The sequence below is a fragment of the Arsenicicoccus sp. UBA7492 genome, from assembly GCF_002479615.1.
Taxonomy (GTDB): domain Bacteria; phylum Actinomycetota; class Actinomycetes; order Actinomycetales; family Dermatophilaceae; genus Arsenicicoccus; species Arsenicicoccus bolidensis.
On sequence record NZ_DLOE01000025.1, the window covers coordinates 95,181 to 151,987 of the forward strand.

The following is a 56,807-nucleotide window of genomic DNA, read 5'->3' on the forward strand; positions in this document are numbered from 1 at the left end:
GCCCGGGGGCCGCTGCCGGTGTGGGTGGCGCTCACGGTGGTCGCGCTGGCCGGGGTGGCCCTCGCCCCGGTCCTCGGTCGCGCCCTGCCCGTGGCCGCGGCCCGGGTCACCAACGACGCCGGCTGACCGCGCCGGCGCGGCGATAGACTGGCGGGCGTGCTGCTCGCCATCGACACCTCCACCACCGCCATCACCGTGGCGCTGCACGACGGCACCCGCGTGGTCGCCGAGAGCAGCGTCCTCGACGCGCGGGCGCACGGGGAGCTCGTGGCCCCCGGCATCGTGGAGGTCCTGCGGCAGGCCGGCATCGCCGCAGCCGACGTCGACGCGGTCGTGACCGGCACCGGACCCGGCCCCTTCACCGGGCTGCGCGTCGGGATCGTGACCGCGCGGACCTTCGCCCTCGCCCGGGCCGTCCCGGTCCACGGCCTGTGCTCCCTGGACGCCCTGGCCCACGAGGCGGGGCGCGGGGCGCTCGCCGGCGCGGAGCGGTTCGTCGTGGCCACCGACGCCCGCCGCAAGGAGGTCTACTGGGCCGGCTACCGCATCGAGGAGGGCCTGCCCGTGGCCGAGACCGCCCCGGACGTGCGCCGTCCCGCCGACCTCGCCCCGCTGCTCGACGGCCGGCCCGTCGTCGGACGAGGTCCGGCCCTCTATCCCGACCTGCTGGGGCCCGCGGCCGACGGCGCGCCCCTCGACGTCTCCGCCGGGTGGCTCGCCGACCTGGCCGTGCAGCGGCTCGCCCGAGGCGAGTCCCTCGCCGACACCACCCCGCTCTATCTCCGGCGCCCCGACGCCGTCCCCTCCGTCGCCCCCGTCACGGTGGTCTGATGCTGCGCGAGCTGCGCTGGACCGACATCCCCCGCCTCGCCGCGCTGGAGCGCGAGGCCTTCGCCGACGACGCGTGGACCGAGCAGACCTGGTGGGCCGAGCTCGCCGAGCGCCCCCGGCGCGACTACGTCGTCTGGGACGACCTCTCTCGTGGGGGTGTCCTCGCGTATGCCGGGATCGACGCCGCCGGTGACGTGGCGGACGTCATGACGGTCGCCGTGACGCCCGACGCCCGCGGCCTCGGCCTGGGCCGGCGGATGCTCGACGAGCTCGTCGACCGGGCCCACGCACGAGGCGCCGAGGCGCTCCTGCTGGAGGTCCGCGCCGACAACACCGCTGCCCGAGCGCTCTACGACCGCAACGGGTTCGAGACCATCAGCGTGCGGCGGCGCTACTACCAGCCCGGAGGGGTGGACGCCCTCGTGATGCGGCGGCACCTTCCCGGCACACGACCTGATCACCCCGCCACCCAGGGAGAGCCCGCATGACCCGCACCGACGAGCCACTCGTCCTCGGCATCGAGACCTCGTGCGACGAGACCGGCGTCGGGATCGTGCGCGGCGGCACGCTGCTCGTCGACGCGATCGCGAGCAGCGTCGACGAGCACGCCCGCTTCGGCGGCGTGGTGCCCGAGGTCGCGTCCCGGGCCCACCTCGAGGCCATGGTCCCCACCACCGAGCGCGCCTGCCGCGAGGCCGGGGTGCGCCTGGCCGACCTCGACGCCATCGCCGTGACGTCCGGACCGGGCCTGGCCGGTGCGCTGCTGGTGGGCGTGGCCGCGGCCAAGTCGCTCGCCGTGGCGCTCGGGAAGCCGCTCTACGGCGTCAACCACCTCGCGTCGCACGTGGCCGTCGACACCCTGCAGCACGGTCCCCTGCCCGAGCCGACCCTGGCGCTGCTCGTGTCCGGCGGGCACTCCAACCTGCTGCTCGTCCCCGACATCACCCACGACGTCCGTCACCTGGGGCAGACCATCGACGACGCGGCGGGCGAGGCCTTCGACAAGGTCGCGCGCGTGCTCGGGCTCGGCTTCCCGGGCGGGCCGCACATCGACCGTGCCGCCCGCGAGGGCCAGGTGGTGATCGACTTCCCGCGCGGCCTGACCGCGGGCAAGGACATGGAGCGGCACCGCTTCGACTACTCCTTCTCGGGGCTCAAGACCGCCGTCTCCCGCTGGGTGCGGGCCAAGCAGGACGCGGGGGAGCACGTGCCCGTCGCGGACGTGGCCGCGAGCTTCCAGGAGGCCGTGGTCGACGTGCTGACCCGCAAGGCGCTGCTCGCGTGCCGCGAGAACGGCGTCGACGACCTCGTCGTGGGCGGCGGCGTGGCGGCCAACTCGCGGCTGCGGGCCCTCGCCCAGGAACGGTGCGACGCCGCCGGGGTGACGCTGCGCGTGCCGAGGCCGGGGCTGTGCACGGACAACGGCGCCATGGTCGCGGCCCTCGGCGCGCAGATGGTGATGCGCGGTCGGGAGCCGTCCGAGCTGGGCCTGCCGGCCGACTCGTCGATGCCGGTGACGGTCGTCTCGGCCTGACCGTCTCGGCCAGATCGCGTCTGGCTGACCGCGTCAGGATGACTGCGTCAGGCTGACCGGGCCGGCGCCGGCGTCGTCGGCGGCGTTCTCGGCGTCGTCGCACCTACTCGCAGCGGGCGAGGCCGCGCTGCACCTTGAGCTCCACGACCCGCTCGGCCGCACGGTGCACGAGCGCCGCGAAGGCCGGGTCCCGCCGACTCTCCGCCAGCAGCGCGCGCGACATGACGCGGCCGTCCAGGGCGATCCCGGTGACGGCGACGTCGCCGCCCGCGCGGACGAAGCGCACCGCCCGCTCGCCGGTCGGGATGTGCTGGATGGCCTCCGCGCCACCGAGGTCGTCGGTCGCCACCACCCCGTCGTAGCCCAGCCGCTCGCGCAGCACCCCGGTCACCACGGGGCGGGAGAAGGCCGCCTGGGTGGTCGGGTCGATCCTGCGGTAGCGCGCGGTCGACATCATCACCACGTCCGCCCCGGCGGCGATCCCGTCGGCGAACGGCTGCAGGTAGCCGTCGTCCGCCGTCGTCTGGGTGTCATCGATGCCGGTGGCCGAGTGGTCGGTGTTGGCGCGGACCCGCCCGAGCCCCGGGAAGTGCTTGAGCGTGGCGCCGACGCCGGCGGCGTGCAGCCCCGCGATCACGGCCGCCACCGGGGGCGACACGGCCCCGGGCTCGGTGGCGTACTGCCTCGACAGGCCGCCGATGGGCGCGTTGGCGCGGCCGAGCTCCGGCGAGACGGTGTCCGCGACGGGGGCCAGGTTGAGGTTGACGCCGGCGGCGCGCAGCTCGCGCCCGGCGTCGGTGGCCAGAGCGCGCAGGTCGTCCGGCGGCAGCGCGGCCTGCTCCACCGCGGACGGCAGGCGTCGGAAGCCGGAGCCCTTGAGCTGCTGGACCTGACCACCCTCCTGGTCGGCGGCGACGAGCAGGTCGAGCTCGTGGCCGGCCCGGTCCGCCGCCGCCTGGAGGCGGCGGCTCACCTCGGCGACCTGCCCACGGTCCCGCCACCCGCCGATGAAGAAGGCGTTGCCGATCGCCTGCCCCGCGATCACGCGGCGGGCGTCGTCCTCGCGCCCCCGGGTGACCCCGACCATGACGAGCTGCCCCACCCGCTGCTCCGGGGTGAGCCCGTCGACGATGCCGGCGGCGCAGGAGGCCTGGGCCGTATGCCGGGAACCGCCCGCGGCCGGGGCCGGCGCCGGTGCTGCCGGGGCGCCGGGTGCGGTGGTCGCGGAGCCCGACGAGGAGGCCGCGCGACGCGGCAGGCCGGTGACGTCGAACGAAGGAACGTCACCCCCGCGGGTCGAGCCGGTGGCGGTCGGGGTGCTGGATCGCCCGGGACCGGCTCCGGCGCCGTCCGTGGACGCGCCGGTCGGACCCTGCGCGGTGGGTGGGGTGGCGCAGCCGGCCGTGACGGTGAGGGCAGCGGCCAGGAGGAGGGCGGGGGTGCGGGTGACGTGCGGGGGCATCAGGTCCGACGGTACCCGGGGAGGGGCTGGCACGCGCGGCGTGCTTGGGTGGCGGCAGGATGGGGCGCATGAGCCGCGTCTACGTCCTCGGGTCCCTCAACGTCGACCTCACCACCACCGTGCACCGCCTGCCCCGGCCCGGCGAGACGATCGTCGGCGGGTCGACCCGGCGCACGGCTGGCGGCAAGGGCGGCAACCAGGCGATTGCGGCGGCGGCGACGGGTGCGGAGGTCGTCATGGTCGCGGCCATCGGTGGGGACGAGGCGGGCGCGGCATACCGAGATCGACTGCAGGACAGGATGATCGACGTCTCCCACGTCCGCGTCGTGGAGGGAGAGCCGACCGGTCACGCGTTCATCACCGTGGACCTCGAGGGAGAGAACGTCATCGTCGTCAGCCCCGGCGCCAACGCCGAGCTGCTGCCGCACCACATGGGGGTGCTCGACACGATGGCGGCGGGCGACGTGCTGCTGGTGAGCCTCGAGGTGCCGATCGAGACGGTGGCGGCGGCGGTGCAGCGGGTCTCGACCAGGGACATCCGGGTGGTGGTCAACGCCGCGCCCTACCACCACCTGCCGGTGGACGTCGTGGAGGTGGCGGACCCGCTGGTCGTCAACGAGCACGAGGCGCTGGAGCTGGCCGACGACGGGGCCTTCCCAGCGTCGCTGCTCGTGACCTTCGGCGCGGCCGGGGCGTCCTGGATGGGCGTCGAGCACCCCGCCACACCGGTCCCGCCGGAGGACGTGGTGGACACGACCGGCGCGGGGGACGCGTTCTGCGGGGCGCTGGCCGCGCACCTGGCCCTGGGGGCGACGCACGAGGAGGCGGTGGCCGGCGCGCTGCGGGCGGGCGCCGACGCGGTGCGGCACCGGGGCGCCCAGCGCGACGCGCTGCTCTGAGCGGTCGAGCCCAGCACCGCCCAGCACCGCCCAGCACCGCCGCCCAGGGCCGGACGGCCGTGCAGCCTCAGCCGGCGTCGATCGGGACGACGTGCAGGGCGACCTGCCGGCCCGTCTGGCGGGTGAGGACCAGGATGGCGCGTCCGGTGCCCTTGAGCTTGAGGGAGCGCCGCAGGCGATCCGGGTCGAGGTCCACCCCGCGCTTCTTGAGCGTCAGGTCACCGATCGAGCGCTCGCGGCACCACGCGCGGATCGCCTTGTCCTGCAACGGGATCTCGTCGAGGATGCGGTAGGCCCGGGCCCACGGCACCGCCACCGGTCCCCGGTCCGCCGACCGCACGTAGCCCACGCCGCCGTCCAGCTCGGCCCCACCCGTGAGGGCCTCGAGGGCGCCCACCAGCCCGGCGCGGATCACGGCCCGGTCGGGCTCGTGCAGCAGGTCGCCCCGGTCGCTCCCCGGCGCGGGGCGGTCCGTGGGCACGTCGGCCTCGGTGACCAGGTGCGCGGACCACGGCGTCTCCGTGTCGCCGTCGAGGACCAGCGCGGAGCGTCCGGCGGACCGGACCGCCGAGCCCCACCACAGGACGCACTCCACGACCTCGCCGCGCCACGAGACCCACTGCGCCTCGGTCCCGTCGGGGCGGGCCGCGTGCGGGAACGCGGGTGACAGCTTGGCCCCGGCTGCCTCGACCCGGCCGGCGAGGTCCTGCACGAGCTCCCACGACGGGGCCAGGTCGTCCAGGCGGAAGGTCCTGCGGGTGCGTCCGGTCGCGTCGGCGACCCCGGGGGTGCGCCGGGCCGGGTCGAGCCAGACGGCCGTATGCCGGTCCGCGCCGACCAGGGAGTCGGCCACCTCCTCCGCGCGGGCGCACCGCACCTGCGGGGCAGGGGCGGCCGGGGGCCTGACCACGCCGGCGAGGTTGTGCGCGGCGAGCTCGGCGGTGACGGGGTCGGCGTCCACGGCGAGGACCTCGAGCCCGGCGTGCGCCATGGCGGCGGCGTCCAGACCGAGGCCGCACCCCAGGTCGTGGACGGTGCGGACCCCGGCCGCCGCCAGGCGCTCGGCGTGCTGCTGCGCCACGACGGGGCGGGTCGCCTGCTCCAGGCCGTCGGGGGTGAGCAGGAGCCGGTCGACGGCGTCTCCCAGCTTGGCGCGGCCGCGCTGGCGCAGCCGGCTCTGGGTGAGCACCGCCGCGACGAGCTCGGGGGAGTGCCCCTCGCGGCGCAGGGCGGAGGACGTGGCGAGCGAGCGGGCCTCGTCATACACCGGCAGTCCCCGGAGGAGGGCGAGCCCCTCGGGGGAGGTGAGCGCACGGGTGGTGGCGAGATCCATGGCGCCATCCTCTCCCACCGCCAGATCGACCGGCCTCGGTCACAGCCGCCTGGGGAACGACGGCCGGTCGACGTGACCGCCGGGGGTAGGTCCGCGCCGCGCTGGCACTCGACTTGACCGAGTGCCAGCGGCTTCCTAGATTGTGGGTTAGCACTCTCGGCAGGCAAGTGCTAAGGGTCGACCCCCGCGACGGCGACCCGGACGCACCACCACGCGCCGGAGTCCATCATCTGTCCACTCTCGACATTCCCGAAGGGGAGGTCACCACAGTGTCGGTTTCCATCAAGCCGCTCGAGGACCGCATCGTCGTCAAGGCCGTCGAGGCCGAGCAGACCACGGCGTCCGGTCTCGTCATCCCGGACACGGCCAAGGAGAAGCCCCAGGAGGGCGAGGTCCTCGCCGTGGGTCCCGGTCGCATCGACGACAAGGGCAACCGCGTCCCCGTCGACGTCGCCGTCGGCGACAAGGTCATCTACTCCAAGTACGGCGGCACCGAGGTCAAGTACGGCGGCGAGGAGCTCCTGATCCTGAGCGCCCGCGACGTCCTCGCGATCGTCGGCTGACGCAGCACCGATTTCTCTGGGAGCCCCGGCCCGAGCCTTCGCGGCTGGGGGCGGGGCTCTCGTCATACCTCTAGACAGACAAGGAAGCTCATGGCCAAGACGCTTGAGTTCAACGACGACGCGCGCAAGTCCCTGGAGCGCGGTGTCGACGCCCTCGCCAACGCGGTGAAGGTCACGCTCGGCCCCAAGGGCCGCAACGTCGTGATCGACAAGAAGTGGGGCGCCCCCACCATCACCAACGACGGCGTGACCATCGCCCGTGAGGTCGAGCTGGACGACCCCTACGAGAACCTCGGCGCGCAGCTCGCCAAGGAGGTCGCCACCAAGACCAACGACATCGCCGGTGACGGCACCACCACCGCGACCGTCCTCGCGCAGGCCATGGTCAAGGAGGGCCTGCGCAACGTCGCCGCCGGGGCCGCCCCGGCCGGTGTCAAGCGCGGCATGGACCAGGCCGTCGACGCCGTGTCCGAGCGCCTGCTCGCCAACGCCCGCGAGGTCTCCGGCAAGTCCGAGATCGCCGCGGTCGCCTCGCTCTCCGCGCAGAACGAGGAGGTCGGCACGCAGATCGCCGAGGCCTTCGACAAGGTCGGCAAGGACGGCGTCATCACCGTCGAGGAGTCCTCCACCGCTAGCACCGAGCTGGAGTTCACCGAGGGCATGCAGTTCGACAAGGGCTACATCTCCCCCTACTTCGTCTCCGACCCGGAGCGCATGGAGGCCGTCCTCGAGGACGCCTACGTGCTCGTCAACCAGGGCAAGATCTCGGCCATCGCCGACGTCCTGCCGCTCCTCGAGAAGGTCGTGCAGGCCGGCAAGCCGCTGCTGATCATCGCCGAGGACGTCGACGGCGAGGCGCTGTCCACCCTGGTGGTCAACAAGATCCGCGGCACCTTCAACGTCGTGGCCGTCAAGGCGCCGGGCTTCGGCGACCGCCGCAAGGCCATGCTCGCCGACATCGCCGTCCTCACCGGTGGCCAGGTCGTCGCCGAGGAGGTCGGCCTCAAGCTCGACCAGGTCGGCCTCGAGGTCCTCGGCCAGGCCCGCCGCGTGGTCGTCTCCAAGGACGACACCACGATCATCGACGGCGCCGGCGACGCCGGCGCGGTCGACGGCCGCGTCTCCGAGATCAAGGCCGAGATCGAGCGCACCGACTCCGACTGGGACCGCGAGAAGCTCCAGGAGCGTCTCGCCAAGCTCGCCGGTGGCGTCTGCGTCATCAAGGTGGGTGCCCACACCGAGGTCGAGCTCAAGGAGAAGAAGCACCGCATCGAGGACGCGATCTCCGCGACGCGCGCCGCGATCGAGGAGGGCATCGTCGCCGGTGGCGGCTCCGCCCTCGTCCACGCGGTCCGCGCTCTCGACGACCTCCACCTGGAGGGCGACGAGCTGACCGGCGCCAACATCGTGCGCAAGGCCGCGGCCGAGCCGCTGCGCTGGATCGCCGAGAACGCCGGGCTCGAGGGCTACGTCGCCGTCTCCAAGGTCGCCGAGCTGGAGCCGGGCAACGGGCTCGACGCCGCGACGGGGGAGTACGTCGACCTGGTCAAGGCCGGCGTCATCGACCCGGTCAAGGTCACGCGTTCCGCCCTGCGCAACGCCGCGTCCATCGCCTCGATGGTCCTGACGACCGACACCCTCGTGGTCGAGAAGCCCGAGGAGGAGCCTGCCGCTCCCGCCGGTGGTCACGGCCACGGGCACGGTCACTGACCTGACCCGACGCGACCTGACCTCACGCCAGGCCGTATGCCGCGAAGGCCGCCCGCCCCGATCGGGGTGGGCGGCCTTCGCGCGTGGTGAGGGGGGTCAGGCGATCGCGATCGCGGTGCTGGCGGCGTAGTGCGACTCGCGCTCGTCCTCGGTCATGCCGCCCCAGACGCCGTAGGGCTCGCGCACCCGCAGGGCGTGCTCGCGACACTGGCCCAGGACGGGGCAGGCGATGCAGACCGCCTTGGCCGCGCCGTCCCGGTTGCGCCGGGCGGGGCCACGCTCGCCCTCGGGGTGGAAGAACACGTCGGGGTTCTCCCGGCGGCATGATCCCTGCAGCTGCCAGTCCCACTGATCGGCGACGGGTCCCGGGAGGCGGCTGATCTCGGCCATGGTGTGCTCCTGTGCAGAGATGCGGCGACGATGACCGAGGATGTCACGCAAGTCACACGATGCAAGCACTTCGCATAATGATCAAACGTATGACATACTCACGAGTAACCTGAGGTGACCCATGAGCCCTAGCCAGCGACGTCGCGTGGTGGCGGGGGCGTGCTGCTGCGACAGACCGTACCTGCGTGAATGCGCCTGCGGCAAGATGCGGCAGGCGTAATCCACGTCGCCTTCTCGCCCCTTGGGCATCCGGTGGGCCCGACCGGATAAATATTCGACACACAATGTGAAATCGTGGCAACGCAGTGTCAATTTCGTGCCGGTCGGGTGGAGTCGAGGTGACCAGCCGGTGGCCGCCCGCGGTCGGGGGCGACCCTGGGGATCGTTGCACCTGGTTGACAGGTCGACAGGGGTCGGTCAGCGTGACGGCGGATCGGACGGCCCCGTTCGGCGACGAGGATGGGTACATGGACATGGCTGCTAGCACCGGCGCACCTCGGCGTCCCAGCGGGTTCGAGAGCCTGACGGTGGCCGTGGTGGCCGAGATGGTCGGGGTGGCCCCGTCCACCCTGCGCACCTGGGCCCGGCGCTACGGCCTCGAGCCGTCCGGTCACCGGTCGGGTCTGCACCGTCGCTACTCCGAGACCGACGTGGCGCGCCTGCGCTTCATGCGCGCCCTGACCCAGTCCGGCCTGACCTCGCGGGACGCCGCCCGTCGCGCCCTGGACGCCACGACGGAGGAGCTGGCCGCCAGCTCGAACCCCACGCACCCCGGGGAGGGGGAGGTGTCCCTGGTCTCCGGGCGCAGCGACGCGACCGCGCTGCGGGGCGGCTACCTCGGCCGCGGCGCCCAGGTGGGCGAGGTGGCGGCTCCCGTCATGACCCTGCTGGGGACCTTGGGCAACGGCGACGCGCAGGGCAGCACGGCGCTCCTGCGCCTCGCGCAACGCGACCTCGGGGCCGCCCGCACGTGGGACGAGCGGGTGCTGCCCGCGCGCAACGCGGCCTGGATGCTGGCGCCGGTCGCCCAGGGGCGTGCGGACGCCATGCTGGCCTCCGCCACGGCGGGGGCGGTCGGCGACATACGGCTCCGACGCAGCCCTCGCAACCTCCGCCCGGTGCACGTCGTGTCCCTGCCCGGCCTCGACGACCCCGCCGCCCGCCTCCTGCTGCGCGCCGCCCTGGCCGAGCGGTCCATCGCCGTGAGCGACCTCTCGCTGGAGGGGTCGGCCAGCAGGGCCGCCCGCGTCCTGGGTGAGGGGATCGAGGGGGTGCTGGTCGTCTACGTCGGGGAGGGTGCGGTCGCCGCCCAGGTGGCCGGCCGGCTGCGGCAGTCCGCGCGGTCGGGCGACCAGGTCTACTGGGGCGAGGGCTGGCTGCACTGGCCGGGGCAGGAGGCCACCATGGCCGACGTCGTGCGGGCGGTCGAGGGCAAGTGCTGCGCCCCGTCGGGGTGACCTTGCTGAGCGTGATGGCCGGTGTGCGCACCGACATCGGCGGCACGCATGCGGGGGACGGGCAGTCGCTCGCGGTCACGCTTCTGGGCTGCATGGGTAGTGTCGGTTCTCTGGGGGGACGTTGCGACCGGTTCGGTGATTTACCTGCACCTGGACGCTTTTGTGAGCCAAGATAACTCTTGGTAATTGACTTGACCCGACCGGAGGCAGGGATGACGACCGTGATGGTGTGCGACGACGCGCCACTCACCCGCGAGGTGATGATGCGCCGGATCGGCTCGCTGCCCGGCGTGACCCGGGTCTGCGGTGCCTCCTCCGGCGAGGAGCTCTTGGCCAAGTACGCCACGGAGCAGCCGGCGCTGACGCTCACGGACCTGCGCATGCCCGGCATGGGGGGACTGGACGCCGTCAAGCGGCTGCTCGCCCTGCGCCCCAGCGCGCAGATCATGATGATGACGCTGGCCGAGGACATCGACGGTGTGGCGCGGGCCCTGGCCTACGGCGCCAAGGGCTATGTCATGAAGGACTCCACCCGCGAGGAGCTGGCCGTCGCGCTCGCGCCCTTCATCGGTGAGGCGATGCCGCGATCGGGCGGGGCCGGGCGCCCCGGGGTGACGGCGACCCTCACCGCCCGCGAGCTCGAGGTGCTGCGCGGGATGAGCCAGGGGCACAGCAACGCCGAGATCGGCGCCGAGCTGTACCTCACCGAGGACACGATCAAGACCCACGCCCGACGACTCTTCCGCAAGCTGGACGCCTCGGACCGTGCTCACGCGGTCGCCATCGCCTACCGCACCGGCCTGATCAGCTGACCTGACGCGCTGGGTGGCTCTGGGCAGGGCCAGGCGGCTACTCTGAGGGAACAGGCACGCCGTGAGGCGGCCTTCGCCGTGTCCACGACCCGCCCGACGAGGGGCCGGTCGTCGCTCCCCGAGGAGGTGCCGATGAGCGTCCCCGACGCCCGTGATCAGCGGCACCTTCACGTCTACGGAGCCGACCCCGCCGACCGCGGCCGGGGACCCGGCGCAAACCGGCCCACCGAGGACGTAACGTCCGGGGTCGCCGCACCGATGTCACCCACGGGTCCAGCCATGCGCTCGGCCGACGTCGTGTCGGCTGCCGCCCAGGGCGAGCCCGCCGCTCTGCAGGCGCTGCTGACCGACGTCCGACGCATCGCCTTCCGCTACTGCCGCGCGCGCCTCGGGGGTCTCCCCGCCGGTGTGCAGGCCGCCGATGACGCAGCTCAGGAGGTGTGTGTCGCCGTGCTCCGATCGCTGCCGCGCTACGAGGACCGTGGTGCCCCCTTCGAGGCCTTCGTCTACGGCATCGCCTCCAACAAGGTCGCCGACGCCATGCGGTCGAGCCTGCGCGGACCCGAGCCGACCGACGAGCTCCCCGACGAGATCGACCTGGACGCCGACCCGCTCGACACGGTCATCGCGGCGGAGCGCTCCTCCGACACCTGGGCCATGCTCGACCGGCTGGGGGAGACCCAGCGCGAGATCCTGACCCTGCGCGTCGCGGTGGGCATGACCGCCGACGAGGTCGCCGCCTCCCTCGACATGACCCCGGGAGCGGTGCGCGTCGCCCAGCACCGCGCCCTCACCCGGCTGCGCGCCATGATGGCCGGCCCGGCCGGCGGGGGAGGATCCCGATGAACCACCGACCCGACGGCACGCCCCAGCCCTCGCTGCGCCTCGTGCGCGACGACGACGAGCTCGTGCAGCAGATCGCCGACCGTCGCGAGACCGTCGAGCACGACGACCCCGTCCTGGCCATGCTCGAGGGCTGGGCCACCGAGATCGACCAGGACCTGCCCGAGGACCTGGCCGAGGGCGCGCCCCGACCGCTCCCCTCCAGGCGCACCGTCATCGTCACGCGGGCGGGTGTCGCGGCCAGCGTCGCCGCCGTCGTCCTGTCGGGCGTCACCGTCGCCGCCGCGGCGAGCGAGGGCGGCCTGGCCGGCTTCGTCAGCAAGGTCGAGCGCGGCGTCGAGAAGGGCGTGGCGGCCCCCCGGCCCGCGGACGCTGCCGTGCTCGCCACCGCCGACGCCACGAGCCACGGCCCGGACGGTCACTCCGTGCGCACGGCCCTCAACCTCGCCTCGCAGCGGCTCAAGGCCGGCGACCGCGACGCCGCCGCCGCCGTCCTGAGCCTCGTCGAGGACCAGGTCCGCCGTGACCCGTCGCTCCTCGGCGAGGGCGACCACGCGCTGCTCGCCGCGGTGCGCCAGGACCTGTCGGGGTCCGGGTCCGGCGACGACGGCCTGGTGCTGGCGGATCCGCCGCGCACCGCTGCGGCGTCCGCGTCGCCCACGCGTCCCGGGACCCGCTCGCCCGACCGGTCGGGCACCGGGTCGTCCGCGGCGGGCCCCGTCACCACGCGCCCCTCCTCGTCACCGAGCACCTCGCCGACGAGCACGCCGACGCCGACGACGACCCCGTCGTCGCCGAGCCAGAGCCCCAGCCCGTCGTCGCCGCGCCCGACGACCCAACCCACGCAGCCGACCACACCGACCACGCGGCCGACGACGCCGACCACCCGGCCCACGTCTCCCACCACGTCGCCCACGTCTCCGAGCGCCCCCTCGACGAGCCTCCCGCTGCGACCGCCGAACCCGACGCCGTCCGTGACTGGCACGGGGACGCCGCGTGTCGAGTCGCGCACACCGGCCTCCGGCCGCACCCGCACCTTCGGCACCACGCAGCAGCGCACACCGGCCCTCGACCGGTCGACGAGCCTGACGGGTGCGCCGTCGGGCGGCCAGAGCGGCGACCAGCCCTGAGTCGGTGACGCGGGGAGGCGCCGGGCTGTCGGCATACGAGCCACGGCGTCCCCGCCGATAGACTTGTGGCATGAGCCTCGAGGAGACCCGCGCCGTGCCCGACAAGTTCGCCACCCTGGGGCTCACCTATGACGACGTGCTCCTCCTGCCCGGGGAGACCGACGTCATCCCCAGCGAGGTCGACACCACGACCCGCCTGACCCGCGAGCTGTCCATCCGCATCCCGCTGGTCTCGGCGGCGATGGACACCGTGACCGAGGCCCGCATGGCCATCGCGATGGCCCGCCAGGGAGGCCTCGGCATCCTGCACCGCAACCTGTCGATCGAGGACCAGGCCTACCAGGTCGACCTGGTCAAGCGCACCCAGACCGGGCGCATCAGCAACCCCGTGACGATCGGCCCCGACGCGACCCTCGAGGAGCTCGACCAGATCTGTGGGGAGTATCGCGTGTCCGGGCTCCCGGTCGTCGGCGAGGACCGCACCCTGCTCGGCATCTGCACCAACCGCGACCTTCGCTTCACGCCCGTCGCCGAGTGGACCACGACGCTGGTGCGCGACGTCATGTCACCGATGCCGCTCATCACCGCGCCCGTCGACATCTCGCGCGAGGACGCCACCGGCCTCCTGCGCCAGCACAAGCGCGAGCGGCTGCCGCTGGTCGACGACCAGGGCCGGCTCGCCGGGCTGATCACGGTCAAGGACTTCGTCAAGTCCGAGCAGTACCCCCTCGCCAGCAACGACGCCCACGGACGACTGCTGGTCGGGGCGGCCGTCGGTTACTTCGGCGAGTCCTGGGAGCGCGCGACCACGCTGATCGAGGCGGGGGTCGACGTGCTCGTCGTCGACACCGCGCACGGCCACGCTCGCCTGCTCATCGACATGATCAAGCGGCTCAAGGCCGACAGCGCCACCCGCCACGTCCAGATCATCGGCGGCAACGTCGCCACCCGCGCCGGCGCGGCCGCGATGGTCGAGGCCGGCGTCGACGCCGTCAAGGTGGGTGTCGGACCGGGATCCATCTGCACGACCCGCATCGTCGCCGGCGTGGGCGTCCCGCAGCTCACCGCGGTCTACGAGGCGGCGCAGGCGGCCGCGGCGGCCGATGTCCCCGTCATCGCGGACGGCGGCCTGCAGTACTCCGGCGACATCGCCAAGGCCCTGGTCGCGGGCGCCAGCTCGGTCATGGTCGGGTCGCTGCTCGCCGGCTGCGAGGAGAGCCCGGGCGAGCTCATCTTTGTCAACGGCAAGCAGTTCAAGGCCTACCGCGGCATGGGCTCGCTCGGCGCCATGAGCTCGCGCACCAAGAAGTCCTACTCCAAGGACCGCTACTTCCAGGCCGACGTCACCAGCGACGACCAGCTGGTCCCCGAGGGGATCGAGGGCAAGGTCGCCTATCGCGGCACCCTGCAGGCCGTCGCCCACCAGCTCGTGGGCGGACTGCACCAGTCGATGTTCTACGTCGGGGCCCGCACCGTGCCCGACCTCCAGGCCAAGGGGCAGTTCGTGCGCATCACGTCGGCGGGGCTCAAGGAGAGCCACCCGCACGACGTGCAGATGATCGCCGAGGCGCCCAACTACTCCGGTCGCTGACGCGCCGCGGCCCCACGCACCCACCCTCCACCCCACAGACAGGCACCAGACGTGACCGAGATCGAGATCGGACGGGGCAAGCGCGCCCGCCAGGCCTACACCTTCGACGACATCGCGATCGTGCCCTCGCGGCGCACCCGCGACCCCGAGGAGGTGTCGGTGTCGTGGCAGATCGACGCCTACCACTTCGACCTGCCGATCATGGCCGCGCCGATGGACTCCGTCGTCTCGCCGGCCTCGGCGATCGCCTTCGGTCGGCTGGGTGGTCTCGGTGTCCTCGACCTCGAGGGCCTGTGGACCCGGTATGCCGACCCGCAGCCCCTCCTCGACGAGATCGCCACGCTGTCCGGGGCGGACGTCACGCCGCGCATGCAGGAGATCTATGCCGAGCCCATCAAGCCCGAGCTGATCACCGCACGCCTCAAGGAGATCCGCGACGCGGGCGTCACCGTCGCCGGCGCGCTGTCGCCGCAGCGGACCCAGGAGCACTGGCGCACCGTCGTCGACGCGGGGTGCGACCTCTTCGTCATCCGGGGCACCACCGTCTCGGCCGAGCACGTGTCGAGCCGCACCGAGCCGCTCAACCTCAAGCGCTTCATCTACGAGCTGGACGTCCCCGTGATCGTCGGCGGGGCAGCGACCTACACGGCCGCCCTGCACCTCATGCGCACCGGTGCGGCCGGCGTCCTCGTCGGCTTCGGCGGGGGAGCGGCGAGCACCACCCGCCAGACGCTCGGGATCCACGCCCCGATGGCCACCGCGGTGGCCGACGTGGCGGCGGCCCGGCGCGACTACCTCGACGAGTCGGGCGGACGCTACGTCCACGTCATCGCCGACGGCTCCGTGGGACGCGCCGGCGACATCGTCAAGGCGGTCGCGTGCGGCGCCGACGCGGTGATGATCGGTGCCGCGCTCGCGCGTGCGACCGACGCCCCCGGCCAGGGCTACCACTGGGGGTCGGAGGCACGTCACGAGGAGCTGCCGCGCGGCGCCCGCGTCAACGTCCGCGGCGCCGCCCCGCTGAAGGAACTGCTCTTCGGCCCTGCCCACACCGCCGACGGCACGACCAACATGATCGGTGCCCTGCGCCGCGCCATGGCGACGACGGGCTACAGCGACCTGAAGGAGTTCCAGCGGGTGGAGGTCGTGGTCAACCCGTATACGGCGCAGTGACGAAGGGCGTAGCGGAGGTTGCGCCCGACGGAGGATGGTGCGGCCGTAGCGGAGTCCGAGGAGCTGCGCCAATCAAATAGAGCGCAGTGACGAAGGATGCAGCGCAGGCCTAGCCCCGAGGTACGAGGGGCACGGCCGGAGCGGAGTCCGAGGAGCTGCGCCAGTCGTATACGGCGCAGTGACGAACGAGCGGTGACGACGGTCGCAGCCATCGGACGGCCGCGACGAACTGCGTCCGGCCTGCAGTTTGTCCACGTGGAGGGGGCTGGGACGTGGCGATGCTGCGTCCGGCCTGCAGTTCGTGCACGTGCGGATAGGCCGGGGCTGGGGTGTGCGGGGTCTGCGCTGGGAGCGCGAACCTCGCGCAGCGGCGCGGGTGGGGGTGGGCCGGCGTGAGCGGGGCGCGCGGCATACTGCCTGGATCGGTAGGGTCGGGTGCGTCGACCACCTCGAGCACCGGAGGACACCGTGAACCACCCGACCGTCGACCCGCAGCTGCTCCGAGAGGCGCGGGACCGCGCCCGCCGGGAGCACGAGGAGGCCAAGGCCTCGGGGCTCAAGCTCGACATCACGCGGGGCAAGCCCTGCTCGGCCCAGCTCGACCTCAGCGAGCGGCTGCTGACCGTGCTGGCCGAGGGCGAGCACACGACGCAGGCCGAGGGTGACCTGCGCAACTACAGCCCGACGCAGGGCCTGACCGAGCTGCGGGAGATCTTTGCCCCGCTGCTCGACGTCCGCCCGGACCAGCTGGTGGTGCGGGACAACTCGTCGCTGTCGCTGATGCACCAGTGCGTGGCGTCGTCGTTCTTCCACGCTCCGCCCGGCGCTCCCGAGGGCACGGGCTGGGCGGGCCGGACGGTGCGGTTCCTGGCGCCGGTGCCCGGCTACGACCGGCACTTCACGGTGTGCTCGGAGCTGGGCGTCGAGCTGGTGACCGTGCCGATGACGCCGGAGGGCCCCGACATGGACCTCGTCGAGGAGCTCGCCGGCAAGGACGCCTCGATCAAGGGCATCTGGTGCGTCCCGAAGTACTCCAACCCGACGGGCGTGACCTACTCCAGCGAGACCGTGCAGCGGCTCGCGGCGATGCAGACCGCGGCGCCGGACTTCCGGGTCTACTGGGACAACGCCTATGCCATCCACCACCTGCGCAGCACCGAGGCGCAGCTCGACCCGATCCTCGAGGCGTGCGAGCAGGCCGGCAACCCCGACCGTGCGTTCGTCTTCGGCTCCACGTCCAAGGTGACCTTCGCCGGCGGCGGCGTCTCGTTCTTCGCCTCCTCGCCGGCCAACGTGGCGTGGTTCCTCAAGCGTGACGGCTTCCGTTCGATCGGGCCGGACAAGCTCAACCAGCTGCGCCACCTGCGGTTCTTCGAGACCACCGAGGGCGTGCGAGCGCACATGCAGCGGCACCGCGAGATTCTCGAGCCCAAGTTCGACGCCGTGCTGCGGCACCTCGAGAAGGACCTCGCCGAGCTCGGGATCGCGGAGTGGACCGACCCTGACGGCGGCTACTTCATCAGCCTCGACGTCGTGCCCGGCACGGCGGGTCGGGTCGTCGAGCTCGCCAAGGAGGCGGGCGTCGCCCTGACGCCAGCCGGCGCGACCTTCCCCGGCGGCGTGGACCCGGACGACCGCAACATCCGCATCGCCCCGACCATGCCGTCGACCGACGACCTGGACACCGCGCTGCGGGTCCTCACGTCGTGCGTGGTGCTGGCGGCCGCGGAGTCGCTGCTGCCGGACGACGACGCCGCATCCGGCGCACGGTGACGAGGTAGATCACGAGCAGCGCCGCGGCATACGCGACGGGGGTCGCGGGGTACGCCCCGTGGCCCCCGTACGCGCAGCACCCCGCCACGGCCAGCGCCAGCCACTCGGGACGTCCCACCATCACGGCCAGCGCCACGAGCGGCAGGGAGTACCACGCGAGCACGGGCGTAGTGGTGAGCAGCAGCGCGCCGAAGAGGTAGAGCGCGGGCAGCGCCGGGTCGTCCTCACGCCCGCGGCGCCCGAGCACCGCCCAGGCCGCCACGCCCAGGCACACGACGACGGCGAGGACGTTGGCGACGGGCAGCGGCATCACGAGCGTGAGCAGGGACGCGCGGTTCTCGCCGCCCTCCTCGGCGAGGTAGCCGTCGAGCGATCCCTTGATGGCCGGGCCGACGGCGAGATAGTGCGGCAGATAGACCAGGACGACCAGGCTGATGGCGGTGAGCCCGACCACCAGAGAGCGTCGTATGCCGCCCCAGACGCCGGCCGGGGACCCGTCGTCGCGGGTGCACCGCCAGGGTGTGAACGCCGGCAGCAGGACGAACGGCGTGAGCTTGACCGCCGCCGCGAGCCCCACGAGCCCGCCGACGACCACCGCGGCCCGCCGGTGCACGGCGGCCATCACGGCGAGCACGACCAGGAGGGCGACGAGCACGTCGACGTGACCGCCGTTGCCGGCCTCCAGCACGACGATCGGCGACCAGGCCCAGACCAGGGCCTGGAAGGGGTCACGACCACGGGAGCGCAGGTAGCGCGCGATCAGCACCGACGTCGCGACGGCGATCAGCGCCCCGCTGATCTGGAAGCCCTTGGACCCCCACGACCACGGCGTCACGGCGGACACGGCCGCGTAGTAGGCCTCGGCGACGGGTGGGTAGGGCGTGAGGAAGCGGGGGCGGCTGATGGGGGAGCGCGGGTCGTTGCGGGCGTACTCCAGAACCCCCTCGCGGGTGGCGGGCAGCGGCTCGGTCGTGACGCCGGACGGCTCGTCGGGCCGCAGCCCCGGGAACAGGACGGGGTCGCGCAGGTGCGCGAGGCGGTCGTCGAACGGCACGTAGCGGTAGGGGTCGACGCCGTCCAGCTGCACCCGGCCGTCCCAGACGTAGCGGTTGAGGTCGGTCGAGCTGGCGGGGGCGAAGAAGACGCCGGGGAGCTGGACGACGAGGGCCAGGGCGGCGATCGCGAGCAGGGGTCGGTCGGCGCGGCATGTGCGGTCGGCTCGGAAGAACCAGCGGGCCACCAGCCCGAAGACGATCCACGCGGACAGGGACACGAGCAGGTAGAGCCACCGCCGCGAGTCGGTGTTGCCCACCGACAGCACGCCGAGGTAGGTCACCGTCAGGATCGCGGTGGCCCGCGCAGCTCGTCTCACGGGCCCCAGCCTGCCAAACCCCGGCGCTCAACCAGGTGAGTGACGTGCGCTACAGGCGCCCGGGGGTCTGTCATGACTGCGTAGTACGGTCTGCCCATGAGCCTCTCGACGCCCGCGAAGACCGACTCCGTCCGCGCCGCCGGCGGCAACCCCGTCGTGGGTGGGGCGCCACGGCATACGGTCGACCAGGCGTGGATCGACCAGGTCAGCCGGGGTGTCGTCAGCGACGGGACCGTCCCCGCGGTCGAGCTGACCACGCCGCTGACCGGTGAGGTCCTGGGCACGGTGGCCCAGTCCTCACGGGCCGACGTCGAGGCCGCGGTCCGTGCCGGTCGTATGGCGCAGGTGCGCTGGGCGCGGACCCGTCTGGCGGACCGGTCCCGCATCCTGCTGCGCTTCCACGACCTGGTCCTGGAGCACCAGTCCGAGCTGCTCGACCTCGTCCAGCTCGAGTCGGGCAAGACGCGCTTCCACGCCTTCGAAGAGGTCGCCGACACGGCGATCGTGGCCCGGCACTACGCGCGTCGCCTGCCGGGCTATCTCGCGGGCACCTCGGCCCAGGGCGGGCTGCCGTTCCTGTCCACCGCTCGGGCCGCCCGGCGTGCCAAGGGCGTGGTGGGGGTCGTCGCGCCGTGGAACTACCCGCTGTCCATGTCGATCACCGACGCGATCCCCGCGCTGCTCGCGGGCAACGCGGTCGTGCTGCGCCCCGACAACCGCGCCGCCCTCAGCTGCCTGCGCGCCGTGCAGCTGCTCGAGGAGGCCGGGCTGCCCGACGGTGTCCTGCTGGTCGTGCTGGGCGACGGCCCCAGCGCGGGGCAGGCGGTCGTCGAGCTGACCGACTACGTCTGCTTCACGGGGTCGACCGCCACCGGGCGCAAGGTCGCCGCCACGTGCGCGGAGCGCCTCGTCGGCTGCTCCCTCGAGCTCGGCGGCAAGAACCCGCTCTACGTCGCGGCGGACGCCGACCTGGACCGCGCGGCCCGAGGGGCCGTCACCGCGTGCTTCGGCAGCGCCGGCCAGCTGTGCATCTCCGCCGAGCGGATCATCTGCCACGAGGCGATCGCCGACGACTTCGTCCGCCGGTTCGTGGCCCTGGTGCGCCAGATGCGGCTCTCGGTCGACCTGGCCTACGGCGCCGACATGGGATCGCTCGCGGGCCCGCAGCAGCTGGCGACCGTGGAGGAGCACGTCGAGGACGCGCGCGCCAAGGGCGCCACCGTCCTCACCGGCGGCCGGGCTCGTCCCGACCTCGGGCCCTATGTCTACGAGCCCACGGTGCTGACCGACGTGACCGAGGACATGCTGTGCGCCCGCGGCGAGACCTTCGGGCCCGTCGTCACCATCTATCGCGCCCGCGACGACCGCGCGGCCATCACCATGTGCAACGACACCGACTACGGCCTCAACGCCTCGGTCTGGACCCGCGACGTGCGGCGCGGCAAGGATCTGGCCCGCCGCATCGACGCGGGCACCGTCGGGGTCAACGACGGCTACGCCGCCGCCTGGACCGCCGTCGGGGCGCCCATGGGCGGCATGAAGCAGTCCGGCATCGGGCGACGTCATGGCGCCGAGGGCCTGCGCAAGTACACCGAGGAGCAGAACGTCGCCGTGCAGCGGCTCGTCCCCGTGCAGGGCCCGGCGGGTGTGGACCAGTCGCTGTGGACGGGCCTGCTCACGAGCGGGCTGCGGTCCCTGCGGGTCACCGGCTGGCGCTGACCGGCTCTGCGTCCTGCGCCGGCGTGGGGTTCTGCGCGGGGTTTCTGCGCGGGATGGGCGCCCGGCCCGGCTAGGTTGAGCCAGGAATGGGACAAAGCCGACCTGGTGCTGGAGGACGTCCGTGAAGCTCGTCGTGCGTCGCGACCCTGTCTACGTGCGCCGGCGGCGCATCGTCGGGCTGATCGCGCTGCTCCTGCTGGCGCTGCTCGTGCTGGGCGGCGTCCGCGCCTGCCAGGCCCTCGTCGGAGGACGGGGCGACGACGCCACGGCTGCCGCGCTCCAGGCTCAGAAGGCCGCCTACGACGTGTCGGGCACCCAGCTCGTCAAGCGGCAGACGATCACCGGCAACATCAACCCCAAGTCGGTGGCCGCGTCCCCGAGCGGTCTCGTGATCGCGCAGAACATGATGTACCGCCACACGGTCACGGCATACGGCGCGGACGGCCAGCTCAAGGCGACCGTCCCCGACGCGGTGGACCTCGGGCAGTTCGGCGTCAAGGACGCCAAGGGCACCGTCAAGGGCGCGCCCGTCGAGGCGACCTGGACCCGGGACGGCGCCAAGGCCTATGTCTCCAACTACTCGATGTACGGCCCCGGGTTCGCCAAGAACGGCTTCGACGACTGCAGCGCCACCTCTGCGGTGGACCGGTCCTACGTCTACCGCCTGGACTCCGCCTCCCTCAAGGTCGACCAGGTCATCCAGGTGGGCGCGGTCCCCAAGGTCGTCGCGCTGAGCCCCGACCAGCGCACCCTGCTGGCGACCAACTGGTGCTCGGGCACCCTGTCGATCGTCGACGTGGCGCAGGCCAAGGAGGTGGCCACCGTCAAGATCGGCGCCCACCCGCGCGGCATCGCGATCAGCCCCGACAGCACCACCGCCTACGTCGCCGAGATGGGCGGGGAGACCGTCTACCAGGTCGACCTGGCCGCGCGGACGGCGAAGCCGCTGGTCAAGCCCGGCAAGGGTCCCCGCGCGCTCGTCGTGTCGGCCGACGGCAAGCACCTCTACGTCACCAACAACGACGCCAACACCCTCGTCCGCGTCGACCTCGCCTCGGCCAAGGTCGACCAGACCGTCTCCCTGGCGAGCCAGCCGCGGTCGATGGCCATGAGCCGCGACGGACGAGCCCTGTATGTCGTGAGCTACGGCGCCGCCGCGATGAGCAAGGTCCGGACCAGCGACCTCACCGTCCAGCAGGTCGTCGCCACCGAGCCCAGCCCGATCGGCGTCGCCTACGAGCCGACGCGCAACGCCGTGTGGGTGTCCTGCTACAGCGGCTCGATCCTGGTGCTCGACGAGGCCAAGGGCGGCACGCCCGCCCCGTCGCCCAAGGGCGGGCAGCCGACGGCGACACCCTCCGGGCCCGCCCACGACTGAGACCCCTCGTGCACGGGACGCCCAGCCGGGTCGCCTAGGGTAGGACGGTGATCCGCACCGCCCTCAAGCCCCGTTGGTTGGGGCTGCTCGCGCTCGTGGTGCTGGTCGTCATCGCCTTCACCCGCCTCGGGCTGTGGCAGCTGGACGTCTCCAAGGACCAGGGCGCCAAGAAGGCCCTGGCCGAGGCTCAGGCCCGACCCGCTGCCCCGCTGTCCCAGGTCGTGCAGCCGCACGCGCCCTTCGAGGGCGTCATGTCCAACCGTCGCGTCGAGGTGACCGGCGCCTACGACCCGTCGGGTCAGTTCCTGGTGCCGGGACGGTTGCTCGAGGGCCGCACCGGCTACTGGGTCGTGACGCCGCTCGACGAGACCGCCACGAGGGCCCGCGTCGCCGTGGTGCGGGGCTTCGTCATACGGCCGTCGGACGCGCCCGCCGCGCCGACCACGACGGTGACGGTGACCGGGACCCTGGCGCCGGGGGAGTCCCCGTCCGACCAGGTCCTGCCCGCCGGGCAGCTCGGCTCGATCGACCTGGCGGTGCTCGTCAACCGGTGGCCGCAGGACCTCTACAACGCCTTCGTGCTCGCCGGTGCGGAGCGCCCGGACCTCGGCGCCGGCACCGCCCTCGAGCGCATCCCCCCGCCGCAGCCGGAGTCCCAGCTCAACTGGCGCAACTTCGCCTACGCGCTGCAGTGGTGGGTCTTCGCCGCCTTCGCCGTCTACATGTGGTGGCGGATGGTGCGTGACGACCACCGGTCCGGCATACGGCCGGCACCTCACGACAACGACCACCCGATCGACCAAGGAGAACCCGCCCGATGACCCAGGTGCCGTCCGCCGGCTACGACAACCCCGAGACCGTCCGCAAGGCGCTCACGCCGTTCAAGGTCATGGCCTTCATCGTCGGCGTGGGGCTGCTCGTGCTCGTGCTCGAGATGCTGCTCAAGTACGGCCCCTGGAAGAACGACGTCCTCGCCTGGTGGGCGATGCCGCACGGCTTCCTCTACATGATCTATCTCGTGGCGACCTTCAACCTGGGGACGGCGGCCAGGTGGCCCCTGTCCAAGATCATCAAGGTCATGCTGGCCGGGATCGTGCCGTTCCTGTCCTTCTGGGTCGAGCGCAAGGTCGCCCACGAGGTCGACGGTAGGCTTGCCGCGTGAGTGAGTCCCTCCAGGCCAAGCCGGTTCTCGTCGTCGACTTCGGCGCGCAGTACGCCCAGCTCATCGCCCGTCGGGTGCGTGAGGCCGATGTCTACTCCGAGGTCGTGCCGCACTCCTGGTCGACCGAGCAGATGCTCGCCAAGGAGCCCTCGGCGATCATCCTGTCCGGCGGTCCGTCGAGCGTGTATGCCGAGGGCGCCCCGCGCCTCGACCCGGCGCTGCTCGAGGCGGGGATCCCCGTGTTCGGGATGTGCTACGGGTTCCAGGCGATGGTCCAGGCGCTCGGTGGGACGGTCGCGCACACCGGCCTCGGCGAGTACGGCTCGACCCAGGCGCAGGTCAGCGACACCAGCTCCACGTTGTTCAACGGCCAGCCGGCCGACCAGTCGGTGTGGATGAGCCACGGCGACTCGGTGACCGAGGCCCCGGACGGCATGCGGGTCACCGCGGCGACCTCAGGCGCCCCCGTGGCGGCCTTCGAGGACGACGAGCGGCGGCTCTACGGCGTGCAGTGGCACCCCGAGGTCATGCACTCGACGTTCGGGCAGCGCGTGCTCGAGAACTTCCTGTCCAAGGGCGCCCGGATCGAGGCGGACTGGACGCCGGGCAACGTCGCGGAGGAGCTCGTGACCGCCGTGCGCGAGCAGGTCGGCGAGGACCGGGTGCTGTGCGCCCTGTCCGGCGGGGTCGACTCGGCCGTGGCCGCGGCGATCGTGCAGAAGGCCGTCGGCGACCAGCTGACCTGCGTGCACGTCGACCACGGGCTGCTGCGCGAGGGCGAGCGCGAGCAGGTGGAGCGCGAGTTCGTCGAGGCGACGGGGGTCGACCTGATCGTCGTCGACGCGCGGGAGCAGTTCCTCACGGCGCTGGCCGGCGTCACCGACCCCGAGACCAAGCGCAAGATCATCGGCCGTGAGTTCATCCGCGCCTTCGAGCAGGCCGCCCGCGACGTGGTCGAGGACCGCGGCGACGAGGAGCGCCCCGTCAAGTGGCTGGTGCAGGGCACGCTCTATCCCGACGTCGTCGAGTCCGGCGGCGGCGAGGGCGCGGCCAACATCAAGTCCCACCACAACGTCGGTGGCCTGCCGGACGACCTGCAGTTCGCGCTCGTCGAGCCGCTGCGCACCCTCTTCAAGGACGAGGTGCGCCAGGTGGGCCTCGAGCTGGGCGTCCCCGAGGCGATCGTGTGGCGTCAGCCCTTCCCGGGCCCGGGCCTCGGCATCCGCATCATCGGCGAGGTGACCGCCGAGCGCCTCGAGATCCTGCGGCGCGCGGACTCGATCGCCCGCGAGGAGCTGTCCGAGGCGGGCCTCGACCGCGAGATCTGGCAGTGCCCTGTCGTGCTGCTCGCCGACGTGCGCTCGGTGGGCGTGCAGGGCGACGGCCGCACCTACGGCCACCCGATCGTGCTGCGCCCGGTCTCGTCGGAGGACGCGATGACGGCCGACTGGTCGCGCGTGCCCTATGACGTGCTGGCGACCATCAGCAGCCGCATCACCAATGAGGTGAGCGAGGTCAACCGGGTGGTGCTCGACATCACGAGCAAGCCGCCGGGCACCATCGAGTGGGAGTGACCCGGCCCCGCCTGGGGTGACCCGGTCTGGGCTGGCCTGGTCCGGGCTGGCCGGGTCCGGGGTGACCCGGTCTGGGGTGACCCGGTCTGGGGTGACCCGGTCTGGAGTGACCCAGCGGGAGGCCGGTCAGCGGTCGAGGGCGCTCGCGGCCATCTCGGCGAGGTGCTCGATGGTCTCGATGCCGTGCTGCTGGCTGCTGACCTCGCAGCTCACGGCCGCGAGGAGCACCTCGTGGCCAGCGGCGGTCTGCGCGCGTCCGGCCGACGTGACCACCCAGCCGTCGGACCGGGGGAGCCAGCCGTTCTTGACCTGGGCCTCGTGCTGCGGGTTGGCGGCCGAGACACCCCAGTCCTGCCCGTCGGCGACCCGGCCCATCAGGCCCAGCGCGTAGTCCCGGCTCGCCTGGTCCAGCGGGCCGTCGTCGCGGACGAGGTTGCGCAGCAGGCGCACCTGGTCGGCGGCGGTGGTGGTGGTCAGACCCCAGCGGTAGGAGGTGCCCGGCTCGGTCTCGGTCATCCCGAACCTGCGGTTGGCCGCCCGCACGCCCTCGTGCTGCCCGATCCGTCCCCACAGCGTGGTGGTGGCGTTGTTGTCGCTGTTGATGATCATGGAGGACGTCAGCGCCCGGTCGGAGCTGCTGAGGGGCTTGCCCGCGTCCTGCCGCTGCAGCAGCAGGGTGAGCAGCACGTCGAGCTTGACCATGCTGGCCGTCTCGCACCGCTGCCCGGCGTTGTGCTGCACCTGCCGACCGTCGGTCAGGTCGACGGCGAACACACCGACGTGACCTTTGCGGCCCTTGAGGTAGGCCGCGGCGGCCGCGTCGAACCCGGCCTCGGTGACGCCGGCCGCCGGTGCGGGGGTGGACGCCGGCGCCGAGGTCGGGGCCGCCGAGCTCGTCGTGCCGGCCGCTGGCGGGGTGGTCGACGTCGCGCTGGTCGACGGCGAGACGGCGGTGGTCGGCGACCCGGCCGTCGTGGACGCGCTCGCGGGGCGCTCGTCGTCGGTCGGGGCGATGACGGTGTGGGTGACGGCGGGGGCCGTGACGGTCGTGGTCGCTGATGCGGCAGCGCCGGACCCGCCGCACCCGCTCAGCCCGGAGGCGGCGAGGCCGAGGGCCAGGACGAGGGGGGAGATTCGGTGCGGCACCCGCTCATTGTCGGTGAATCCGGGACCAGTCCCCTCATTGCGCCCGCGTGTCGGGGTGTCCGGGGTCAGTGGGCGTGCGCCCGCATCTGGGCGGCGGCGGGCGCCTCGGAGAGCAGCGCGTCCTCCGCGGTCACCGACGCCGGGAGGTAGGCGCAGGTGGGGTCCGAGGCCAACGGGTCACCGGTGACGGCATACGCGTGGGAGCGCGACCCGCCGCACACCTCGCGGAACTCGCACACCCCGCACTTGCCGACGAACTGCTCCGGCGTCCGCAGCGACCGCATGATCGGCGACTCGCGATAGATCTCGGGCAGCGGCGTCTCGCGGACGTTGCCGGCCCGGTGGGGGAGGAAGCCGGAGGGGTAGACCCAGCCCTGGTGGTCGATGAACACGAAGCCGCGGCCGGAGTTGACGTCGATCGGCGGACGGGCGGGCCGCTCGCGCACCTCGCGGTCGCCGAGCAGGACGGCCGTGGCCTCGGTGAGCTGGCGGTAGAGCTCGCCGCGCTCCTCGGCCGCCGAGCCGTCGTGCGCGGCCGTGAGCCGCTGCAGCACGACCCGGCGGTAGTGCGGCGCCTCGGTGGTCTTGATCGCGATGAAGCGGGACACGTCGACGAGCCAGTGCAGCACGTCCTCGACCTCGTCGGCCGTGAGGGTCTGCAGCTGCTGGCCGCGGCCCGTGGGGACGAGGAAGAACACGCTCCACAGCTTGGCACCGAGGTCGAGGACCGTGGTGAGCAGCCGCGGCAGCTCCAGCACGGTCGAGCGGGTGACGGTCGAGTTGATCTGCAGCCGGAAGCCCGCCTCGGTGACCAGCCGCGCCGAGTCCAGGGTGCGCTCGAAGGTCCCCTCGAAGCCGCGGAACGCGTCGTGCGTCGGGGCCTGCGCACCGTCGAGCGAGAGGGACACGGCCTTGCCGCCGGCGTCCCGCAGCTCGGCCAGCCGCTCGGTCGTCAGGTTGGGGGTGGCCGAGGGTGACAGGGCCATGGACAGGCCGAGGGAGGTGCCGTATGCCGTGAGCTCGGCCAGGTCAGGGCGCTCGAAGGGGTCGCCGCCGGTGAGCACGACGAGGGGGTGCGGCTTGGGGAAGGACGCGATCTGCTCGAGCAGGGCCTTGCCCTCGTCGAGGCTGAGCTCGAGGGGGTCCCGCCGGGTGATGGCGTCGGCGCGGCAGTGCAGGCACGCGAGCTGGCAGGCCCGGGTGACCTCCCAGATGGTGATGAACGGCTTGTCCGCGACGTCGTGCCGCTGGTGACGGACCGCCTTGGCGAGGTCGGGCGCGGCGCCGGGCGCCCCGGGGTGCCGCAGGTCGTGGCTCATCGCGTGGGCCTTTCGGTGAGGGTGGTGACGGCCTGCAGGGCGGAGGTGACGCAGCCGCTGATGCCGGCCCCGTCGTGGGAGGCGCCGGCGACGACGACGCCCGGCAGGTCGCGCTGCAGGGCCGCGCGGGCCGCGGTCAGCCGCTCCTGGTGACCGACGACGAGCTGGGGCGCGGTGTCGAGCCAGCGGTGCACCCGCGTCTCGACGGGCCGGGCGCCGAGCCCGGTGAGCTCGCCCAGGTCGGCCAGGAGCAGGTCGACCAGCTCGGCGTCGCTGTGGTCGTCGACGATGGTGGAGCCGTCGCGGCCGGCGGACAGGCGCACGAGCGTGGTGTCGCCCCCGGCCAGCTGGGGCCACTTGGAGGACAGGAAGGTCGCGGCCTTGAGCCGGCGGCCGAGCCGGCTCGGGATCATGATGCCGGTGCCCTCGGCGATGGGGCGGCACCGCTGCGCCTCGGCGGCGGGCAGCGCCACGAGGACCGACGCCAGCGACGCGGAGCGGACCTGCGCCAGGGGCGCCGCGGCGTCGGGGGAGGCGCCGGCCAGGAGGCGGGACGCGACGGCGGCGTTGACCGCGAGCACGACGGCGTCGGCGTGGTGGTCCTCGCCGGAGACGGTGGTCACGGCATACGACCCCTGCTCGGTCCGGCGCAGGGAGGCGACGGGCGAGGAGAGGCGCACGTCGACGTCGACGCCATCCAGGAGGTGATCGGTGAGGGTGGACAGGCCCTGCGGCCAGGTCGCGAACATCGACGGCGCCACGCTCGGCCCGGCCTTGCGCGTGCGGACCGACAGGGTGAGGGAGCGGCCGTCGCGCGCGACCGCCGCGAGCATCGGCGAGGCTGCCCGCAGCGACAGCTGGTCGATGTCGCCGGAGTGCAGCCCGCCGAGCATCGGGTCGACGAAGGAGTCGGCGATCTCGTCGCCGAACCGCTCGCGGACGAAGCGCCCGACCGAGACGTCGCCCTCGACGCGGTGGCGGCGGGCCACGAGCGGCTCGAGGGCGGCGCGCGCGAGACCCTGCACCGAGACGATCCCGGAGCGGACCACGGGCATCAGCTGGGTGGGGCCGGTCGGGCCGACACCCTGGGGGAGGCGGCGCAGACCCTTGCGGGTGGCGAGCCAGGTGGCGCCGGGGTTGGACCGGATCATCGTGGCCTCGAGCCCCAGCTCGCGCACGAGGGCGGTCACCGCGGGGGACGCCAGGTGGACCGCCTCGGCGCCGAGCTCGCAGCGACGGCCGGCGAAGTCCACGGAGCGGACCTGCCCGCCGAGCCGGTCGCCGGCCTCGAGCACCGTCACCCGGGAGCCGGCCTGGGCGAGGCGCCGCGCCGCGAGGAGGCCGGTGACGCCACCGCCCACCACCAGGGCACGAGCGGGGACGCTGCCCGTGGGGGCGGTGCCCTCGGCGTCGTCGGTGGGGAGGGCGGTGCTGGCGTCGGGCATGAGCCCAACCCTAACGAGGGCCGCTCCGGGACGATGCAGCGGGGTGGTGTTTGTCCCGGCATACGTCGTGTTTTTTCATCCCGGGGCAAGATGGACGTATGTCGTCGACCGAGACCGCGCCCACCGCGCCGCCCGTGACCCAGCTCCACGGGCACGCGCGCCGCTGGGCGCTCGCCGTGGCCGCCGCCGGACTCCTCGTGCTGGTCATCACCATCGCCTGGAACGTCTTCGCCCCCTGGGGTCAGCGGCTCGACACCCGCGCGTTCGGGTCGATCGCGATCACCGACACCTTCCGCTACCAGCACATCGGGACCGTCCTGGCCGCCGTCGAGGTGCGCACCCTCGCCGCGGCGTTCGCGATCTGCGTGGTGCTCGCGGTGTGGCGGCGCAGGTTCGACCTGGCGCTCGGGGCGCTCGTGGTGGTGGTGGGCGCCAACCTCACGGCCTACCTCACCCGCACCTACCTGATCCACCGCCCGGACTACGGCCTCGACCACCTCGGACCGGTCAACTCCGCGCCGAGCGGGCACGCCGTCGCGTCCTGCTCGATCGCCATCGCGATCGTCCTCGTGACGCCGATGACGATCCGCCTGTGGGTGACCTTCTTCGCCGCGCTGTGGGCGAGCTGGGCCGCCCTCGGCGTCGTGGTCGTCCGCATGAACCGGCCCGGCGACGTGATCGCCGCGATCGCCCTCGTCGCCCTCTGGACGGGCATCGGGGTCGGGGTCGCGGCGCTGGTCGCCGGTCGTCCCCAGCAGCGACGGATGCTGCGGGACTTTCGCACGCAGGTCCGTGGCCTCGGGTGGCAGCGGACCCGTGAGCCCCGGGTCTCCAACGCTCCCTACGGCCTGACGCTGCTGGTCCTGTCCGGCCTGTCGGCCGTCGTGGTGATGGGGGTGCTGCTCGTGTCGTGGGGCGTCGGCGTCCTGTCCAACCCGCTCGGCCTCGTCCTCGGCATCGGCTCGCTGCTGCTGATCGGCGGGCTCGTGGGCGGCCTGGTCGGGGCGACCTCGCGGGCCGTGGAGAAGTACCTGCGCTGAGGGTCCCGCGCCGCCGGCAGGCTCGCCCTGCTGCCGGGACGACCACTCCGCCCGTATGCCGCGCGCCCGGCCCCCTCGTGAGGGACCGGGCGCGCGGCATACGGCGTCATCACTGTCGACGGGTCAGCGGGCCGGGCCGTTCTTGGGCCGGACCGTGAGGGCCACGCTCGCCGGGTAGGTCTGGCGACCGGTCAGCGTCAGCGTGTGCGCGCCGACCGCCGTGCTGGTGGGCACGGTCCAGCGCAGCGTGCCGGCGCCGGTGGCGTCGACCGTGACCGTGCCGACGACGGCGCCGTCCAGGCGGACCGTGACGACGTCGCCGGGCTTCCAGCCAGCCAGGGTGAGCGTGAGCTTCTGGCCCGGCTTGCGGACGCTCTCGTCGACCGTGACCGTGCCGGGCTGGTAGAGGTGCAGCGCCGGGCGGACCCGGACGACCTGGGGGTCGTGGTCGGAGGTCTGCACCGCGAACTCGCTGTTGATGTGCGCGACCTGCAGCGAGGTCGAGCCCTTGAGGTTGGCCGAGACGAGGACGTGGTCCAGGGTCTGGCTGATCCCGTTGAACACGTAGGAGTAGCGCTCGTTCTCGGGCAGCGTCCACATCGTGTCGTGCAGCAGCGCGCCGTCCGCGGTCAGGACCTTCATCGGGGCCGAGAACTGGTAGTCGTTGAAGTCACCGCCGAGGATGACGTTGGCCTGCGGGTCCACGGCCTTGACCTGCTCGACGAAGGCCCGCAGCGACTGCGCCTGCTGCGTGCGCTGCACCTCCGAGGCGCGGTTGGGCGGCTGGAAGCGCCCGTCGGCCGAGTCGTCGCCACCCTTGGAGTTGAAGTGGTTGGCCACGACGATCACCTTGCGGCCGCGGTAGACGAACTCACCGGCCAGCGGCTTGCGGGAGGCGTTCCACGCCGGGTTGGTGGGGTCGACGCGGCCGGGGCTCGCCGACAGCGCGGGGGTGTCCTCCAGGCCGGGGGTCGTGTCCTTGGTGACCGTGGTCGCGCTGGTCGCGGTGCCGCCCGCGCGCTCGACGAAGGTCACCCGCTCGGGGTTGTAGAGCAGGCCCACGCGGATGTTGCCGCCGGGCTGCCCGCCGTCGCGCCCGTCCTCGGGGTCGATGACCGCGGCCTTGTATGCCGGACCGCCCGCGGCCCGGATCGCCGCGATGAGCTTGGCCTCGGTGGTGTCGGAGGAGGTGGTGCCGTCGTTGGTCGCGCCGCTGTCGTCCTGGATCTCCTCCACCGTGATGACGTCGGGGGACCGCAGGTTGGTCGCGACGGCCTGGCCCAGCGCGGCGTACTTGGCGTCGGTGTCGCCGGGCTTGAGGTTCTCGACGTTGAAGGTCGCGACGGTGAGCTGGTCGTCGGCGGCCGGGGCGACGACCGTGCGGGTGAGGCCGTTGTCGGTGCGGGCCCCGAGGCGGGTGGCGGCGATGGTGTAGCCGCCGTAGGTGGACCAGTCGACCGGGCCGGTCGTGGCGCCCGCGAGGACGTCGCCGACGTTGGCGGCCGGGACCTTGCCGTCGACCGGCATGACGAGCATGCGGCCGGTGGGCGTGCGGTCGTAGTCCGCGATGTAGGTGCCGCCACGCGGGGTGCGCAGCTCGCCCGGCTTGGTCTGGACGTAGATCTCGCCGTACTCCGGCTGGCCCGGGCCCACGACGCGGGCGTCGCCGACGGTGACGAGCTCGCCCTCGTGCGTCTCGTACCACTCGATGGCGGAGCGCCTGGGGTCCAGGGTGAGGTCCTCGACGTTGCCGCTCGGGGGCTTGGGGGCGTAGGTGTCGGGCATGTCGGCCGGCAGCGTCAGGGCGCTCGGCAGGGGGTTGCCGCTGGTCAGGACGTTGACGACCGGCTTGGTGATCTCGGTCATCGACAGGTTGGGGGTGGTCGCGACCGTCTCGCCGCCGGCCAGGGGGTAGTAGTCGCTGATCTGCCCGCTGACGAGGACCGCGTCGCCCTCCTTGACGGTGATCGGCGCCGAGGCGGTGAAGACGAACACGCCGGTCGAGGCGTTGGCCTTGGCCGGGTCCTTGGTCGGCTGCTGGATCCAGAAGCCCTTGGTGCGGCCGGTGCTGCGCACGCCGGTGACGACGCCGGGCACGTTGGTGACGGCCTGGCCCTTGAGCGGGGACACGAATCCGGGGCCCTGGATGTCCTGGATGGTGGTGCTGCCGGGGGTGGGAGTCGGGGTCGGGGTGGGAGTCGGCGTCGGGGTGGGCGTGGGCGTGGGGTCGGTGGGGCCGGTCCCGACGGTGACCGCGGCCGGCGTGGGCGCGCCCGCGGTGTAGTCCTTGCTGTTGTCCCACCCGCTCGTCGGCGCGGGCAGGGCGCGGCTGATCGAGGTGGCGTTGGTGGTGGCCGGTGCGGCCGCCACGACGAAGTCCGTGGCCGTGCCCCAGCCGATGTAGTCCACCACGCCGGCGGCCGCGTCGCAGTCGGCGCCGCAGGCGAGCGCGGTGGACGAGCTGACGAGCGCGATGCGACCCGCGGTGCCGGACATCGCGATGGTGCCCTGCGCGTCGATGCGGGGCAGGGCGGGAGCGGCGGTGTTGGCGCCCGAGGCCTCCGCCACGACATACGTGGCCTTGGGGGCGATGGTGCCGGTCAGGGCCGTCCGCTGCCAGGAGGTGCCGGCGGCGGAGGCGTACTGCACGGACCAGCCGTCGAGCGAGACGGGCTGGTCGGAGGAGTTGTAGAGCTCGACGAAGTCGGTGCGGTAGGGGGCACCGGCGTTGCCGCCGCCCCCGAAGACCTCGGAGATCACGACGGGGCTGGCGGTGTCGACGGCGTTGGCGACGACGGGCACGGCGGCAGCTGTGGTCGCCAGCAGGGCGACGGCACTGAGGCGGCTCACGGCGCGCAGGTGGATGCGCATGATGGGGGCTCCTGGGCTGATGGGGGTGCGACGACGACGTCGCCGGGGAGTGCTCGAACGGTAACCCCGCGTCACGGCGCGGTGGGGGATGGGCACGTGTCCACCCGGTGACCGGCCGGTGAGCAGTCGGCGTCGCTCGACCGCGCGCGACGCCCCAGCAGCGGGGAGGTTCGGTGTCGCTATGACGGCACCGAACCTCCCCGGCGATGGGGGGGGCGGTGCGAGGGGCCTCACGCGCCGAAGGAGTCGGAGATCTCCCGCAGGCGGCGGTGCAGATCGGCCCAGTAGGCCGGGTCGGTGCTCATCAGGTTGTCGTTGTCGACGAGGTAGCCGGCCTCGCCGTCGATGGTCTCCCGCAGGATGTCGGCGTGCCCCGCGTGCCGGCTCACGTCGGTCGTGACGTGGCCCATGATCACGAGCAGCGTGACCTCGCGTCCGCCCTCGGCCCACCACGGCACGGAGCCCGGCGCGTCCAGCGGCAGCTCCCGGATCGTGGCGTCGGCGTGCGCCCGCACCCGGTCGTAGAACGCCAGCACCTCGGTGGCAGGGACGTCGCGGGGGACCCACATGTCGTCGTTGTCGGCATACGTCTCGTCCCAGGGGAGAGGCTCGGGCAGGGGCCGGCCGAAGGTCTCGCCGAAATAGCCCGCCTCGACCCCCGACACGTGGCGCACGAGCCCGAGCAGGTTGGTGCCGGTCGGCGTCATGGGACGGCGCAGGTCGCGCTCGCCGAGGCCGCGCAGCTTCATCAGCAGTGCGTCACGCTGCCGGTCGAGCTGGCGGTGCAGTCGTGACTTCGTGTCGTCGTGCCAGGTCTGGTCCATGGACCCACCCTGGCCGGGCCGGGGGCTGAGCGCCAGGGGTCAGGGACGTCGAGCGCCCACCGTGTCCACCTGGTTGCGCCGCCGCGCGGGGCCCGGCTCGGCATACGGGCTCGGCCCGGGGCTCGACGGTAGGGTGACGGACGTGTTGAGGACGACGGCCGCGATCGCGGCAGGCAAGCTCGCCCGGACCGCCTCGCGGCTGCGGGGAGGTGGCAGCGGCGGCTCGGCGCTCCCGGGCCTGGTGGCGGAGCGGATCGACCCGGGGTTCCTGCGGTCGACGCTCGGGGAGCTGCCGCGCGGGATCGTCGTGGTGAGCGGCACCAATGGCAAGACCACCACCACCAAGATGGTCGTCGCCCTGCTGCGCGCCCACGGCCTGCGGGTGCTGACCAACCCCACCGGGTCCAACTTCACCCGCGGTGTGATCTCCTCGATGCTCGCCGAGCTGCCGCTGACCGGCCGCGTCGACGCCGACATCGCCGTCCTGGAGCTCGACGAGGCCCACGCCCTGAAGTTCGCCGAGGTCGTGACCCCCACCCACGCGCTGCTGCTCAACGTCGCCCGCGACCAGCTCGACCGGTTCGCCGAGATCGACCACACCGCACGGCTGCTCATGCGCCTGGCCGAGCAGACGACCACGGGTGTCGTGCTCAACCGCGACGACTCGTTCATCTCCCGCATCGACGAGCACGTGCGTCCGGGTGCCGAGGTGCGGTGGTTCGGCGTCGACCCGTCCATCGCCGACCGCCTGCCGGAGCTGCAGGAGGCCGACGTGCGGTTCAGCGAGGCCGACGACGTGCCGGCGGCGGGGCCGTCCGACGGGCTGCTCAAACCGGTCGACGACCACTCGTTCACCGTGGTCTTCGGCGACGGGCACGACGTCGGGCCGGTGACGCTGCGCCAGCGTGGCCTCGCGGCGATGATCAACGCGACCGCGGCGACCTCGCTCGTGCGGCTGCTGCTGGGGGCGGAGTTCCGGCATACGACCGCGTCCGAGGCCCTCGCCACGGTCACCCCGCCGTTCGGGAGGGGCGAGGTCGTCGACGTCGACGGCCAGCCGCTCGAGCTGGTGCTGGTCAAGAACCCCGCCGGGTTCACCGTCGCGCTCGGCACCTACGGCACGACCCCGGTCGCGTCGATGATCGCGATCAACGACAACTACGCCGACGGGCAGGACGTCTCCTGGCTGTATGACGTGAGCTTCGAGTCCCTCCGCGATCTCGGCGTCGCCGTCACGAGCGGCGTCCGCGCCTACGACATGGCGCTGCGGCTCAGGTATGACGACGTGCCCGTGGCCGCGGTCCAGCCCGAGCTCGAGACCGCTCTCGACCTTTTCCTCGCCGAGCACCGCGACGAGCCCAAGCGGATCTTCTGCACCTACACCGCGATGATGGCGCTGCGGCGGGTGCTCGCCCAGCGCTACGACCTGCCGGACTTCGGCGAGGAGGCGAAGGCCTGATGAGCGAGTTCGCGAGCGCCCGGACGCCTGGCACCAGCAAGGGCACGGTCACCCTCGTCCACCTCTACCCGCGCGAGATGAGCATCTACGGCGACCTCGGCAACACGCGGGCGCTCGCCTCCCGGCTGCGGTGGCACGGCTACGACGTCGAGGTGGTCGGGCACGCGCCCGGCGACCCCTGGCGCGACGATGTCCACCTCGTCATGGGCGGCGGGGGCCAGGACTCCGGCCAGGCGCGGGTCGAGTCCGACCTGGAGCGGATCGGCGGCCGGCTCGTGGAGCTGGCGGCCGACGGTTGCCCGATGCTCGCCATCTGCGGCATGTACCAGCTCTTCGGCAACGCCTTCATCACGGTCGAGGGCCAGCGGCTGCCCGGCCTCGGCATCCTCGACGTCACCACGACCGGCAACGCCAAGCGCATGATCGGCGGCATCGTCCTCGACACCGAGTTCGGCGAGGTCGTGGGCTTCGAGAACCACTCGGGCTCCACGGTGCTGGGGCCTGAGCAACAGCCTTTTGGGCGCGTTCGCGCAGGTCAGGGCAACAACGGGCAGGACGGGACCGAGGGCGCGATCACCGGCCACGTCGTCGGGACCTACCTGCACGGTCCGATCCTGCCGGCCAACCCGGCTCTCGCGGACGCCCTGGTCGGGTGGGCGGCGGAGCGGGCGACCGGGCGGGCCTTCGAGCCCGAGCCGATCGACGACACGTATGCCGACCACGCCCGCACCCGCCAGGTCCGCCGACTCGTGGCGGCCACCCGCCGGCGCTGACCCCGGCTCGCTCGGGTGACCGGAAGTGACCTGTCAGGTCAGGTTGGGTCGCCTGGGGGTCGCCTTGGGGTGCTCAGGCGACGCGAAGTGAGCTCCGGGCTCAGGGTGGGTCGGCTTGGGGTGCTCGGGCGACCGGAAGTGACCTGTCAGGCCAGGTGGGGTCGTGTGGGATTGGCCTGGGCGACCGGAAGTGACCTGTCAGGCCAGGTGGGGTCGTCTGGGGCTGGCTTGGGCGACCGGAAGTGACCCGGGAGGTCGGGTTGGGTCGTCTGGGGGTCTCGAGGGGAGGTTCAGGCGACGCGAAGTGAGCTCCGGGCTCAGGTTGGGTCGCCCGGAGGCCTGGTTGCGGTGCTCAGGCGACCGGAAGTGACCTGCCGGGTCAGGTGGGGTCGCGTGGGGGCGGGCTGGGCGACCTTAAGTGACCTGCCGGGGCAGGTGGGGTCGCCTGGTGGCGTCTGTGGCGCCGGGGTGGCGGATCAGGTGGTGGCGGGGCGGCGGTCGGCATACCGGCCCTTGGTCAGCCACCAGATCAGCGCGCCCAGGGCGCCGAGCGGCAGCTCGAGCAGGTGCGTGTAGATCGTGAACAGGACGATGCCCGCGGCGGCCGGTGCGTGCGCGGCCCCGAAGCCGACGAGCGCGATCGCGGTGCCCGCCTCGGTCACGCCGACGCCACCCGGGGTCACCCCGACGGCCGTCAGCAGGCGTCCGACCGCGAACGCCGCGAAGAAGTGGGCCAGCGAGAGCTCCACCCCGGTGGCGCGCAGGCACATGATGAACAGGAGGTACTGGAAGCCGAAGAAGCCGACCAGCCCGAAGGTCATCGGCAACCACCCCGACTCGACGACGTGGCCGATCCGGGAGCGCAGGTCGGCGACCAGGCCGTCGACCCCGTGGCCGTCGGAGCGGCGGCTGAGGCGACGGACGAGCGGCCCGATCAGCCGGTCGAGGACGTGACCCGTGGTGGTGGCGACGCGCTCGGAGGCGATGACGGCGACGAACCAGCCGAGCAGCCCGAGGCCGAGGAGCGCGCCGACGGCACCGCCGCGCGCGACCCCGGGCGGCATCGGCTCGCCGGCGATGAGCAGCACGGAGATGCCGAGGACGGGCAGGGCCATGCGGCCGAGGACGTTCCAGACACCGCTGACGATGAGGGAGGTGGAGATGTCGCGGGGGGTGAAGCCCCAGGAGCGATACATGCCGTATGTCGCCGCCGCCCCCATCGCGCCGCCGCCGGGCAGCAGGTTGCCCGCCGCGGAGCCCGCGACGTTGACCATGAGGGCCTGCGGGTGGGTGAGCCCGGCCAGCGACCCGGTCAGCGTGAACGTGTAGCACCACAGCGCCACGACCATGAGCACGAAGAGGCCGATGGTGTTGCCCCAGCTCAGCGCGTCGAGGTGCGCCAGCAGGGCGGACCACGAGGTCTCGGCGAAGTACGGCAGTCCCCACACCAGCAGCGCGACGGCCAGCGCCGTGCCGAGGACGGCCTGGAGGGCGGTGCGCCACCACGATCGACGCTGGTCGCCCCTGGCTCGGGTCGCCCCCGGCTCGTCGGACGTCGCATGCGGGTCGGGCGTCGCACGCGGGTCGGGCGTCGCACGCGGGTCGGGCGTGGTGTCCCGGGTCGCCGGCGTCGCGGTCGCCCCTGTCGTCTGGTCTGCGTCTGCGGCTGCTGGTCCCGTGTCGCTCGCCTCGGCCGCCCGCCGCTGCTCTCCCCCCGGAGTCATGCTCAGCCCAGCCCGTCGAAGATGTCGTGGGCCACCGGTCCGCCGGGCGGCCGCGACGCGTCGACGAACCACTCCCGGCCGAAGACCAGGTCGTAGAGCGGTCGGGGGATCCGCAGGAAGGCCGCCAGCGTGCGGTCGCCGTCGTCCGCCGCGGCCTGCGAGGCGTGGGCGCGCATCGAGGCGCGCTTGGCCGCGATGTGGCGATGGACGTCGATGTGGTGGGTGATCTCGGCGCGGGTGGAGTAGGCCCGGTCGAAGGAGGCGCGGTCGAACTCGGCCGGGAAGGGGTAGACGAGCGCGGCGAGGTCCAGCGCCCGGCAGATCGCGTCGCGCGGGACCGTGGCCTGCAGCACGCGGGGCGTGCCGGCGAGCTCGGCCGCACGCGCCCCGACGTGGTGCACCTGCACGTGGTCGCGGTGACCGTAGCCGCCGTTGCGGTCGTAGGTCAGCAGCACGTCGACGGACTCCTCGCGCAGGATCTGCGCCAGGCGCTCGGCGGCCTCGTCGACGTCGGCGCGCACGAAGCGCGTCATGCCCTCGGGGTCGGGGTAGAGCTCGGCGCCCGACCCGCTGTCGGCGTAGCCCAGCCACTCGACCCGCGCCACGCCGAGCGCGGCGCACGATCGCATCAGCTCGCCGAGACGCCGCTCGCCGAGCGTGCGGGCGGCGGAGCCGGCATACGTGCTGGAGGTCAGGCCGAGGTCACCGTCGGTGGCGGTCACCACGATGACCCGGTGCCCCTCGGCGGCGGCCCTGGCCAGGGTGCCGGAGGTGAGCAGGGCCTCGTCGTCGGGGTGGGCGTGGAACGCGAGCAGTGTGTGAGCCATCGTGGTCATCCTCTCGCATGGCAGGGTGGATGTCGTGAAGGTGGCCTTGCTGTCGGACTGCTATCTGCCGCGCCTCGGTGGCATCGAGGTGCAGGTCCACGACCTCGCGGACCGGCTGCGGCGCTCGGGCCACGTGGTCGAGGTGTTCACGGCCACGCCCGGTCGGGCGGGGGAGCGGCACGGCGCGGTGGAGCTGGTCGACGGCGTCCCGGTGCACCACCTCGCGCTGCGGCTGCCCGGCGACCTGCCGGTCAACCCCCTGGCGCCACCGGCGCTGCGGCGTCGGCTGCTGGCCGGTGGGTTCGACGTGGCGCACGTGCACATGGGAGTGGTCAGCCCCTTCGCGAGCGACGCGGTCGACGTCGCCCTGTCGGCCGGGCTGCCGACCGCGGTCACCTGGCACTGCGTGCTGGACGCGATGGAGCGGGTGCTCGCCGTCAGCGGGCGCGTGCGTCGGTGGGCCGGGCGAGGTGTCGCGCTGTCGGCGGTGAGTCGTATGGCGGCCCGCCCGCTCGAGCGCCTGGCCCCCGACGCGCGGGTCGCCGTGCTGCCCAACGGTATCGACCTGGACCGCTGGCGATCGTCCACGGCGGCAACGCATCTCGCGGGAGGCACAGGGCGCGAGGGTGATGCCGGACCGGTCCGACTCGTCACCGCCATGCGCCTCGCGCGACGCAAGCGCGCCGTGCCCCTCGCACGGGTGGCGCGCCGGGTCGACGACCTCGTCGGCGACCAGATCGACTGGCGCATCGAGGTGTTCGGCGAGGGGCCGCAGCGCGGGCTGGTGCAGGCCTACCTGCGCACCCACGGCCTCACCGACCGGGTCCTGCTGCGGGGCAGGGTGTCTCGCGACGAGCTCCTCGAGTCCTACCGTGGCGCAGCGGCCTACGTCTCGCCGACGGTGCTGGAGGCGTTCGGCATCGCCGCGCTCGAGGCGCGGGCCGTGGGGCTGCCGGTCGTCGGTCGGCGCGGCAGCGGGGTGGAGGAGTTCGTCGAGCACGGCGTGACGGGGCTGCTCGCGGGGGGCGACCGGGAGCTGGCCGCTCACGTGGCTACCCTGGTGCTCGACCCCGTTGCCCGGCAACGACTTCGGCGGCAGAGCCTGGAGACGCCGCCCACGCAGTCGTGGCCCGCGGTGGTGGGGATGGTGGAGGCGGAGTATGCGCGGGCCGGGCGGCTCGCGAGGAGGGGCAGGACATGAGTGGGGACCAACCAGGTCTGCTGAGCGAGGACGAGTACGGTCGCGTGGTCCGCCACGGGCGGGTGCTGGACTCGCCCGTGCAGGTCGACGGCTACGACCACGACGGGCGTCGCCGCGTGGCGATCGACCTGCCGCACGGCGTGACGCCCGAGGACCTGCTGCGCAGCCACGGCTGGGAGCCTGGCGCGCCGCTCGCCGCCGAGCGGTCGCTGGGGGACCCGCACGCCGTGGTCCTGTCCTACGCGGTGCGGCACCGCCCGGAGGGCCCGGAGCCGTTGCCCGTGGTGACCACCCCGATGGACGCCGGAATCGAGCTGGATCCCGACGAGCCGCCGTTGGTGCGCACGCGGGTCGCGGCATACGCCGTCGTGGTCGGCCCCCTCGGGGTGCTGCTGACCGAGGCGTCGGACCGCACCAACGCCGCGGGCGCGTGGGGGCTGCCCGGTGGCGGCGTGGAGCCGGGGGAGGACCCGGCGGCCGCCGTGGTGCGCGAGGTCTGGGAGGAGACCGGTCAGGACATCATGCGGCCGCGACTGGTGGCGGTCCGCAGCCACCACTGGATCGGCTTGTCCCCCAAGGGAGTCCTGGAGGACTTCCAGGCGGTGCGGCTGGTCTATCGCGCCGAGGTCGTGGGCAGCCACGACGTCGTGGTGCACGACCGCGACGGCACGACGGCCTCCGCGGCGTGGGTCTCGGCGGACGTCGTGCGGGGGCAGGGGCTCCGGCTGGCGCCGGCCTGGTCCGACCTGGCCGACCTGCTGCCGTCCGACCGGCCGGACTGAGGCGGCTCCCTCAACGGCCACGACGAGCGATGCCCACGGCGCCGACCAGCAGCAGGAGGACGCCGACGCCCACCACGATCCACGGGCCCTGGGTGACGAGGTCGATGCTCATCACCGCCAGCTCGCGCAGCAGCACCGAGGCGGCGCACAGGAGCCCGAGCAGGCCGACGACGATCGCCGGGGCGTAGGGGCCGCGCGGCTGCGTGGTCGCCTCGAGCTCCGCGAGACGGTGCGCCTCGTCGGGGTCGATTGGGTAGTAGCGCTGGTCGCTCATCGCGCGACCTCCTCGATGATCAGGTCCCCGAGGCCGACCTGGCCCCGCAGGACGAGCACGGGTGTGCCGGTGCCGATGGTGGTGTCCGTCTCGCCGAGGTCCGTCCTGGACCCGTCGGGATGACGGAGGACGACGTCGCCGAGCCCGACGTGGCTCTTGACCCGCACCGGCATCCCCTGGGGGATGCGGACGGTCATCTCGCCGACCCCGACCTGCACGCTGACCTCCTGCCCGTTGAGGCTGGAGGCCTCCACGGAGGTCAGGTCCAGGACGCTGTCGCCGGCGCCCACCTGGTATGACGTGCCGCCGTCCAGCGTGGTCGGCGCCCAGTGCTGGTCCATCGACGAGGACGAGAAGGACGTCGCCCCGTCGGCCACGTCGAGGCGCAGGGGGCCACCGAGGGACAGGGTGATGATGGCCAGGGCGAGGACGAGCGGGACGGTGAAGCCGCCGCGCCGGCCGGCCAGCCCCACGACCACCAGCAGCGCCGAGACGAGCCCGAGGGCCGTGGCCGCCGCGATCGCGTAGGGGTGGTCGACGTGGATCCGACCGGTCTGGTCGGCCGCGAGGACCGCGCCGATGCCGGCGGCGGCGAGCCCGACGGCCGCGACGGTGCCCGGCCAGCCGAGGGTGGGTCGGCGGCGACGCATCGGGACGTAGGCGGCAGCAGGCGGGACGACCCGCGTCGCACCCGAGATGAGGTGCTCCGGCACGGCCCCTGCGGTCGTGGGCCAGCTCATGGCCGGGCTGGAGCCGACGCCGTCACCGGTGGCGGTGGCGGTGGTGGTGGTGTCACCGACGGAAGCGTCGAGGGCACCGCGGGGGGTCGCGTCCAGCGGCTCGACCGCGGGGAGGGCCAGCGTGCTCGGTGAGGCGTCGGGGACACGATCGCCAAAGGGGTGGTCCGCAGAGGGCTGCTCGGCGGAGGGGTGCTCCAGGGCGGCCTGCTCGGTGCCGACCTCCGTGACGGACCCGTGCTGGCCTCGGTTGCGACGGGACCACCAGTAGTACGCGCCGACCCCGAAGAAGACCATGACGACGATCCGGCCCACGTTGCCCCCGGGGGAGCCGTCGTGGAACCCGAACGCGTCGGTGAAACCACCCAGGCTGACCAACAGCGTGAAGACCAGCAGCACCACGGAGTTGCCGTCCCCGCGGCGCAGGGCCTTCTCGAGCGGGATCTCGCCCTTGGTGTCCGCGAGCAGCAGGAAGGCGACGAAGTAGGCCGGGAAGGCGATGCCGCCCATGACCAGCAGCACGATCCACACGATGCGGACGACGATCGGGTCGATGCCGATCTTGTCGGCGACGCCGCCGCAGACCCCGGCGACCCAGCGGTGCGACAGCCGGCGGCGGATGCCGGTGCCGCGCACGCCGCGGAAGAACCGGTCGAGCGCGTCCGGCTGGTGCTCGGTGGCCTCGGGCGGACCCGGTGGCGTGGGAGGCGGCTGCTGCGTCATACCGACAATCTCTCTCCCCGGCGCGGGGGTGGGCCATGAGGGTCGCCCCTGACCCCACCCTGACGATCCCCTGACGTGCGGGTCAGACCCTCGTCCCGGCGGCGTCCATGGGTGAGGATGGGGAGGTGCCCACCCCCTACGAGACCCAGCGCGTCGAGCAGCAGCAGCCGGCGCCACGGCTGCTGCGCCCGGTCGACAGCGGCTGGGTCGCGGGCGTGTGCGCGGGGCTCGCGGAGCACCTGCGCATCCAGGTGGGCGTGATCCGGATGGCTCTCGTGCTCCTGACGATGTTCGGGATGGGCACGGGCGTGATCCTCTATCTCGCCGTCTGGGCGCTCACCCCGCAGCGGCTCGGGCCGGGGGGCACCACGCGCACGGCGCCGCAGGCGCCGGGGTCGCCCGGGGCGGCCGGCTCGGCAGGAACCACGGGGTCGGGTGGGGCGGCTGCTGGGGGAGGCGCCACGCGATGGCCCCTCCTGCGCCAGCGGCTGCTGCACGACGAGGCCGTGGTCAACGTCCTGCTGGGGCTGGCCCTGGTGGTCGGCGGGCTCGCGGTCGTGCTCACCCGGCACGGCGTCGACCTGCGGCTCGGCGTGACCCTGCCGCTCGCCCTCATCGCCAGCGGCGCCATCGTCGTCTGGACCCAGCTCGACCGCAGCGAGCGCGACCGCTTCCTGCAGCTGTCGGCCGCCGACTCGCGCGCCGGCCTGGCGCGCGTCGTCACCGGGGTCCTGCTGACCCTGGCCGGGGTCGTCGTCCTCGCCAGCCGCGCGCAGGGCGTCGGTGGGCTCGGCGACGCGGCCCTGTCGGCCCTGGCGGTCCTGCTGGGGCTCGTCGTCATCCTCGCCCCCTGGGCCATCCGGCTCTGGGACGGGCTCAAGGCCGAGCAGGCGGAGCGCGTCCGCGCCACCGAGCGCGCCGACATCGCCGCCCACCTGCACGACTCCGTCCTGCAGACCCTGGCCCTCATCCAGCGCAAGGCCGACGACCCCACGGCGGTCCAGCGGCTGGCCCGGGCCCAGGAGCGCGAGCTGCGCACCTGGCTGTATGGCGGAGGCAGCTCCACCCTCACCACGCTCTCGGCGGCCGCTGCCGAGGTGGCGCACGACGTGGAGGACCGGCACGGCGTCCCGATCGACCTCGTCGTCACGGGCGACGTCGGCCTGGACGCGGACGTCTCGGCGCTGGTCAAGGCCCTCGGCGAGGCGCTCAACAACGCCGTCCGCCATGGCGCGGCGCCGGTGTCGGCCTACGTCGAGGCGGGGCCGCTCGGGATCGAGGCCTTCGTCCGTGACCACGGGCCGGGCTTCGACCTGGGCGAGGTGCCGCTCGACCGCCTCGGGGTGCGGGGCTCGATCGTCGACCGGATGGACCGCCACGGCGGCACCGCGCGGATCCGCCGCCTCGAGGACGGCACCGAGGTCTCGCTGACTCTCCCACCACGACCCACGACCGAGGAGTCCTGATGCTTCCCCCGACGACCCCGATCCGCCTCGTCCTCGTCGACGACCACAAGATGTTCCGGGCGGGCGTGCGCACCGAGCTGGACACGTCGCTGCCGGTGGTGGGGGAGGCGGGCGACGTGGAGTCGGCCGTCGCCGTCATCAAGGCCGAGCGCCCCGACGTCGTGCTCCTCGACGTGCACCTGCCCGGCGGCGACGGGCGCGGCGGCACAGACGTCATCCTCGGGTGCGCCGGCACGACGACCGAGGCCGGGGTGCCCGTGCGCTTCCTCGCCCTGTCGGTCAGCGACGCCGCCGAGGACGTCATCTCCGTCATCCGCGCCGGGGCCCGGGGCTATGTCACCAAGACGATCAGCGGCAACGACCTGGTCAGCGCGATCCGGCGGGTGGCCGACGGGGACGCGGTGTTCAGCCCTCGGCTGGCGGGGTTCGTGCTCGACGCGTTCGGGGCCGCGGCGGGTGAGATCGCCGAGGTCGACGAGGAGCTCGACCGGCTATCGGCGCGCGAGCGCGAGGTCATGCGGCTGATCGCGCGGGGCTACCAGTACAAGGAGGTGGCCAAGGAGTTGTTCATCTCCGTCAAGACCGTCGAGACGCACGTGTCGAGCGTGCTGCGCAAGCTGCAGCTGTCGAGCCGCCACGAGCTCACCGCCTGGGCGATGAACCGCCACCTCCTCTAGACCTCCCTCAGGTAGGCACATCAGCCCGGGTTAGCACGCCACGTCGATGGACCCGCCGGGGGTAAAGGCATCAGCCTGGCGAACGACGGCCGGTCGATGCCTCTACCGGGGGCGGGTCTGAAGGCGGGACGGCGACGCCCGCCGGTCCCCGAGGGGCGGCGGGCGTCGGCACACGGCCTGCTCGGTCAGCCCAGAGCAACAGGGTGCAGCCGAGCGACCGAGCGACCGGGCGAGGATCAGGGCAGGGCCATCCGGAAGACCGTGCGCCAGGTCTGGCCGATCTGCCGGTGCAGCGGACCCGTGACGTAGGGCAGGCCGTAGCGGTCGCAGATCTCGCGCACGCGCACCGCGATCTCGGCATACCGGTTGCTCGGCAGGTCCGGGAACAGGTGGTGCTCGATCTGGTGCGACAGGTTGCCGGTCATCAGGTGCATGAGCTTGCTGCCGGAGATGTTGCAGGAGCCGATCATCTGGCGGATGTACCAGTCGCCGCGGGTCTCGCCCTCGATCATCTCCTCGGTGAAGAACTCGACACCGTCGGGGAAGTGACCGCAGAAGATCACGGTGTGCGCCCACAGGTTGCGGATGCAGTTGGCGGCGAAGGTGCCGGCCAGCGTGGCTTTGCCGGACCCGGTGAGCGACGCCAGGGCGGGGGTCGCGACGTAGTCCTTGCCGGCCTGCTTGACGGCCTTGACGCCGAGGGCCTTGAGGTCGGCGTTGAGCGCCTCGCGGGACTTGCGGCCCTCCTGCACGTCGACGAGCTCGAGGTCGTAGAACGCGATGCCCCACTCGAAGAAGGGCGCGAGGATCGCGTTGTAGACCGGGTTGAGCACGTTGTAGGGCTTCCACGGCTGGTCCGAGCTGATCCGCAGGAGGTTGTAGCCCACGTCGTTGTCCTTGCCCACGACGTTGGTCCACGTGTGGTGCAGGTCGTTGTGGGTGTGCTTCCAGCCCTTGGCCGGGGCCACGAAGTCCCACTCCCAGGTGGAGGAGTGGATGTCCGGGTCGCGCATCCAGTCCCACTGGCCGTGGATGACGTTGTGGCCGATCTCCATGTTTTCGAGGATCTTGGCGACCGACATGAGGCCGACGCCGGCGACCCAGGCGGACTTGCGCTTGCCGGCGAGCACCAGCGTGGCGCGGCCGGCGAGCTCGAGGCTGCGCTGCACGCGGATCACCCGACGGATGTATGCCGCGTCGGCGGCCCCTCGCGAGGCGACGATGTCGGCGCGGATCTGGTCGAGCTCGCGCCCGAGCTCGGCGACCTGCTCGTCGGTCAGGTGCTGGGCGTGGTCGGGGCGGCGCACGGGGCGACCGCTGTCGGCCAGGCCGGGGTTGCGGGTGGGGATCGCGGGCAGCTGCTCGCGGGTGGGGGTGGCGCCGTCGGTGGGTGCGGTGGGGCGCTCGGCCGTGGTGGTCATGTGACCCTCCTCAGATCTCGAGATGGCAGGGTCCCGCGGCTGCGGAGACACAGGTCTGGATGGATTGTCCCTCGTCGCCGTGGACCTCGCCGGTGCGCAGGTCGCGCACCTTGCCGGCCCGCAGCGGGGTGAGACAGGTGTGGCAGATGCCCATGCGGCAGCCGCTGGGCATCATGACGCCGGCCGACTCGGCGGCCTCGAGCAGGGTGGTGTCGCCGTCGACCTCGATCTCCTTGTCGGAGCGCAGGAAGGTCACGACACCGCCCTCGCCGCCCTGGCCGTCGAGGACGACGGGTGCGAAGCGCTCGATGACGAGCGAGTGCCGGGCGTCGGCGTCGTGCCACAGGCGCTCGGCCGCGTCGAGCATCTCGGGCGGGCCGCAGGCGTATGACGCTCGCGAGCGCCAGTCGGGGCACAGCTCGTCGAGCGCGGCGGTCGAGGTGAGGTCGATGCGACCGCGCTCGCCGGAGTACCAGTGGACGACCCGCAGGCCGGGGTGGGCGGTCGACAGCTCGGCCAGCTCCTCGGCGAACAGCGCGTCCTGCGCCGTGCGGGAGCTGTGGACCAGCACGACGTCGGCGTCGTCACGGTGACCGACCAGCGTGCGGATCATCGACATGACGGGGGTCAGCCCGCTGCCGGCGGTGAGCATGAGCAGGGGGCGCGGGTGCTCGGGGAGCACGAAGTCTCCCTGGGGGACGTCCAGGTGCAGCACGTCGCCGGGGCGGGTGCGGTGCACGAGCGAGTCCGAGACGAGGCCCTCGGCGTGGACCGTGATGGCCGGGTCCTCGCCGGCCGCGGTGGTCAGCGAGTAGGACCGCCAGTGGCGGACGCCGTCGACCTCGACGCCGACGCGGGCCCACTGGCCGGCCATGTGGGGGTCCCAGCCGTGGCCGGGGCGGAAGTGGATGGTCGCCGTGTCGGTCGTCTCGGGGACGACGGAGGTGACGACACCGCGGAGCTGGCGGGCCGACGACAGGGGATTGATCAGGGACAGGAAGTCCTGGGGGCTGAGCGGGGTCGTCAACGGCTTGGCCAGGGGCGACAGCACGGGGCTGACGGCCTTGGCCAGGCGATCGAGCGGACGCATGGACGGCATACTCCAGTATTTCCCACGCAGGGCCTTTCATACTCGTCGGCGCGCGCCCGAATCGCGCCGAGGGACTATCACGCGACGATAGAATCGGGCCCCATGAGCCTCGACCGTCCCGCTGAAGCGCCACCATGGTTGTCGTTGCCCGCTGAAGTGTCCGAGCTGCTGCGGCCCCGCGTCGTCGAGATCGTCGACCAGATCATCCGCGCCGTCCCACGTGACGTTCCCGACTACGCGCGCCCCATGGAGGGCCGCTTCGGGCAGGGGCTGCACCAGGGCGTCGCCATCGCCCTCGACCGCTTCCTCGACCTGCCGGGGACGGACCGTCCGGCCCTCGAGCCGGACTCCAGACGGGTGTATGCCGGGCTGGGTCGCGGCGAGTTCCGCTCGGGGCGCCAGCTGGGGTCGCTGCTCGCGGCCTACCGCTCCGGCGCCCGCGTGACCTTCCGCACCGCGGCCCAGATCGCGGTGGACGCAGGCGTCTCCCCGGACGTGATCGTGCCCCTCGGCGAGTCGATCTTCGCCTACATCGACGAGCTGTCGGCCGCCTCGGTCGAGGGCTACGCCGACGAGCAGAACGAGCAGCTGGGCGAGGTGGAGCGCCGGCGCACCGAGCTCGCCCTGCTGGTCCTGCACGGGCGGGCCTCGTCGGCGGGCGTCGACCAGGCGGCGCTCGCGGCGGGCTGGGCGCTGCCACCGGAGCTGGCGGTCGTGGCGCTGCGCCGCGAGCAGGCCCAGGGGCTGCGTCTCGCCCTCGGCCGCGGCGCCCTGGTGGTCGAGCGCGAGGACGACGTCGTGGCGCTGGTCCCGGCGCCCACGACCGAGCGTGCGCGGCGCGACCTGGAGCGGGCGCTGCGCGGCCGGGGTGCGGTGGTGGGGCCGACCCGTCCGTGGAACGAGGCGCCCGAGTCGTTGCGCCTCACCGTGCTGACGATCGCCCGCCTCGAGCAGGCCGCGGCGGCGGGGATGGAGCGTCCCGACACGGTCTTCGTCGGCGACCACCTGGCCCAGCTAGCCCTGCACGCCGAGCCCGCCGTCGTCGCGGACCTGGCGCGGATCCGGCTCGCGCCCCTGGACGCGTTCGCCCCCGCCACCCGTGAGCGGCTGGCCGAGACCCTGCTGCAGTGGCTCGTCCACTGGGGGCAGCGCCAGCCCGTGGCCGAGGCCCTGTCGATCCACCCGCAGACGGTGGGCTACCGCGTGACCCAGCTGCGCGAGGCCTTCGGCGCCGACCTCGACGACCCGGACGTGCGCTTCGAGCTGCTCATGGTCCTGCGGGCCGGTCACCGCTAGGTATGCCGCCGCCGGCCGCCCTCGTGCGCGTCATTCTCCCGGAATCGCCGCCACCGACTCCCTGACGAGCGCACACTCGTGGGCGTGAGAACGAGCACGACGATGGACTATCGCCTCCGCCCCCGCTGGGTCGAGCGCACCCGTTGCCTCACCGACGACCGGCCGGGGGACCCGGTCCGCCTCCTGCGCGTCCTGGCCGCGGCCCGCACGAGCGGTGTCCTGGTGCTCGACGGCACGAGCCGGGTGGACAAGGTCGCGACCGCGATCCTCGCCCGCACGCGACGCGGACCCGAGGTGCTCGTCGTCGACTGCTCGTGGAAGCTCGGTCCGGGCCGCCTCGTGGAGCTGGTCACGCGCGCCGGGGTGCGGGCGATGGCGGGGCCGCGGACGACCTTCGTGGCCCTGACCCGCGAGGGGCGCGTCCAGTTCAGTCGCGTCCACCGGGTTCCGGGGGACCGGGTCGTGAGCGTCCCGTGGCACCACGGCCTGGGCCCGGACGACCTGGCCGGCGCTCTTGACCCGACCGGCGGACCCGACCCGACCGGCAGCCCCGACCCGACCGGAAGCCCGCAGCGCTCCGACGGTCCCGCGGGCGCCGAGCCCGAGATCCGCCACGACGGCCCGGTGTTCAGCGGCGGCCGCACGGCCCGCGACTACCGCCCGCTGCTCGGCTGCGCCGCCGACCTGCCCGAGGGCACCGAGGTCGTCATCGCCACCGTGCCGGGCGGGCTGCCGCAGGGCGTGCCCGTGCCGGCCAACGTGCACGTGCGCACCGAGGTCGACCCCCCGGCGTTCCGCCGGGACCTGCGCCGCGCCTGCGTCGTCGTCGTCGCCCTCGAGCACCGGGACGACTGCGCGCCGGGGATCATGGTGCTGCTCGACGCGATGGCCCTGGGCAAGCTCACCGTGGTCACCGACACCCTCGGGGTCCGCGAGCACGTCGAGCAGGGCGTCACGGGGTTCGTCGTGCCGGCCGGGGACGCGGCGGCGCTGGGCGAGACGCTGCGCTGGTGCCTGGACCCCGCGCACGCCGCCGAGGCCGCGGACATCCGGGAGTCGGCGCGTGCGACGGCGCGGACGGCATACGCCCCGGAGGTGCACGTGGAGGCCCTGCTGGAGCAGGTGGGCCGGGCGCTCGAGCGCGCCGAGGCCCGTCGGGGTCAGTCCTCCCGCGCGGTGCCGAACACCTCGTCGTAGGCCGCGGCCACCACGGGGTCGGCGTACCGCTCGGCGTAGAGCGCGTGGGCGCCCTGCGCCTCGCGAGATCGGACAGCCGGGTCGACGAGTGCGGCCAGCGCCCGCGCCGCCTCGACGGCGTCGGGCACCACGGTCAGGCCCGGGCGGCTCTGTGTGGCGATCCCCTCCGCGGCCACCGGGGTGCTGACGACCGGGAGGCCGCGGGCGAGCCCGTCGAGCGTCTTGATCTTGATGCCGGAGCCGAAGCGCAAGGGGTTGACCAGGGCGCACATCCGCGACAGGGCCTCGTCCAGGTCGGGGACGAAGCCGTGCACGACGACCCGGTCGCCGTGCCGGGCAGCGTCGGCCAGCAGGGACTCGTCGGCGTCGCGGCCGATGACGTGCAGCCGGGCGTCGGGCTGGAGGGCGAGCAGCTCGTCCATGCCCTCGTGCAGGAACCACCCGAGGCCGTCGTGGTTGTGCGCGAGCGACAGCAGCCCGACGAAGGCGAACTCGGGACGGCCGTCCCACCGGTCCGGCTGGTGCGACGTCTCGTCGAGCCCGGGGATCGACGGGGGCACCGCCACCACCGCCGCGCCGGTCTCCGCGCGCAGGTGACGGGCCTCCTCGGCGTTGAGCAGCACGGAGGTGGGGTTGGCGCGGGCCGCCCGGCGCTCCGAGCGCGCGACCCGGCCACGCTCGAAGCGCAGCAGGGCCTCGCGGGTGAGGGGCGCGCGGGTGAGCCAGTGCAGGCGGCTGGGGACGTTGTGCGAGAACTGACCCAGCGGGTCGAAGTCCGTGTCGATCCGCTTGTCCCGCAGGACCTCGAGCATGCGGGTGTAGCGCACGCTGAACAGGTCGTCGAGGTAGAGCACCCGGCGCCCGCGGAACCGGCGGCCGGCCACGTGCTGCTCCATGCGGACGGTGTCGATGATCTCGAGGTCGGGGTCGAGGTCGACCAGCGTCTGCTGGACGGTGGCGGCGACCCGCGGGCTGCCGAGGAAGGCCTCCTGCAGGCTCTGCCGGCGCAGGAGCACGCCGCGCACGAGCCCCACCAGCTGGTCCGTGCGGCTCGGCCGGCCCATCTCGTGCACCTGGACGCCCTCGAACTCGGCGGTGCGCCGCAGTGGCGCGCCGACGTGCAGATAGTGGATGTCCTCGGCCGGCAGCCGGGAGCGCAGGTGCCGCAGGAACCCGGCGATCACCATGGCCTTGCCGCTGTCGGAGGGGTATGGCGCCACGGCGCTGACCACGGCGACGGAGGTCACGGGGCCGTCGTGGAGCGACTCCGTGGGCGGGGTGACGAGCTGGGCGTAGAGCGAGCGCAGGCGATCCACCCAGACCGTCGCCGCGAAGGTGGTGTCGTAGCGGGCGCGTCCGGCCCGGCCGCACGCCTCGCGGCGGTGCGGGTCACGGGTCAGCGCGGTGATGGCGTCGGCGAGGGCGGCGGGGTCACCGACCGGCACGAGGAGCCCCGCGTCGTCGCCCACGATGTCGGGGATGCCGCCGACCCGCGTCGCCACGACGGCCGTGCTGGTCGCGAGCGCCGAGATCAGTGAGGTAGGCAGGGCGTCCTCGTGGCTGGGGTGGACGACGAGGTCGGCCGCGTGCAGCAGGGCGTCCACGTCGGAGCGGAAGCCCAGGACCCGCACGCGGTCCCGCAGCAAGGGGTCGCGCTCGACCTCGGCGCGGACCTCGTCGAGCAGGGGACCGTCACCTGCGAGCGCGAGGACGAACGGCAGGTCCGCGGGGAGGAGGCGGACCGCGTCCAGCGCGACCGCGTGGCCCTTCTCGGGGCGCATGAGCGACACGGTCACGCCGAGGACGGTGTCGTCGTCGACGCCGAGCTCGCGGCGCACCGCCGACCCCGTGCCCGAGGGGGAGGGCTCGCGCACGCCGTTGGGCACGAGCACGACGGGGGTGGAGGAGCGGAAGGCCGAGTACCACTCGCGCTGCGCCTCCGACAGGGCCACGACGCGGTCGAACATCGTGGCGCGCGCGGCCACGGCGGCCCGCACCCGGGCGCGGTGGGCCGCGCCCTGGGGGTCGGCCTCGATGACGTGCAGGGTGGAGACGGCGGGCACGCCGACCAGCCGCGCGGCGAGGCCGCCCACGAGGTCGGCGTGCTTGAGGTGGGTGTGGATGACGTCGGCGCCCTCGCGGCGGGCGATCGCGGCGACCCGGCGCACCGCCCGGAGGTCGTAGCGACCGGCGTAGAGCTGGTAGACCGTCGCCCCCGCCTCGGCGAGCCGGGGCGCCGCGCGGTCGTCCTCGGCGTCGGACAGGCCGACGACGACGATGCGCAGCCCGGCCTCGCGCGCGGTGCGGGCCAGCTCGACCAGGACGCTCTCGGCGCCACCGGCGCCGAGGGAGTGGATGACGTGGACGACGGTCATCGGTGCGCGTGCCGGGGTCATGGCTGCTCCGTAGGTCGATGGGGGTGCCGGGGGCGCTGAGGGTGGTCAGGGTGGTCAGGACGTCGCCGAGGACGCACCGCCGCCAGGATCGTCCGGGCGTGGGCGAGGGCCGCACCGAGGACCGCCCCGATCGTCATGGCGGCGGCCACCTCCGACCGGCCCGGGGTCTCGCGCCAGGTGGTGACGGTGCCCCAGCGGGTGCGAAAGAGGGTGTCGAGGCCGGCTCGGCGCACGGCGGCGTCCCCGGCGGCGGTGGCGTCGCGGGCCAGCCGGTCGGCCTGCTCCGGCGTCTCGGCCTCCGCGGACACGGAGACGAGGCCGGAGGCGGGGTCGCCCTGGGCGTCGACGGTGCGGCCGGAGGCGACGGACGTCAGGACGGCATAGGTCGGTGCGGTGACCTCGCGGGTGCGCAGGGACAGCAGGTAGGCGCTGGACGACTGCGGCTCGAGGTAGCCGACGACGTGGGCGTGGGCGGGCTGCGGCAGCGAGGTCACCACCAGCGCGGCGAGGGCGGCCCCGGCAGCGGCCAGGGGGACGGCATACGCCGGGGTGCGGTGCCGGTGCGGACGGGGCACCCGGTGGGCCCCGAGGGCCCGGGCCTGGGTGGCGAGGGCGGCGGCGAGCGCCACCACGAGATAGACGATGCGGGCGTAGGTGAGGTGCAGGAAGACGCTCGCGGCGCACCAGGCGAGCAGCCCGGCGACGCAGGCGGCGGCGTAGGGCCGCAGGCGCGCGGCGTCCGCGGACGGCAGGGACGGGAGGGCGCGCAGCACCCAGCCCGCCTGCCACAGCGCCACGGCGAGGATCGACAGGAAGGCCAGCAGCCCGACGAGCCCGATCTCGGCCCACAGCCCGAGGTAGAGGTTGTGCGGGGCGACGATCCGCTCGAGGTGCAGGTCGGTCGCTGAGGCGTAGTCGGGGAAGCGCGCGAAGTAGCCGCCGGGACCGACCCCCGTCAGCGGGTTGTCCTGGATCATCTTGGTCGCGACGGTCTGGGTGGCGATGCGCTCGCGCACCGAGCCGTCGACCGCGGCGAGCTGGCCGGACTCGGCCACCCCCAGCATCGAGAGCAGCCGGCTCCCGACGCCGGGCAGGACGAGCAGCAGCGGCACCACGACCACGGCGCCGGCGGCGAGGACCCTGCGGTCCAGGCCGCACAGGAGGAGGTAGAGGCCGGCGCCCACCAGGGCGGCGAGCATGGTCCCGCGCGAGCCGGTGAGGTAGACGCCGACGAGCAGCGCGCCGAGGCAGCCGAGGGGCACGAGCGCGAGCAGCCGGCGCCCTCGCTGCAGGCACTCCTGGACCAGCGCCAGCGCGAACGGGAGGCCGAGGACCAGGAAGCGCCCCCAGAAGTTGGCGTCCGGCAGCGGACCGGCGTGCCGCTTGGTGACGACGCCCACCCCCTCGGCCGTCGTGACGGTCTCGAAGCCCCCGAAGGTCGCCGTGTTGCCGAGCACCCACTCGTTGAGGGCACCGAGCAGGCAGATCGCCGCCATGGGCAGGACCATCGCCGCGGCGACCAGCCACCAGCGCCGAAGGCCGCTCGCCAGCAGGCACACGACCACGACGAAGACCAGCTCCTTGAGCACCCCCAGCACCGCCGCCGAGCCCCAGTCCGGCTCGACGCCGGTCCGCAGGAAGGCCACGCCGTCGAGGTCGGCCAGCTGGCTGGACAGGGCCGTGGCCAGCACGTATGCCGAGACCGCGCCCACCGTGGCCCAGGGGACGGCCACGCGCTGGACGAGGCATCGCCCCACCACGACGAGCAGGCCGAGCGCGAGCAGGGCGAGGAACGGCGACACGGGCACCCGCCCCTCGAGCACCCCCGAGGCGCCGGAGAACTCGACGGCGACCATCCCCGCGAGCAGCAGCGTGGCGGCGGCGGACGACGGCAGCGCGGCTCGCGGCTGGTCGACGTCCGCGCTGCGGGAGCGCTCGAGGGTGGCGGGGGTCATGTCGTCTGTCGTCTGTCGGCTGTCGTCTGAGGTCTGTCTGTTCAGGTCTCGTCAGCCGGCCCGGCGACGGCTGAGCGTCGAGCCGGCGCCCGCGGCGAGGATGGCCGTGAGCAGGCCGGCCAGCAGGGCGACCACGAGCTTGAGCGGGGTGGACAGGCCACCCGACTCGGGGGTGGAGGGCTCGGTGCTGAGGGTGGTGACCGTGTAGGGCGCGAGCACCTTGCCGATCTCGGGGGTGGCCGACGCGACGACCCGCTCGAGCGCGGAGGTCACCTGGCCGGGGTCGCTGCCCGCGGCCCGGACCGTGACGACGGCGCTCGGCGCGACGTTGCCGGCCGTGACCTCGACCTTCGAGCCCTCGGGGAGCCACCGCTTCTGGGAGTAGACCTCGGCCGCGGTGGCGATGACCTGGCCCCGGCTCAGGCTGTCGAAGAGCGCGGCGCTGTCGTTGGCGCTGGCGACCTTCTGCGGCACGACGACGACGTCCATCGTCGAGGTGTAGGTGCCCGGGCGGGACAGGAGGAAGCCACCCACGACGAGGGCGGCGAGCAGGCCCGCGACGAGGGCGGGCAGCAGGCGGCCGAGCCCGCGGCTGCGGGTGGTGTCGGTGGTCATGCGTTCTCCTTGGGTTCCGTGCGGGACGGGTCGATGAGCTCGGCGTAGAGGTCGTGCAGGGCGCGGGTCCAGGTCTGCATGGAGAAGGTCTGCTCGGCGCGACGCCGCGCGGCCTCGCCGTAGGCCGCGCGGGCGCCGGGGTCGGACAACAGCCGGGACAGCTCGCGCGCGAGGGCGGGGACGTCGCCGACGGGGACCACCTGTCCGGTCTCGCCGTCGAGCACGACGTCGCGGGTGCCGCCGGCGTCGGTGGCCACCACGGGCAGGCCGCACGCGGCGGCCTCGACGAGCGAGGTGGGCAGCGCCTCGGTGAACGAGGCGGACACGACCCCGTCGACCCCGGCCAGCAGGTCGGGGACGTCCTCGCGCCGCCCCAGGAGGTGGACGCGCCGCTCGAGGCCGAGCTCGCGCACGCGCGCCTCGATCGCCGGTCGGTGCGTTCCCTCGCCCACGACGAGCAGGTGGGCGTCGGGATGCTGCTCGACGACCCTGGCCCAGGCCTCGACGAGCGGCACGTGCCCCTTGGGCTCGCGCAGGGCCGCCACGACCGCCCAGACGGGCGCGCCGTCGGGGACCGGGACGTCCTGGGGGAGCCGCCGCCGCGCCGTGGAGTAGCGGTCCACATCGATGCCGTTGGGGATGCACCGCCAGCTGGCGGTGGCCGGTCCGTAGTGGCGGGCGTAGCCGTCATATGCTGCCTGGGAGACGAGGACGAGCCGCCCGAGGGTGGCCGGGACGAGGACCGACAGACCCTCCTTGACCCGGTCGGCGCGGGACCCGAGCTGCGGCACGAGGTGCAGGGTCGCGACGCAGGGGACCCCGGCGAGGCGGGCGGCCAGCGGCACGAGGGTCGCGGAGTAGCCCAGGTGGGCGTGGACGACGTCGGCGCTGCTGGCGCGCAGGGTCCGGGCCAGCCGGATGACGCCGATCGGGTCCAGCAGGCGCCGCACCCCGAGATAGGTGGGGGCGAGCCCGAGGGCCTGGAAGCGGTCGAGCATGGCGTCCTTGCCCTCGCGGCCGGCCGGACCGAGGCTGGCGACGGCGAGGTCCAGGTGGAGGTCCTGGCCGGCCGCGTGGTCGGCGGACACGTGCCGGGCCAGCTCGACGACGAGGTTCTCCGCCCCGCCGAAGCTGAAGGAGTCGAGGACGTGCAGCACTCTCACGAGGCACCACCGGGTCGCAGCAGGCGGGTGACGCGGGGCAGGGCCTGCCGGTCGACGAGGGCGAGGGCACCGACGTAGACCAGGGCGCCCACCACCACCTCGAGGACGAGCAGGAGGAAGGGCTGCTGCAGCGGGACGAACCGGTCGACGAGCGTGACGGCTCCCGCCATGACCAGGGCGCTCAGCGTGGCCGGGGCGACCGCCCGCAGCTGGGACGCGACGGGGATGCCGAGGACGCGGTCGGTGACGACGAAGCGCAGCAGGGTGAACAGCACGTGGCACGCGAGGAAGGCCACGGCCACGGCGAGGGTGGAGCGTCCGGCCGCGATCCACAGGACGGGCGCGAAGACCGCGACCTGGGCGAGGGCCAGGGTGTTGAGCAGACCGGCGTGCCCGGTGGCCTTGTAGACCTCGCCGGAGTGGAAGCCCAGGGCGTAGACCGCGGAGTAGCAGCCGAGCACGACCAGGATGGGCTCGGACAGGACGTACTGGTCGCCGAAGACCGTCTCGACGACGGGACCGGCCGCCGCGGCCAGGCCGAGCCCGGCGGGGACGGTGAGGGTGGCGACGGCGGCGATGGCCCGCAGGTAGTGCTCGCGCAGCGCCTCGCGGTCGTCCTGCAGCCGTGAGAACGAGCTGAACAGCACCTGGCCGACGACGACGCACACCCCGATGACGACCAGCTCGGGCAGGCGGAAGGCCATCGTGTAGTAGCCGAGCTCGGTCTCGCCGAGGCGTCGACCGATGCTGAAGTAGTCGAGGTTGTCGATGACCAGGGCCAGCAGGGCGAGCAGCGACAGCGAGCCGCCGAAGCGCAGCAGCTCGCCCGCCACCGGGCGGTCCCAGCCGAGGTGGCGGTCGGCCGGCTCGGTGAGGGGGGAGGCGGTGGGCTCCGCGCTCGCCATACGGGCCCTGCGTGTCAGCCGCAGGTAGACGAGCCAGTAGAGGACGGCCATCGTGGCGGTGGCGGCGACCTGGCCCCAGACCAGGCTCCACGCCCCGGCGCCCGCGAGCGCCATGGAGATCGAGACGGCCGCCTTGACCAACGCGCCGCCCAGCTCGGGCAGCGTGCGCTCCTTGAAGGCCAGGTGGCGGCGCAGCGCGGCGTCGGGGAAGACGGCGAGGCCCTGCAGCAGCATCGACACGGACAGGGCCTGGATGAGCGGGACGAGGGCGTCGTTGCCGAGCAGGGCGGCGAGCCAGGGCGCCGTGACGAGGCAGAGCAGCCCGAAGCCCAGCGCCAGCACCAGCGTCAGCGCGGCGCCGGTGGGGGCGATGCGTCGCCACGACCCGGAGTGCTGCACGAGCGCGGTGCCGACGCCGAGGTCCTTGAGCCGGTCGAAGATGTTGATCGCGAGCAGCGCGAGGGCCACCAGGCCGAAGGCCTCCGGGGCCAGCAGGCGGGCGAGGACGACGGTCGAGACGAACGTGACGAGCTTGCTGCCGCCGTACTGCAGGACGTTCCAGACGGTGCTGGTGCCGACCCGACGGGCGGGCGTCGAGCGGGACTCCTCCTCGGGCGGCGGGTGGTGCTCGTCGGTGACGTGCTCGCTCATCGCGGGTCCGGGAGGCCGTCGAGCAGGGTCGCGGCGACGTCGTCCCACGAGGCGCCGCCGGCCAGGCCCGCCCGGCCGGCGTCGCCGAGCCGGGCCGCGAGGTCCGGGTCGCGCAGCAGGGTGA

The 56,807-nt window shown here is 73.5% G+C and carries 49 protein-coding genes (2 of these 49 cut by a window edge); 28 read left to right on the forward strand and 21 right to left on the reverse strand.

Going from position 1 to position 56,807, the window contains the following annotated elements; translation table 11 throughout:
- The 4 genes in view from B4E97_RS07150 to tsaD are tightly spaced (at most 30 nt apart) and all read left to right on the forward strand, a layout consistent with a single transcriptional unit that may run on beyond the window.
- On the forward strand, positions 1-126 hold the end of the coding sequence (locus B4E97_RS07150) for an MFS transporter (protein WP_286959203.1). 1,146 nt of this gene lie to the left of the window's left edge; only the last 126 of its 1,272 coding nucleotides appear in the window; its start codon lies beyond the left edge, outside the window; it ends in the stop codon at positions 124-126.
- Between the two features lie 30 nt (positions 127-156).
- Positions 157-831, forward strand: a complete 675-nt coding sequence (gene tsaB, locus B4E97_RS07155) for a tRNA (adenosine(37)-N6)-threonylcarbamoyltransferase complex dimerization subunit type 1 TsaB (RefSeq protein WP_286959204.1) — start codon at positions 157-159, stop codon at positions 829-831.
- The gene (gene rimI, locus B4E97_RS07160; protein WP_286959205.1) at positions 831-1,319 is read left to right on the forward strand and encodes a ribosomal protein S18-alanine N-acetyltransferase; all 489 of its coding nucleotides are present in this window, start codon (positions 831-833) and stop codon (positions 1,317-1,319) included. The genes tsaB and rimI overlap by 1 nt, the downstream gene beginning before the upstream one ends.
- Positions 1,316-2,365 (forward strand): tRNA (adenosine(37)-N6)-threonylcarbamoyltransferase complex transferase subunit TsaD, encoded by a 1,050-nt coding sequence (gene tsaD, locus B4E97_RS07165; RefSeq protein WP_286959207.1) that lies wholly within the window; start codon positions 1,316-1,318, stop codon positions 2,363-2,365. The genes rimI and tsaD overlap by 4 nt, the downstream gene beginning before the upstream one ends.
- Positions 2,366-2,468: 103 nt before the next feature.
- On the opposite strand, the gene B4E97_RS07170 is transcribed toward tsaD, so the two are convergent.
- The gene (locus B4E97_RS07170; RefSeq protein ID WP_286959209.1) at positions 2,469-3,827 is read right to left on the reverse strand and encodes a glycoside hydrolase family 3 N-terminal domain-containing protein; all 1,359 of its coding nucleotides are present in this window, start codon (positions 3,825-3,827) and stop codon (positions 2,469-2,471) included.
- 68 nt (positions 3,828-3,895) lie between these two features.
- Between B4E97_RS07170 and B4E97_RS07175 the strand changes: the two genes are divergently transcribed.
- Positions 3,896-4,726 (forward strand): ribokinase, encoded by an 831-nt coding sequence (locus tag B4E97_RS07175; protein ID WP_029211379.1) that lies wholly within the window; start codon positions 3,896-3,898, stop codon positions 4,724-4,726.
- Between the two features lie 67 nt (positions 4,727-4,793).
- Here B4E97_RS07175 and B4E97_RS07180 read toward each other — a convergent pair whose 3' ends face one another.
- Positions 4,794-6,059, reverse strand: coding sequence for a class I SAM-dependent methyltransferase (locus tag B4E97_RS07180; RefSeq protein WP_286959210.1), 1,266 nt, complete (start codon positions 6,057-6,059; stop codon positions 4,794-4,796).
- A gap of 269 nt (positions 6,060-6,328) precedes the next feature.
- On the opposite strand from B4E97_RS07180, the gene groES reads away from it, so the two are divergent.
- Positions 6,329-6,622, forward strand: coding sequence for a co-chaperone GroES (gene groES / locus B4E97_RS07185; RefSeq protein ID WP_019285526.1), 294 nt, complete (start codon positions 6,329-6,331; stop codon positions 6,620-6,622).
- Between the two features lie 90 nt (positions 6,623-6,712).
- Entirely contained in the window at positions 6,713-8,332 is a 1,620-nt protein-coding gene (gene groL, locus B4E97_RS07190; protein ID WP_019285527.1) for a chaperonin GroEL, read from the forward strand.
- A gap of 96 nt (positions 8,333-8,428) precedes the next feature.
- Here the strand turns inward: groL and B4E97_RS07195 are convergent, their stop codons facing one another.
- On the reverse strand, positions 8,429-8,722 hold the full coding sequence (locus B4E97_RS07195; protein WP_019285528.1) for a WhiB family transcriptional regulator: 294 nt from the start codon (positions 8,720-8,722) through the stop codon (positions 8,429-8,431).
- A 473-nt stretch (positions 8,723-9,195) separates the two neighbouring features.
- Here B4E97_RS07195 and B4E97_RS07200 point away from each other — a divergent pair, with 473 nt between their 5' ends.
- From B4E97_RS07200 to B4E97_RS07230, 7 genes are all read left to right on the forward strand, one after another.
- Entirely contained in the window at positions 9,196-10,179 is a 984-nt protein-coding gene (locus B4E97_RS07200) for a MerR family transcriptional regulator (protein ID WP_286957928.1), read from the forward strand.
- 212 nt (positions 10,180-10,391) lie between these two features.
- Positions 10,392-10,991 carry a response regulator transcription factor gene (locus tag B4E97_RS07205; protein ID WP_019285530.1) on the forward strand — a complete coding sequence of 200 codons (600 nt, stop codon included), beginning with the start codon at positions 10,392-10,394 and terminating at the stop codon, positions 10,989-10,991.
- A 132-nt stretch (positions 10,992-11,123) separates the two neighbouring features.
- Complete coding sequence (shbA, locus tag B4E97_RS07210; protein WP_029211383.1) at positions 11,124-11,837, forward strand: RNA polymerase sigma factor ShbA; 714 nt, start codon at positions 11,124-11,126, stop codon at positions 11,835-11,837.
- Positions 11,834-12,964 (forward strand): hypothetical protein, encoded by a 1,131-nt coding sequence (locus tag B4E97_RS07215; RefSeq protein ID WP_286957933.1) that lies wholly within the window; start codon positions 11,834-11,836, stop codon positions 12,962-12,964. Before shbA ends, B4E97_RS07215 begins: the two co-directional genes overlap by 4 nt.
- 70 nt (positions 12,965-13,034) lie before the next feature.
- Positions 13,035-14,555, forward strand: a complete 1,521-nt coding sequence (gene guaB / locus B4E97_RS07220) for an IMP dehydrogenase (RefSeq protein ID WP_286957934.1) — start codon at positions 13,035-13,037, stop codon at positions 14,553-14,555.
- A 51-nt stretch (positions 14,556-14,606) separates the two neighbouring features.
- Complete coding sequence (locus B4E97_RS07225; protein WP_019285534.1) at positions 14,607-15,728, forward strand: GuaB3 family IMP dehydrogenase-related protein; 1,122 nt, start codon at positions 14,607-14,609, stop codon at positions 15,726-15,728.
- A gap of 468 nt (positions 15,729-16,196) precedes the next feature.
- Positions 16,197-17,501 (forward strand): aminotransferase class I/II-fold pyridoxal phosphate-dependent enzyme, encoded by a 1,305-nt coding sequence (locus tag B4E97_RS07230; RefSeq protein ID WP_286959211.1) that lies wholly within the window; start codon positions 16,197-16,199, stop codon positions 17,499-17,501.
- On the opposite strand, the gene B4E97_RS07235 is transcribed toward B4E97_RS07230, so the two are convergent.
- The gene (locus B4E97_RS07235; protein WP_286959213.1) at positions 17,428-18,873 is read right to left on the reverse strand and encodes a glycosyltransferase 87 family protein; all 1,446 of its coding nucleotides are present in this window, start codon (positions 18,871-18,873) and stop codon (positions 17,428-17,430) included. The genes B4E97_RS07230 and B4E97_RS07235 overlap by 74 nt on opposite strands.
- Before the next feature lie 96 nt (positions 18,874-18,969).
- Between B4E97_RS07235 and B4E97_RS07240 the strand changes: the two genes are divergently transcribed.
- The 5 genes from B4E97_RS07240 (at position 18,970) to guaA (ending at position 24,706) form a co-directional block, all read left to right on the forward strand.
- The gene (locus B4E97_RS07240; protein ID WP_286959214.1) at positions 18,970-20,592 is read left to right on the forward strand and encodes a succinic semialdehyde dehydrogenase; all 1,623 of its coding nucleotides are present in this window, start codon (positions 18,970-18,972) and stop codon (positions 20,590-20,592) included.
- Positions 20,593-20,713: 121 nt separating this feature from the next.
- Complete coding sequence (locus B4E97_RS07245) at positions 20,714-21,970, forward strand: YncE family protein (RefSeq protein ID WP_286959215.1); 1,257 nt, start codon at positions 20,714-20,716, stop codon at positions 21,968-21,970.
- Positions 21,971-22,017: 47 nt separating this feature from the next.
- Positions 22,018-22,791, forward strand: a complete 774-nt coding sequence (locus B4E97_RS07250; protein ID WP_286959216.1) for an SURF1 family protein — start codon at positions 22,018-22,020, stop codon at positions 22,789-22,791.
- The gene (locus tag B4E97_RS07255) at positions 22,788-23,132 is read left to right on the forward strand and encodes a DUF3817 domain-containing protein (RefSeq protein ID WP_019285542.1); all 345 of its coding nucleotides are present in this window, start codon (positions 22,788-22,790) and stop codon (positions 23,130-23,132) included. Before B4E97_RS07250 ends, B4E97_RS07255 begins: the two co-directional genes overlap by 4 nt.
- On the forward strand, positions 23,129-24,706 hold the full coding sequence (gene guaA / locus B4E97_RS07260; RefSeq protein ID WP_286959217.1) for a glutamine-hydrolyzing GMP synthase: 1,578 nt from the start codon (positions 23,129-23,131) through the stop codon (positions 24,704-24,706). Before B4E97_RS07255 ends, guaA begins: the two co-directional genes overlap by 4 nt.
- A 126-nt stretch (positions 24,707-24,832) precedes the next feature.
- Here guaA and B4E97_RS07265 read toward each other — a convergent pair whose 3' ends face one another.
- The 3 genes from B4E97_RS07265 to hemG all read right to left on the reverse strand — a co-directional run bounded on the left by B4E97_RS07265 (position 24,833) and on the right by hemG (position 28,616).
- A complete protein-coding gene (locus B4E97_RS07265; RefSeq protein WP_029211392.1) occupies positions 24,833-25,852 on the reverse strand; it encodes a serine hydrolase in 1,020 nt (339 codons plus the stop codon).
- A 65-nt stretch (positions 25,853-25,917) separates the two neighbouring features.
- On the reverse strand, positions 25,918-27,171 hold the full coding sequence (locus B4E97_RS07270; RefSeq protein ID WP_029211393.1) for a TIGR04053 family radical SAM/SPASM domain-containing protein: 1,254 nt from the start codon (positions 27,169-27,171) through the stop codon (positions 25,918-25,920).
- The gene (gene hemG / locus B4E97_RS07275) at positions 27,168-28,616 is read right to left on the reverse strand and encodes a protoporphyrinogen oxidase (RefSeq protein ID WP_084412647.1); all 1,449 of its coding nucleotides are present in this window, start codon (positions 28,614-28,616) and stop codon (positions 27,168-27,170) included. The genes B4E97_RS07270 and hemG overlap by 4 nt, the downstream gene beginning before the upstream one ends.
- Positions 28,617-28,714: 98 nt before the next feature.
- Between hemG and B4E97_RS07280 the strand changes: the two genes are divergently transcribed.
- Complete coding sequence (locus B4E97_RS07280) at positions 28,715-29,656, forward strand: hypothetical protein (RefSeq protein ID WP_019285547.1); 942 nt, start codon at positions 28,715-28,717, stop codon at positions 29,654-29,656.
- Positions 29,657-29,779: 123 nt separating this feature from the next.
- On the opposite strand, the gene B4E97_RS07285 is transcribed toward B4E97_RS07280, so the two are convergent.
- Together B4E97_RS07285 and B4E97_RS07290 are read right to left on the reverse strand one after the other, a co-directional pair.
- Entirely contained in the window at positions 29,780-32,527 is a 2,748-nt protein-coding gene (locus B4E97_RS07285) for a lamin tail domain-containing protein (protein WP_286959220.1), read from the reverse strand.
- A gap of 230 nt (positions 32,528-32,757) precedes the next feature.
- A complete protein-coding gene (locus B4E97_RS07290) occupies positions 32,758-33,351 on the reverse strand; it encodes a DinB family protein (protein WP_029211396.1) in 594 nt (197 codons plus the stop codon).
- Between the two features lie 142 nt (positions 33,352-33,493).
- On the opposite strand from B4E97_RS07290, the gene B4E97_RS07295 reads away from it, so the two are divergent.
- Complete coding sequence (locus tag B4E97_RS07295) at positions 33,494-34,810, forward strand: Mur ligase family protein (RefSeq protein WP_286959223.1); 1,317 nt, start codon at positions 33,494-33,496, stop codon at positions 34,808-34,810.
- Positions 34,810-35,583 carry a type 1 glutamine amidotransferase gene (locus B4E97_RS07300; protein WP_286957842.1) on the forward strand — a complete coding sequence of 258 codons (774 nt, stop codon included), beginning with the start codon at positions 34,810-34,812 and terminating at the stop codon, positions 35,581-35,583. Before B4E97_RS07295 ends, B4E97_RS07300 begins: the two co-directional genes overlap by 1 nt.
- Positions 35,584-36,059: 476 nt before the next feature.
- Here the strand turns inward: B4E97_RS07300 and B4E97_RS07305 are convergent, their stop codons facing one another.
- Positions 36,060-37,307, reverse strand: a complete 1,248-nt coding sequence (locus B4E97_RS07305) for a lysylphosphatidylglycerol synthase domain-containing protein (RefSeq protein ID WP_286959226.1) — start codon at positions 37,305-37,307, stop codon at positions 36,060-36,062.
- Between the two features lie 2 nt (positions 37,308-37,309).
- Positions 37,310-38,134: a PIG-L deacetylase family protein gene (locus B4E97_RS07310; RefSeq protein WP_286959227.1), complete on the reverse strand. Its 825-nt coding sequence runs from the start codon at positions 38,132-38,134 to the stop codon at positions 37,310-37,312.
- Positions 38,135-38,168: 34 nt separating this feature from the next.
- On the opposite strand from B4E97_RS07310, the gene B4E97_RS07315 reads away from it, so the two are divergent.
- Positions 38,169-39,335 (forward strand): glycosyltransferase family 4 protein, encoded by a 1,167-nt coding sequence (locus B4E97_RS07315; protein ID WP_286957840.1) that lies wholly within the window; start codon positions 38,169-38,171, stop codon positions 39,333-39,335.
- The gene (locus B4E97_RS07320) at positions 39,332-40,117 is read left to right on the forward strand and encodes an NUDIX hydrolase (RefSeq protein WP_286957839.1); all 786 of its coding nucleotides are present in this window, start codon (positions 39,332-39,334) and stop codon (positions 40,115-40,117) included. Before B4E97_RS07315 ends, B4E97_RS07320 begins: the two co-directional genes overlap by 4 nt.
- Before the next feature lie 10 nt (positions 40,118-40,127).
- Here B4E97_RS07320 and B4E97_RS07325 read toward each other — a convergent pair whose 3' ends face one another.
- Both B4E97_RS07325 and B4E97_RS07330 read right to left on the reverse strand, forming a co-directional pair.
- Positions 40,128-40,391, reverse strand: coding sequence for a hypothetical protein (locus tag B4E97_RS07325; protein WP_019285557.1), 264 nt, complete (start codon positions 40,389-40,391; stop codon positions 40,128-40,130).
- The gene (locus B4E97_RS07330; RefSeq protein WP_286959229.1) at positions 40,388-41,851 is read right to left on the reverse strand and encodes a PspC domain-containing protein; all 1,464 of its coding nucleotides are present in this window, start codon (positions 41,849-41,851) and stop codon (positions 40,388-40,390) included. The genes B4E97_RS07325 and B4E97_RS07330 overlap by 4 nt, the downstream gene beginning before the upstream one ends.
- Positions 41,852-41,976: 125 nt before the next feature.
- Between B4E97_RS07330 and B4E97_RS07335 the strand changes: the two genes are divergently transcribed.
- Together B4E97_RS07335 and B4E97_RS07340 are read left to right on the forward strand one after the other, a co-directional pair.
- Complete coding sequence (locus B4E97_RS07335) at positions 41,977-43,317, forward strand: ATP-binding protein (RefSeq protein WP_286959230.1); 1,341 nt, start codon at positions 41,977-41,979, stop codon at positions 43,315-43,317.
- Positions 43,317-43,994 (forward strand): LuxR C-terminal-related transcriptional regulator, encoded by a 678-nt coding sequence (locus B4E97_RS07340; RefSeq protein ID WP_286959232.1) that lies wholly within the window; start codon positions 43,317-43,319, stop codon positions 43,992-43,994. The genes B4E97_RS07335 and B4E97_RS07340 overlap by 1 nt, the downstream gene beginning before the upstream one ends.
- A 236-nt stretch (positions 43,995-44,230) precedes the next feature.
- Here B4E97_RS07340 and B4E97_RS07345 read toward each other — a convergent pair whose 3' ends face one another.
- Positions 44,231-45,415: a fatty acid desaturase family protein gene (locus B4E97_RS07345; RefSeq protein WP_084412944.1), complete on the reverse strand. Its 1,185-nt coding sequence runs from the start codon at positions 45,413-45,415 to the stop codon at positions 44,231-44,233.
- Between the two features lie 10 nt (positions 45,416-45,425).
- Positions 45,426-46,505 carry a ferredoxin reductase gene (locus tag B4E97_RS07350; protein WP_029212507.1) on the reverse strand — a complete coding sequence of 360 codons (1,080 nt, stop codon included), beginning with the start codon at positions 46,503-46,505 and terminating at the stop codon, positions 45,426-45,428.
- Positions 46,506-46,649: 144 nt separating this feature from the next.
- Between B4E97_RS07350 and B4E97_RS07355 the strand changes: the two genes are divergently transcribed.
- Positions 46,650-47,801: a PucR family transcriptional regulator gene (locus B4E97_RS07355; RefSeq protein WP_286959234.1), complete on the forward strand. Its 1,152-nt coding sequence runs from the start codon at positions 46,650-46,652 to the stop codon at positions 47,799-47,801.
- Between the two features lie 102 nt (positions 47,802-47,903).
- Positions 47,904-48,998: a glycosyltransferase gene (locus tag B4E97_RS07360; RefSeq protein WP_286959236.1), complete on the forward strand. Its 1,095-nt coding sequence runs from the start codon at positions 47,904-47,906 to the stop codon at positions 48,996-48,998.
- Here the strand turns inward: B4E97_RS07360 and B4E97_RS07365 are convergent.
- The 6 genes in view from B4E97_RS07365 to B4E97_RS07390 are tightly spaced (at most 51 nt apart) and all read right to left on the reverse strand, a layout consistent with a single transcriptional unit that may run on beyond the window.
- On the reverse strand, positions 48,962-51,394 hold the full coding sequence (locus B4E97_RS07365; protein ID WP_286959237.1) for a glycosyltransferase: 2,433 nt from the start codon (positions 51,392-51,394) through the stop codon (positions 48,962-48,964). The two genes, B4E97_RS07360 and B4E97_RS07365, sit on opposite strands and share 37 nt — an antisense overlap.
- The gene (locus B4E97_RS07370) at positions 51,391-53,349 is read right to left on the reverse strand and encodes an O-antigen ligase family protein (RefSeq protein ID WP_029212503.1); all 1,959 of its coding nucleotides are present in this window, start codon (positions 53,347-53,349) and stop codon (positions 51,391-51,393) included. Before B4E97_RS07370 ends, B4E97_RS07365 begins: the two co-directional genes overlap by 4 nt.
- A gap of 51 nt (positions 53,350-53,400) precedes the next feature.
- A complete protein-coding gene (locus B4E97_RS07375; protein WP_019285568.1) occupies positions 53,401-53,964 on the reverse strand; it encodes a hypothetical protein in 564 nt (187 codons plus the stop codon).
- Entirely contained in the window at positions 53,961-55,127 is a 1,167-nt protein-coding gene (locus B4E97_RS07380; RefSeq protein ID WP_205621892.1) for a glycosyltransferase, read from the reverse strand. Before B4E97_RS07380 ends, B4E97_RS07375 begins: the two co-directional genes overlap by 4 nt.
- A complete protein-coding gene (locus tag B4E97_RS07385) occupies positions 55,124-56,683 on the reverse strand; it encodes a lipopolysaccharide biosynthesis protein (RefSeq protein ID WP_286959241.1) in 1,560 nt (519 codons plus the stop codon). The genes B4E97_RS07380 and B4E97_RS07385 overlap by 4 nt, the downstream gene beginning before the upstream one ends.
- A protein-coding gene (locus B4E97_RS07390; protein ID WP_286959243.1) for a glycosyltransferase family 4 protein crosses the window boundary here: on the reverse strand, positions 56,680-56,807 show its end. The gene runs 1,063 nt beyond the window's last position; only the last 128 of its 1,191 coding nucleotides appear in the window; its start codon lies off the right edge, out of view; its stop codon occupies positions 56,680-56,682. Before B4E97_RS07390 ends, B4E97_RS07385 begins: the two co-directional genes overlap by 4 nt.

Excerpts from the sequence above, each read along its gene's own strand:
- B4E97_RS07215 (WP_286957933.1), top strand. The coding sequence starts at position 11,834 with ATGAACCACCGACCCGACGGCACGCCCCAGCCCTCGCTGCGCCTCGTG.
- B4E97_RS07255 (WP_019285542.1), top strand. The coding sequence starts at position 22,788 with ATGACCCAGGTGCCGTCCGCCGGCTACGACAACCCCGAGACCGTCCGC.
- B4E97_RS07205 (WP_019285530.1), top strand. The coding sequence starts at position 10,392 with ATGACGACCGTGATGGTGTGCGACGACGCGCCACTCACCCGCGAGGTG.
- B4E97_RS07195 (WP_019285528.1), bottom strand. The coding sequence starts at position 8,722 with ATGGCCGAGATCAGCCGCCTCCCGGGACCCGTCGCCGATCAGTGGGAC.
- B4E97_RS07360 (WP_286959236.1), top strand. The coding sequence starts at position 47,904 with ATGGACTATCGCCTCCGCCCCCGCTGGGTCGAGCGCACCCGTTGCCTC.
- B4E97_RS07290 (WP_029211396.1), bottom strand. The coding sequence starts at position 33,351 with ATGGACCAGACCTGGCACGACGACACGAAGTCACGACTGCACCGCCAG.
- B4E97_RS07200 (WP_286957928.1), top strand. The coding sequence starts at position 9,196 with ATGGCTGCTAGCACCGGCGCACCTCGGCGTCCCAGCGGGTTCGAGAGC.
- tsaD (WP_286959207.1), top strand. The coding sequence starts at position 1,316 with ATGACCCGCACCGACGAGCCACTCGTCCTCGGCATCGAGACCTCGTGC.
- hemG (WP_084412647.1), bottom strand. The coding sequence starts at position 28,616 with ATGCCCGACGCCAGCACCGCCCTCCCCACCGACGACGCCGAGGGCACC.
- rimI (WP_286959205.1), top strand. The coding sequence starts at position 831 with ATGCTGCGCGAGCTGCGCTGGACCGACATCCCCCGCCTCGCCGCGCTG.
- B4E97_RS07375 (WP_019285568.1), bottom strand. The coding sequence starts at position 53,964 with ATGACCACCGACACCACCCGCAGCCGCGGGCTCGGCCGCCTGCTGCCC.
- B4E97_RS07320 (WP_286957839.1), top strand. The coding sequence starts at position 39,332 with ATGAGTGGGGACCAACCAGGTCTGCTGAGCGAGGACGAGTACGGTCGC.
- B4E97_RS07365 (WP_286959237.1), bottom strand. The coding sequence starts at position 51,394 with ATGACCCCGGCACGCGCACCGATGACCGTCGTCCACGTCATCCACTCC.
- B4E97_RS07385 (WP_286959241.1), bottom strand. The coding sequence starts at position 56,683 with ATGAGCGAGCACGTCACCGACGAGCACCACCCGCCGCCCGAGGAGGAG.
- B4E97_RS07175 (WP_029211379.1), top strand. The coding sequence starts at position 3,896 with ATGAGCCGCGTCTACGTCCTCGGGTCCCTCAACGTCGACCTCACCACC.
- guaB (WP_286957934.1), top strand. The coding sequence starts at position 13,035 with ATGAGCCTCGAGGAGACCCGCGCCGTGCCCGACAAGTTCGCCACCCTG.
- B4E97_RS07330 (WP_286959229.1), bottom strand. The coding sequence starts at position 41,851 with ATGACGCAGCAGCCGCCTCCCACGCCACCGGGTCCGCCCGAGGCCACC.
- B4E97_RS07285 (WP_286959220.1), bottom strand. The coding sequence starts at position 32,527 with ATGCGCATCCACCTGCGCGCCGTGAGCCGCCTCAGTGCCGTCGCCCTG.
- B4E97_RS07240 (WP_286959214.1), top strand. The coding sequence starts at position 18,970 with ATGAGCCTCTCGACGCCCGCGAAGACCGACTCCGTCCGCGCCGCCGGC.
- groL (WP_019285527.1), top strand. The coding sequence starts at position 6,713 with ATGGCCAAGACGCTTGAGTTCAACGACGACGCGCGCAAGTCCCTGGAG.
- B4E97_RS07310 (WP_286959227.1), bottom strand. The coding sequence starts at position 38,134 with ATGGCTCACACACTGCTCGCGTTCCACGCCCACCCCGACGACGAGGCC.
- B4E97_RS07350 (WP_029212507.1), bottom strand. The coding sequence starts at position 46,505 with ATGCGTCCGCTCGATCGCCTGGCCAAGGCCGTCAGCCCCGTGCTGTCG.
- shbA (WP_029211383.1), top strand. The coding sequence starts at position 11,124 with ATGAGCGTCCCCGACGCCCGTGATCAGCGGCACCTTCACGTCTACGGA.
- B4E97_RS07325 (WP_019285557.1), bottom strand. The coding sequence starts at position 40,391 with ATGAGCGACCAGCGCTACTACCCAATCGACCCCGACGAGGCGCACCGT.
- B4E97_RS07300 (WP_286957842.1), top strand. The coding sequence starts at position 34,810 with ATGAGCGAGTTCGCGAGCGCCCGGACGCCTGGCACCAGCAAGGGCACG.
- B4E97_RS07340 (WP_286959232.1), top strand. The coding sequence starts at position 43,317 with ATGCTTCCCCCGACGACCCCGATCCGCCTCGTCCTCGTCGACGACCAC.
- B4E97_RS07170 (WP_286959209.1), bottom strand. The coding sequence starts at position 3,827 with ATGCCCCCGCACGTCACCCGCACCCCCGCCCTCCTCCTGGCCGCTGCC.
- B4E97_RS07280 (WP_019285547.1), top strand. The coding sequence starts at position 28,715 with ATGTCGTCGACCGAGACCGCGCCCACCGCGCCGCCCGTGACCCAGCTC.
- B4E97_RS07370 (WP_029212503.1), bottom strand. The coding sequence starts at position 53,349 with ATGACCCCCGCCACCCTCGAGCGCTCCCGCAGCGCGGACGTCGACCAG.
- B4E97_RS07305 (WP_286959226.1), bottom strand. The coding sequence starts at position 37,307 with ATGACTCCGGGGGGAGAGCAGCGGCGGGCGGCCGAGGCGAGCGACACG.
- B4E97_RS07345 (WP_084412944.1), bottom strand. The coding sequence starts at position 45,415 with ATGACCACCACGGCCGAGCGCCCCACCGCACCCACCGACGGCGCCACC.
- B4E97_RS07180 (WP_286959210.1), bottom strand. The coding sequence starts at position 6,059 with ATGGATCTCGCCACCACCCGTGCGCTCACCTCCCCCGAGGGGCTCGCC.
- B4E97_RS07270 (WP_029211393.1), bottom strand. The coding sequence starts at position 27,171 with ATGAGCCACGACCTGCGGCACCCCGGGGCGCCCGGCGCCGCGCCCGAC.